The sequence below is a fragment of the Chryseobacterium sp. ISL-6 genome (assembly GCF_018613715.1).
Lineage (GTDB): Bacteria > Bacteroidota > Bacteroidia > Flavobacteriales > Weeksellaceae > Chryseobacterium > Chryseobacterium paludis.
The window spans coordinates 692,060-749,730 of sequence record NZ_JAGGPT010000006.1; the positions used below are offsets into that span (position 1 = coordinate 692,060).

A 57,671-nucleotide genomic window follows, 5' to 3' on the forward strand; every position below is an offset into this window, starting at 1 on the left:
AAATTTATCCTCATAGGGCTTTTCATTAATTTGTCATCATATGCAGGGGCTCAGAATGATGAGCTTCCTAAAAGAAATCAAAAGAAGGTAGTGATAACTTCAAAGATCTTAAATGAGCAAAGGACGTTGTGGATCTACACACCATCCAACTACGAAGGATCTAATGAAAAATATCCTGTCTTATATTTATTAGACCCTGATCAGAACTTTGCTTATGTGACGGAACTTGAAAGATTTTTATCTGACAGATATCGAATTCCTCAGTTAATTGTAGTAGGAGTTGTGAATAACGACCGCATAAAGGACTTCACGCCCATACATTCTCTGATCTTTAACGGTAAGATAGACAATAGCCTGGCAAGTAGTGGTGGTGGAAAAGATTTTTTAAGGTATGTAAAAGATGAACTTATTCCCTATGTTAATAAAAATTATAGAACTGAACCTTATCGCATTTTATCGGGGCATTCTCTGGGCGGGTTATTCGCAGTATACTGCAAAGAAGAAGAACCTGATCTTTTTCAGTCGGAGATTGTAATTAGTCCTGCTATTTATGGCGGTAACATGGAAATTCTTGGAAGATTTTCCGGTTTCCTTAAGGAGCACCCAAAGCTTTCCGGATATATGCCGGTTTCATTAGGTGAGGAACCTGGAGGTAAGATGGCCGCTGACTCGCTCGTGGGCCAGTTGAAAAGGTTGGCACCAAAATCATTTAAATGGCAATACAATTCCTATAAGGAAGAGGATCACTTTTCTGTAGGATATAAAAGTATGTATGATGGATTACGATTTATCTATAAAGATTGGTTTATCAATCCACAAGATACCACCTCGGTCAGATCTTATCGGGATATACAGATGCATTTTCAAAAATTGACCAAAGAATTTGGATATAGCGTACAGCCTGGTGAGGATTTTATGAATGAGAGTGGCTATCAAAGATTAAAAGGCGGACATATTGATCAGGCAATTGAAATATTTGCTCAAAATGTTAAAGACCATCCGAATTCTTCAAATGCTCATGATAGTTTAGGAGAAGCTTACTTTTTAAAAGGGGATAATAAAAGGGCTCTTGATCATTATAAGAGGTCTGTTTTGCTCAATCCCAAAAATGAAAATGGAAAAGAAATGATTATAAAAATTAAAGAGAAATATTGAATTGATGATACCACTGTTTCCCATTTTAGTGCTCGCCATTCCCAGAAAAGTATATTTATAAAATTTTGGTTCCATTTTGAGCGGACTCACTATAATGGATTAACATTTACCAGGTTGGTTGATAAAAAACAAAAAGCTGCAAACACTGTTTGCAGCTTTTATAAGCTCTGATTATTAAGCTTCCGTAGCCCGTAGGGGAGTCGAACCCCTCTTACCAGAATGAAAATCTGAGGTCCTAACCGATAGACGAACGGGCCATCTACGATTACACTAATTTGACTTAGTGTGTTAGGTTTTTGTTTTTATAAGTTTACAACTCTTATTGTAGCCCGTAGGGGAATAAATCCGCTATAGACAAATACCTTATTATTAGTTACTTATGGATTCAATTTATTTGTAGCTCATCGAATTACTCACTAAATCCTAATGTACTTCTTTTCTGCAATTGCTGGTGCAAATATAGAAGAAATCCACGATTCCCGCAATAAATTTCTGAGTAATTTAAGCAATTATTTTTGCTGATTTGATTATCAAATAGTTATATGCAGGGTCGGCGTAGTCAACAAGTTAAATTAAGTTAAAAGAGTAGAATTTCGGAACTTAATGATATTTGACTCGCCCCTAAATTTACTTATCTTGCTCTTCTGTTAAATTATAAGCTTAAAATTTGCAAGTGCGAACAAATTACTACAAATTCTTAGGCGAAAACAAGATTCCGCACTTAAAGTCATTGATTATATGGTATCAGAATTACCGAATTCTTTAAAATGAAAAGCAGATTTCTATTCATATGGATAACGATTTTCTTTGCTTTCCGGACAAGGGAAATAAAGAAGTAAAGCATAAGGACATTATAATTTATCTCTTATATTAATTGTGTTTTTTAATAGACTGTCAAGAAGTGGGTTATATAGGTTATGAATACACTTCTATATAATTTTTCATCATTTGTGTTTTATTAAAAAAAGCATTTTTAATTTTTTTATTGCTGCAAAGTAACAACATTACAGCATGAAATGATTTACAAATCGTATCGATAGTCATCGATAAAAGCATAGATATTTATCGATATGGGTATTTAAACAATAAAGAAGTGAGATATAGACTTTAGAAATTCTATATTTTATGATGTGTGTTGATAAGGTCAATCAGCTCAACAAGATTTTCTATTTTTAGTTTATTAAATATATTTTTTTTAATCGTGCTTACTGTATTTTGCTTAATACCCAGGTGATTTGCAATTTCCAGGTTACCAAGCCCTTCGGTATACATTTCTGCAATTTCTAATTCTCTTTTAGTCAAGCTAGTTAGAGGATTAATTAAATTTGGATTGTAAACAAACTGTACTAATAAGTTTCGGGAAAGATCAGAAAAATACTCCCCTTTCTGTATAAAGTGTAAAAGAGCTTCTCTTACTTCTTCCTCTTCACTTAATTTACTAAGATACCCATCAGCGCCTGCTTTGATAAACTTGAGCACATGTAAATCTTCTTCAAGTCCTGTGAAGATTAGAATTTTAATATTGGGATTTGCCTTTTTTATTTCAGATAAGACATGTAAGCTATTTCCATCAGGAAAATGAGCATCAATGATAGCAATATCAACCTCCTTTGATTCCACAATTTCCAAGATCTTTCGTACCGATGAGGTATGATAAATTATTGCATTTGGAACAATCTCGTCGATAATGATTTCAATTCCCTGCCTTACAATACTATGGTCATCTGCTAAAAGAAATCTAATCTCTTTATTCTCATTTGGTAATTCAATCATTATTAATATTTAAATTTAGCCTGAATTTTATTTTTGTTCCTTCATTTAACTTACTTGTGACAGATATATCGCCATCAAATAAATCTACAATTTCCTTGCATAAGCTTAATCCTAAACCTGCTCCAAGATTATCAACTTCATCAGATACCATCCCTTGATAGTAAGGTTCAAAAATTTTTGCCACGTCAGATTCTGATATTCCTATTCCTGTATCGCTTACTATGGTTATGAGAGAAATTTGGTTTTCACCTATTGGTTCTGTTGCCATTGTAAGACCAATCTGTCCGTTTTCTGTAAACTTGTTGGCATTTCCCAGAATATTCATAAATATCTGATTAATTCTTATGTTATCTGAATATACCACCAAATTCTCAGGTATACTATCCGTTACGACAAATTTATTATTTCTTGTTTCTACATACGGAGTAATTATCTTTACTATAGAATTGATTTCCTCTTTAAGATTAAAGACTGACTTTATGAGTTTTTTGTCAGTTTCTTGGTTTTTTGTGTACTCTAAAATTTGATTAGATTGTATAAGTAAAGTACTATTGGTAAACTTTATAGATTTAAGGTAATCTTTAATCATCTCATTTTCTGTCGTTCGGTGGATCTTATCAATAAAAATATTGATAATCTTCAAAGGAGATCTTAGATCATGACTCAACATTCCCAATATCCTGTTTTTGAAGGTAAGATTCTTTTTAATTTTCTCATTCGCTGCATTAAGTTTCCGTTCGTATATAAAAGCAACCCTTGTGAAATACATGATCAAAATCGATACAATAAACATTAAAATCATGAGGCCAAATACCAAGTATTTTCTAATTTTATTATTGTCTGAGCTTTGTTTGTTATATTCTTTTTCTAATTCTGATTTAAAATCTTTAATTGCATTTTCGTAGACATCGATAAGATCGTTACTGTAAATCAATAATTTACTAAAATTAGTATAAAACTGCATATTTTCCTGCTGTTTTTGAGCGGCATATAACTGGACTTTTTTTACTTCGGCTGCATAATGCTTATCCATCGACTTCATTGCATTATTCATTTCAGATTTTACTTTAGAAAGAGCTACCCTCTTATTATTGGTTAAGGTAACTACTGTACTTTCTTTTTGAACATTAACATTACCTGTTACCGCATCTTTTATACGCCCTATAAAACCTTTCTTTTTTATTGTATCCGTATAGGTATGGGTTTGTATATTTAAATTATCAAAGTTATTCTTATACTTTTCCGGCTCATATTCTTTATTCTTGATTTTGGCAGATGTGTTCAGAGAAGATTGATATACAGAATCCAATAATGTTTTCAGTTTTGTCACCTTCAGAGTATCTTTCTTTTGCTGCGCTAAACTATTTTTCAATTTTTGGCTTGTCTTTTCATATTTACTTATTTTATCAAAGTTATTTTCAAGTTTTCTAAGCGATTGAAAGTATAATTGCAGATCCCCTGGATTCTGGCTCATTATATATTTTTGAAAATGGCTCTGTGCATCTATGAAATCATTTCTTGAATTATTAGTTAGTTCTCCCAAAATTCTGCTTTCCTGTAATTGATTTTCAACAAATTTTAGTTTCTTCTCATTAACAAATTCGTTATAAAAAAAGATTGCTATAATTACCTGTATTAATAAAATACATATGATCAATGAGTAATGAACAACTTTTCTCAACTTAAAATTTAAAAATTTATATACCATATCAATTATCAGCTAAATTAATTTCGCCGTTACTTAAGTCTGTTTGTTATTAATTTTAAATAAAATAATATAATTATCAAAAATTCAATAATTGATGAATGTCATTTAATAAGTAAAGTTAAAGTATTTTTATCTTGTTATAATACAGAATAAAATTGTGCAGATTTACAAGTGTTTGATATAAACTTTCCTTTACAAGGTTAATTTGATTATTAAAAAATGACTTTCTTGTATTAATTAATTCCCCCACCTAGTGCTCTGTAAAGTTCAACTTCAGCATTTAGCTATTCCAATGTTACATTATTAGGTTCCAATTCATTTTGTAGTTTATTGTTTTGCGCCGTAATAACTTCGAGATAGGTTGCCATTCCATTTTGTACAATTTTAGAGCATCGTTTACACCCTTCTCTAAAATGATGGTATGCTCAGATAGAAGAGATAATCTTTCGTCTGCACCTTTAGACTTTGCCATCGCATCAGAAACTTCGGAAACGGCTGTCAAAAGGGACTGTTTAAAATTAATCGCTGTTTTCTCCTGTTCAATCATTGCAGTTTCGTAAGTGGTTTTTAAGCTGTTTTTTCTATAAAAGTGGCATTGCGAGATTGGCAGCCAACGTTTTTGTTATAGAACCCGGTAGATCAAACAAGATACTTATTTTGTTAGAATTGACCCCAATTTGGGGGACTAAGGCTAAAGCTAGGATACATCGCAGTTTTTGCCAAACCTGTTTTAGCATTTAAACTGATTACAGAATATACTGCTGCTTTTAAATCTGGACGACGGCTCAACAACGTTGCAGGAAGCCCTGTTGACAAAGTGTTTTCTGGTGTCGTACTTCATCGCTTTGTCGACTTTAAAGATAATTATTTTAGTTTAGCTTTTACTATTTCATAAGGCGTTTTTCCTTTAAAAGATCCATGTGGCCTATTGAAATTATAAAAATTTTCCCATTGCTGTAATTTTTGATTCAAATCTCCGTTGTCGGTATAACTTAAAAGTTGATAAAATTCTTTTTTATCTGTTAAGTGCGAATGTTCAACTTTACCATTTAATTGAGGCGTTCCGACTTTTATAAATCGATGTTTTATACCTAAATCCTGTACATGTAATGAAACTTAGATTGAAATTGATGTCCATTATCTGTTTGTATGGTGTTAATTCTGAAAGGAAATTTTTCGACAACACAGTTTATAAAATCAATGGAACTTTCTTGCGTATGTTTCTCGTATATTTTTAAAGTCCTGATGCGTGTTGCATCATCGATTGCTGTATATTGATACCTTTTTATCTTTATTCCACCTTCATTTGTGAAAATTAGAAACTTAACATCTACTTGAACATGGTGTCCAGGAACCTGTTTTTCGTATCTAATGCTATGCATAGCGCGCCGAGTTGTTTTTCTATCTAATCGTTCTACTTTATTTCTTTTTAAAATTCTATAAACACTAGATTCTGAAATGATGATATCATGGTAGCGCTCTAAGTACCATTTTATTCTCCAAGTACCTAATTTATGTTCTTTGCGAAGCTCTAATACTTTTTCAACAACTTCAGGCTTTATTTGATTTGGAAAGTTATACGCTATGGGCTTTTTTCTTAATAAACCTTTTTCACCCTGTTTTTCATATTCTTTTTTCCACTTATAAAAGGTACTCTTTTTTATACCGAAAAATTCATACGCTTCTTTATTTTTACCTCGTTCTTTTGCATATTTTAATACTTGAACTTTTTTTAGATAATTTAAATAATTTGTTATTTCTTTTGTCTTTTGTCTTTTCCATATTCGTAATACTATATTAGTTTTCTACTAAATTAGTCTACGAAGGGGTGGCGTATTCACATCAGAAGGAATCGCCACTGACCAATTTTAAATTTTGTTTAATTTTTTAGGGAACCGGAAAACTGATTTTACGTTACGCACCAAAAAGAGGATCTGACCACCTTTGATAAATGAAAGAGCAAAAGACCATTTTTCCGAAGCATATGATTAAGCGACTAAAATTTATACACTAGGGCATTTATATTCATGCCTGCGCCAACTGATGCAAATAATACAATATCGTTTTCTTGGATATGGTGGGTTTGAAGCTCGTTATTTAAAATCATTGAGAGAAGTGTCGGTATCGTAGCAACACTGCTGTTACCCAGCTTATTGATTGACATCGGCATAATATCTGTAGGAACCGGTAAGTCATATAATTTGTAAAAGCGTTTGACAATTTCCTGATCCATTTTTTCATTAGCCTGATGGATAATGATTTTACTAAGTTGGTTTATTTTATATCCGCTTTCGTCAAAGCATTTCTTCATCGCCTGTGGTACTTGTGAAAGAGCAAACTCATATATTTTCCGGCCGTTCATTTTAATAAATTTTGTATCCGACAAAGTTTCGGAATTGTATGATGTTCCAAAATAAAGAAAGTCTTTCTCATTTAAAGTATGAGAAGCTGAAAGGTGAGATTTAACGCCTATATCATCTTTTGTAATTGTAATAACTACAGCACCTGCGCCATCTGCATAAATCATGCTATCTCTATCATGGATGTCTACTACACGTGATAAGGTTTCTGCACCTATGACAAGACAGTTTTTCGCTATACCGGATCTAATAAATGCATTGGCCTGTATGAATCCTTCGATCCAGCCCGGACAGCCAAATAATACATCGTAAGCTACACAGTAATTGTTTTTAATCCTGAGTTGATGCTTAACCCGTGAAGCTAAACTGGGAACTGCATCAGACTGAATATTACCATATGGGACGTCACCAAAATTATGAGCAAATATTATATAATCTAAAGTTTCTGGGTCAATTTTCGAATTTTCAATTGCTAATCTAGCGGCTACCACACCAAGGTCTGATGTAACTAATGTTTTATGTGCATATCGTCTTTCTTCGATTCCTGTAATTTCAGTGAGCTTTCGAACAATTTCAACATTATCCTGATCAAGTTTAAGACCACTTTCATCAAAAAAATCATGGCTTTGAAAATATAAATTGTTAATTACCTCTGATGGAATACAGCTTCCTACTCCAATAATTTTACTTGTCATCTGATTCTAATTTAAATAGTTGGTTTTGATTTTCTATTCAAAAAAAATACCAAGTCTATAAATAACTAGAGTATCAATTGTTCATTTGGCGATATTTCTGATAATACACTGAAGCAATGTGTTTTCCTCGGTGATAAGCCTGTATTGAGTTCTTTGGGATTATTGTGTTTCTGTAAAATGTTATTAAAAAATCGGTTAAGCCCATTTTTTAATACTTAACCGATTTTTTGAGAATTTTTGTGAGCCACGCTAATGAATTTTAAAGGGTAAACTTTAAAGATACACTTGCTGACCCCTGCCATCCAGTACCAGGAGAATAAGATGCATTGCCATTAAATTCTAATGTAGTTGTTCTTGCTTTTTTTTGCTCAGCTGTAAACGTGGTTGGAACATCACCAAATTCAAAATAATTCCTGTTGAGGATAGTTGTTGCAGCCTGCCAGCCCAAAATTAGCCTGTACCCCTCGTCCATTGCTTCATAGTAATCCTGCTGTTCTTGGGTAACTTGAAAGTTAGCTAGAACCCAGGATTTTAAATCCGTTGACATTTCAACAGCGACATCCTGTAGTTGGTCGTCCGACAGCTGAAATAATTCTGTTTGTTTTAGTTTTACACCATTTGGTGTTAATGGATAACTCATGACTAAATAATTTTAATGGTTAGTAAATAGTTTTTTATATATAATTGGGAGCCTTCAATAGCTCCTTCTATCATTGTTTTGATTTAAAGATGAAACAGTTTATTTATACTCTGGGAATATTCTTGTAATAAGTAAATGCGCCTAATTTTCACATTTAAATGAAATATTAACCATAAAATTAAATTGTATCGCATAAATATTACTTGAATTTCGATTGATTTTATTAATGTGTTATATCGGAATTTGTAATCACCGCCCCTATAACTTATTAACCTGCGGCCAAACAAAAAACGACATTGATAATTTTCCGGAGCGAAAACAACTAGGCAAATAACATGAAGTAAATCAGGCGATTGTAAAGTTAATTCGGCTTGGATGCTTTTACTTGTAAGAAGCCGCCTGTAAATTAAAGGAAGATTTGTACCAAGGAGATTTCTTGTAGAAACAAACAAGTTAATGTTATGTTGAATGGAATCGTTGCCTGGTATTATTTCTCATTGGTGAGAAATAAAATTAAAATACTTAAGTTGATTGATCTAACCCTCTTAGGGAATATTGATTATTCACTTAAACTAATTACCATGTCACAACGAATTTACAGGGATGCGCTTTTGAGCATCTCTCAACAAGAGCAGAGAATCAGCTATGACAGCACACACGTCATTGATGAATCTTACCGCATGACGATGTTTCTCCGGGAACTGCTCTACCAAATGAAAGAGCATGTATTGTCTAATGGATTTACGAACCGTTCTGAGGAAATCGAATTTTTCAGAAAAATTAAGCCACAGATATTAGGAAAGCTCATCTACTATAATAAGCTTTACCGGGTCGAGACTTCGTGTCCTGTTTCAAGCGGAAAAATGCAACATAAGTATTATGGTGGTGAATTGCAGCAGCTAAAGCAGGAATACAAGGAACATATTTGTAATTCTGATTTTTTTCGATATTATCGATCAGGTAGAACAGACTTGGATCACGAATACTTTGAACTTGGAAAGATTAATTTCAACGGTGGTTTAAACAGCTATGTGTTTGAAATAGATCCGCTTTTCTCAACTTATTATGACTATAAAGTATCACGAATTATAGCCAATGAGCTGATGTACGCTTATTTATTGTCCAAGATCACTCCTGATCACTTGGAGGCACAAACTAATGATAAAGATTTTTATTGGACGGATTCTAAAAATGCACTGATAGAGCTCATATACGCATTATATGCAGCAAGCAGCATTTCTGGAGGTAGAGTAAGTATCCGAAAAATAAGCGTTGTATTTCAGGTACTTTTCAGGATAAACCTTGGTGATATTCACCATGCCTATCACAGGATGAAAGTACGTAGTGGAAGCAGAACCACCTTTCTTGATCACCTTAAAGTTTCGATGGAGAAGTATATGGATAAGGATCTATAATAAAAAATCTTTACCGGCAATCATTTATAACCTTTATAACGCCGTATAAAGGTAGGTACTCTTCGCTGCGTGATCGCCAGTTTTCCAACTTTCTGTTCTCCGCCCATGCCAGCCAATTGGCAAAAATCTTCCCTTTTTAAATAATTTTCGCTCAAAAAATATAAAGTGCAGGATTTGAGCATTTTATCCGACACTTAGTGAAATTTAAAAAATCTTATTTTTCCATTGGCAGGACCTTGGCTGCTGATCCCACACAGGTTTTCCAATTTTGTACTGTAACCATAAAAACTGTACAATGAAAATCATCACGATTCAAAGCCAGGTCAGCCAGCAGTTCGGTGACAGGATCAAGGAGATATCTATCTATATAAAGAAACTTTCCTCCATGAGGTGTTGCTATCATACTATCGGGGCGGTGGTTAAAGATAAGTTGTGCGCGGATCACCTTCAAAGTTGTGATCGATATGCAAAGGGATGGTGGCCAAAGCAAGTACAGTGTTCCAAAAGACTAAAAAATAAAATAACCTCTTAACCTGACAGCACTATGGAAATCGATAAAATGGAATTTAATTTCTGGATGAAGCGGATTATGGAACGTTTCGATGTTCTTGGTGACCAGCTCAGCTCTAGTAATAAACAATTGAATGCGATAGATGGTGAAGAGCTGCTGGACAATCAGGAGGTATTACAAAAGCTAAAGATCAGCACCCGTTCTCTACAACGATACCGTTCCTCCGGTCAACTACCTTATTTTACCATCAGCGGAAAACTCTATTATAAACTTTCTGACGTTCAGCAGTTTATCAGGAGTAGCTTTTCTAGTTCTGTGGAGAGGTTATCAAAGACAAAGAGAGACAAGTAGGGCCTCTAAAAGACAATTAGGGTAAGTGGTTCGTACGGCTTATAGTTTTGGTAGCAAATATAAAATCACATATCATGAGCGAATCACAACAGACTACACAAGAAACTCCTGACCAGCTATCAGATATTTTATTGGTTCTTAGTAAAGAAACCAAGAAGCTTGAGGCGGTAAAAGGAATTGGAGAAAATGGAGAACTGGAAACGGTTTCTCCCAATAAGAAAAATAAAAACCAGTTTATGAAGGTGGATAAGAATGGTGATATTTTTTCCAACTTCTTCACCAATTTCATAAGTCAGCTTAAAAATCCAAATTTTTCATTCTTCAAAGTTCCTGCAATTTCTGCTGACAAGGTCGCTTTTGAAATTGAGAAAGCTATTGCTCAACCAACTTCCGAAGGCGAGGCAATCTTGTCAAAATATAAAGTGACAGCTGATCAACAGACGGAAAAGCTGGAACATCAAGAGCAACCCGAAAACGTATCACAAAATCAAAATACAATGGAAAATACACAAACAGCAACAACTGTGGCAACTCCGGCAACAGATGAATACCGGTATAAAGTGGAAGACATTGACTGGGAAACGATGTCCAATCTTGGATTGAGCCAAGAGAAACTTGAAAAGATGAAGATCCTGGACCCTTTGTTAAAAGGCTATAAAACTAATGACGTGGTTCCGATCAGCCTAAATTTAGGAACGGCAATCGCCCGGCTGGATGCAAGGTTATCACTACAGCAAAATAATGAAGGAAAAGTTGTTATGGCGATTCATGGCGTACGCAAAGAACCTAATCTTCAATTTTCATTCTTTGGACATGACTTTACAAGGGAAGACAAGGATAATCTGCTTAAAACCGGAAATATGGGTCGTATTGTAGACCTCACTTATGCTAAAACAGGCGAGGTGGTGCCTTCCATAATCAGTGTTGATCACTTGACCAAAGAACTCATTGCGTATAGAGCGGAAAAGATCAAGGTGCCTGATGAGATTAAAGGCGTCAAACTTGATGAACATCAAAAACAACTCCTTATGGAAGGTAAACCACTTCATTTAGATGGAATGATTTCTACGAAAGGAAAACCATTTAGTGCTGATATGCAGTTCAGTGCTGACAAACGTTATGTAGAATTCCTCTTTGACAGAAGCGAAACTTACAAACAGACGCATGATGAAACTAATAAATCAATTCAGAGTGCAGCGCAAACGGGTGAACAAGAAGCGCCTACGGTTTTTAGAGACAAGAGGCTTAATGATGAACAATATCAAAAATTTAAAGACGGTCAAACCGTCTACGTGGATGGTCTTGTTAATAAAAAAGGAAAAGAATATCAGGGTTACATCTCTTTCAATAAAGAAACTGGCATGACTCATTTCGATTTTAAAAATCCCGACGTAATAAAAGATAAGATACAACCCAAAGAGGAAAACAAGGCTCAGGTGGCTCTCAATTCTGATGGAAAAACTAAGGAGTCAACCAAACCTAGCAATGAGCCCCTAACTTCAGCGCATACAACCCCAGAGAATAAGCAGCAGAAGAAGAAGAAAAACACTAAACCGCCTGCGAAATTCAAAGGCAGAAAAATATAATCCTTTCCAGTATAAGAGAATGCCTGCATGCAGGCATTTTTTATGATCAACCAATATAAAGAAGAAAAAATATGAAAGCAGTAATAGCAGAGAAGCCAAGCGTAGCAAGAGAGATTGCTGCTCTTTTGGGAGCTTATGAAAAAAAAGTTGGATTTCTGACAGGTAATGGATATGAGGTGACCTGGGCATTGGGACACTTGGTAGGACTTGGTATGCCTGAAGATTATGGAATTTCCGGATTTCAGAAGGAAGCTCTACCCCTATTGCCTGATCCATTTGTATTAACGGTGCGAAAAGTGAAAAAGGATAAAAAATATATCCCCGATACAGGTGCTTTAAAACAGTTAAAAGTAATAGAGCAGGTTATAAACCGGTGCGAAAGTATTATAGTTGCCACTGATGCCGGACGTGAGGGAGAATTAATTTTTCGTTATATATATGAATACCTGAACAGTAAAAAGCCATTCGAGCGACTGTGGATTAGTTCCTTGACGGAAAAAGCTATTAAACAGGGGCTTGACAGCCTTAAGCCAGGGAGAGATTTCGACGGACTGTACGAGGCGGCCAAAGGCAGGAGCCGTGCCGATTGGTTGGTAGGAATCAATGCATCTCAAGCACTCAGTATTGCCGCAGGAAACGGTATCTACTCGCTGGGAAGAGTGCAGACCCCAACCTTAGCGCTTATCTGTAAAAGGTACCATGAAAACAAAAATTTTAATATAAAACAGTATTGGCAGATTGAACTCGAACATCGGAAAGATCTTATCCAATTTAAAAGCCTATCCAACAACAGGTGGGACGACAGGAAAAAAGCAGGTGAGGTACTGCGGGCAATTGAACGAAATGGTTTGGCACTTGTAACAGCAGTAGACAGTAAAACTATTTCTGAGCAGCCTCCTCTATTATTTGATCTGACAGGACTACAGAAAGAAGCCAACAAAAAGTTGAATCTTTCGGCTGAGGAGACCTTAAATATTGCACAAAGCCTATATGAAAACAAATTCATTACATATCCGCGCACAGGAAGCAAATATATCCCTGAAGACTTATGGCTGGAAATTCCTAATCTGGTCAGGGCTTTGGATAACAACGATTTTTATAAAGATGCGGTTTCAAAATTGCATTGGGGTCGCTTTAATAAGCGGATTGTTAATGATTTGAAAGTGACAGATCATCACGGTTTACTCATCACTGAAAAAATTCCTTCTTCCTTATCCCCAAAAGAAAGGTCGGTTTATGATATAATTGCCCTTCGTTTAGTGGAAGCTTTGTCTGGTTCTTGCATAAAAGAAATATCAGACATACAGCTGGAAGTTTTACATTGTTATTTTAGCATCAGAAACTGTAAAATTTTGGAACCAGGCTGGCGTGCCGTCAGAGGGAGCTTTACAGAAGATGACAGTGAACCCGTGCAAGATCTTCCTATACTGACCGTTGGTGAAGAAATAAAGATAAAGAGTTCGCAAGTTTTGGAAAAAAAGACAGCGCCCCCTGTTTTATATACAGAAGCGGGATTATTATCTGCTATGGAGAATGCCGGCAGGGAGATGGAGAACGAAGAAGAACGAAAAATTTTGCGCAATATAGGAATAGGAACACCGGCCACTAGAGCATCGATCATTGAAACCTTATTCAGCAGGGATTATATTAGAAGAGAAAATAAATCAATCATCCCAACTCAAAAAGGCATGCAGGTTTATGACCTGGTAAAAGATAAAAAGATTGCTGATGCAGCGATGACAGCTGAGTGGGAATTGGCGCTGCAAAAGATTGAAAATGGTGAAGCTGATTCCGGAGCTTTTCAGAAAAAGATGGAGGGCTATTCAGTTAGTATTACCAGGGAATTACTCGAAACTGCTATAGCTCAGGAAAATCTTCCTGAACTCGCCTGTCCTAAATGCAAAAAGCAGCCATTAATCATCCGGGATAAGATTGTGAAATGTCCTGATGAGAGATGCCGTTGGGTTCAGTTTCGTAATATCTGTGGAGTCCAATTGAGCATAACAGATATAGAGAGCTTATTGAGTAAAGGTAAAACATCGTTGATTAAGGGCATGAAAAGTAAAAACGGCAATAAGTTCGATGCATTAATTGTCTTGAAAGAAAATGCAGAAACCTCTTTTGAATTTGTGAACTCTAAACCAAGAAAAAAGAAATAATGGGCATCAAGACACCGCTTACTTATTATGGTGGAAAACAATTGCTTGTTCCAATTCTTCTTCCACTTATTCCTATCCATGAGACCTACGTAGAGCCGTTTGTTGGGGGTGGTGCATTATTTTGGGCCAAAGCACCTTCCAAATTAGAGATAATCAATGATACCAACAGGGAACTGATCAATTTTTACGAAATGGTACAAAACGAATTTGTTAGCCTTGAAAAGATAATACGGATCAGTCTTCACAGCAGATCGCTGTATAATGATGCTATGGTCATTTATAATAATCCGCATATGTTTAGTAGGATCAAACGTGCATGGGCAGTTTGGATATTGGCTTCTCAATCATTTAGTGGCAAACTCAATGGTGGATAGGGATACGATAAGACAACCACCACCACTGCTGTTAAAATCTTAAAAAAAAGAGACAATTTTACAGATGATTATGCAATACGACTTCAATCTGTTCAAATAGAGTGTACAGATGCATTACGGGTACTCCGGGATCATGTTAAAGCATTTCATTATTGTGATCCGCCCTACTACAACTCTAATTGCGGGCATTATGATGGATATACCCAGGACGATTTTAAGGCTCTTTTAGAAACATTGGAAGTGATGCAAGGAAAGTTTTTATTAAGTAGCTATCCCAGTGACTTACTGAACTACTATACTAAGAAAAACGGATGGTTCAGTAAACATCTTGAAAAAAAAGTGAGTGTCTCTGCCGGCTTGGGTGTGAAGGGGAAAAGAAAAATTGAAGTCCTTACAGGCACCTATAATTTGAATGATTCTGGCTATAAAGGATAGAAATATTCAATATGCCCGATAATCGATAATAAACTCCTGAATTAATTCAGGAGTTTATTTTTACTTTTTAGCTTCTGAAACAGAAACTTTTCTGAAGTCTTTGAATAATTTACTTAGCTCCAAAGCTGATTTACGGGCTCTTGTACCTGCCGCTTTGTTTCCTTTTTCAACTTGAAGTCCAGCATCTGTTGTAAACGATTCAAACTCTGCATTGATCTTTTCGATAAGTTCTTTCATGATCTTTTCTTTTAAAAAATTGAGATGTAAAAATAGACTTTAATTTTTAATTACGTTGAAAAAGAGTGCCAAAAAAGGCCAGTTAAAGACTTTTGGTTCCAAAAGCTGCACCCTTCTTTATACGTGGATTAACTTCCGAATCCACAAAAATATGATATGAATTTAGCAGCAAAAGACCTCTCGTACTTCACGTTGAGATTACAAGAATTACTAAGGATCAGTTTCCCTGAATTATCTGGGGATGTAATTTTTATTAGACGTCGCTATCAGTTTGCACTCAATGCTTATGAAGGGGCTTTCATGGCCGGTAACCGCATTGAACAATGCAATGAAATCGCCGAATATATTTTATTTGAAAATCTACATTTTTCCAAATTTGATATTGTTTTCAAGGTAGTATGCAATGAGTTTTATACGATCATGGCAGATGAGACCCCCGCATTCCGCAATTAAACTGCCGCTCCATTCCGCTTTCACTGAAATACGGAACATATTATAATTTGTAGAAAAATTAGTGCAATAAAAAGTTGAAAATCTTTGAATAGCAAGGGAAAAATGGCAAATTGCCTCTATAAATTGTTTAATGATGACCAGAAAAACCCCAAGTGGGCCTGTTAGGGATAAAGAGCGAACTAAATTGAAGCTGTTAAGCTCGGTAGGCAGCATCTTAAAAAAAGAGGGATTTATGGGGTTAAATGTTAGCAATGTAGCTAAAAAAGCAGATGTTAACCGGAAATTGATCTATGAGTATTTTGGCACAATGGAGAACCTGGTTAAAGAATACTTGAACAAGAGGGACTATTGGCAGGTAAACCTGGATCAGCTCAACGAAATTATTGAAGAGAGTAAAAAAGATTTTGGTCAGCAAACAGCCTACGCACTTTTGGAGAAGCAGTTTGATGGCTTAATGGCTAACGAGGAGATGCGAAAGATTATTCATTGGGGTCTGAGTGAGGATTTGAAGCCACTTAGGGAATTAAATAAGGAGCGAGAAATATTTGGTGAGGAATTCTTTAGCAAAATCACGGATGAGCATTTTAAAGATAAAGACAAAAATCTCAGAGCTATAGAAGGAATTCTTGTTAGTGGTATTTACTATCTTATACTGCAGGCCAAAATGAGTGGCGAAACGATGTGCGGCATTGATATTAATACATTGGAAGGCGCAGCTGAAATAAAGAAAACCCTTAAACAAATCATAGATTGGGCGTATTCGTAGATAGATTTTAAATGATCAATTTGATAGATTCAATTTAGATCTTTTATATCCCATTGGATTCCTTTTGTCTTCGATACATACTTTTTGTATATTTGCTGTTGATCTCATTTAAATGATCATGGTTATTAGTTATTGATCCTTGGCACTAGCCAAGGATTTTATGTTTAAATAAACTAACACTCTTACGGTTTAAAATTTGCTTTCTGTCAAATTCGATCATGAAGAAATTTATTATGGATTCCGATTACAAGTATAATTCCATATTCGAAATTATCGACAGGTTCTTTCGAAATTCATTTCAAATAACTAGTTTCAGAACTTAACTTAGTTAGATCATTTTGATAATTCCATCACAAATATTTTCAGATCAGAATAAAAAGCTAAAAAATGCACTTTTATTGTCGTCCGTAATTGGATTTTATCTTTTCTGCGCTTATAAAAGTTTAGGCTATTTACAGGAGGATGAACACTATCAGATAATAGAATTTGCTAATTATAAACTTGGGGTAGTTTCATACAACGGGCTTGCATGGGAGTTTAAGGCAATGGTTAGACCTGGCTGTCAGCCGCTCATCTGCTATGTTATATTTAAAACAGTGAAATCAATCGGTATAGCTGATGGTTACACTTTGATTTTTATCCTTAGAGCTTTGACTGCCATATTATCTGTTTTTATAATCAGCAGTTTTATTGCTGTTTATAAAAAATATGTTACTCCTTCATGGAAAGCTATTTATATAGCTGCGTCGTATTTGCTGTGGTTTTTGCCATACATTAATATCAGATTTTCATCTGAAAACCTCTCAGGTTTAATGCTTGTTTATTCCTTGGTGCTCTTGGACAAATCAAACATTTGCAGGAATACTAAACTAACTATATTAACTGGAATTGTTCTTGGTTTTTCAATCTTATTCCGCTTTCAGTCACTTTTGGTTATTTTAGGAATGGTGCCTTGGCTTTTATTGGTAAGAAAAGCGATGCTTAAAAATGTCCTGAATCTGATATTTGGAATAGCTTTGGTGTTTATCCTCGGTGTGCTCATCGATTATTGGCTCTATGGGGCCTGGACTATTTCTGCATTACGCTATTTTGACGTGAATATTCTTAAAGGGGTAGCAAGCAATTTTGGAACAGAACCTTTTTATCAATACATTATCTACATTCTACAAGCGCCTGGCTTATTTGGGGCAGTTATATTAATTTCATTTGTAATAGTATTGATTTACTATCCTAAAAATATACTCGTTTGGATGTGTGTGCCGTTTTTGATTGCTCATTCAATAATACCACATAAAGAACTACGTTTCTTATTTCCTCTTATAAATTTATGTCCTTTGATTTTAGTTTTAGGATTGCAGAAGACAATGGCTTGGTTAAGAAAAAGAGTGAGTCACAAAATATGCCTTATTTGGTGGAAAGTTGGAATTCTATTCTTCGCAATAATAAATATTTTCGGCTTGTATGCAATTAGTTCTACCAGTGCATCAGGTGGTAGATTTTCGGTGGCTGCGTACATTCACAAGCATTATGACAAAAATAAAATTCAAATTAGGTTAGTGGGCTCCGCCTATCCATTTATTGACTATGATTTTTTGCAAACCAGCTATTACAGTATTAAAGAATATAAAAAAATTGACCAAGCTGTCAACATATATCATAAAGAAGTTATTAGTAGACCTGCTTCCGATGGCAGGAAAGTTTTGCTAATCTTGAACGCAAATGAGATTGCCGGGCCAAAGGAATTATTGTACTTGAAAAGTTTAGGCCTAAAAAAAGTATATCAGAGCATCCCTGATTTCACTATGTTTTTATATAATTTTTATAACCCGAAGTTGAAAAGCCAACAGACGTATATTTATCAAAAAGTACCCTAATTATTTCGCAATAAAGTACAAAATACCGTCCTTACTACTATCCGTGGTTTGAAACATGATTACAGCCTTGTTTCGGGGGTCAGTAGACCAAGGTGACGCTTGCTTATAAAAATCAATGGGTGTATTAAGAAAATAGGGCTCTATATTCAGGAGTATTAGGGAGTCAACCTGATGTCTTTTTAAAAAATTAATCAGTGGTTTTTTTGTCAAAAAGTGAGCAGAGGTTTCGGATTGGTTATTCCCAATATTGAAGTACATGGCTTTATCATGCCGATCACTATCGAATACTTTTAGCTGTGTATATATTGAACCGCCTAACGAAATAACAAGGCTTGAAATGAACACTTTTGTCCAGTTTAAATTCTTTACTGCGGGTACAATGACAGCAATGTAAAGCGAAATAATTAGATATAGTTGCAAATAATAACGATACGAATTCGTGGTGGTATAAAAACTGAAAACAACCATAAAGCTCAGCAGAAACAATGTAAATAGTTGCGTATTTTCGTTTGAAATTTGATTGCGTAATTGGAAGACTAAATATACAATAAGCATTATAGACAGAGCACAAGACAGTAACCTCATCCATTGCTCACTTTCAAGCGAGTAGTATTGCATATAGATTTTATAACCTGTTAAAATTTCAAAAAATGCTTTTCCATGAAATATAAAAAACGGGATGAGAGCGATTAGATATATGTAGAAAATTATTCTTTTATTGGGTTTGAACGCGAGTAAAAAGGAAGTTGGTATCTTTAATAAGTATATGACTTGTGCTTGTACTAACAATACAAAAATGATTAGGATTGTGTAAACCAATGGATGGGGCGACCAAAATGATTGCCCAAATTTAAAATATAAAAGCTGCAAACCAATATTCCCAAGAGCCACCGCTAATATAATTAACAACTTAAAATAAATGGTCTTACGTGTAAATGAGAAGTAAAAACCGCAGCTTAACATTAATGCCAGTGGAACGGCAGAATAAATAATATGATTGTAAGATCCGAGGATGCTTATTAATAAAATTAAGAATATTAATAGTCGGGGAGTACTGTGCTTTTCAACAAATTTGATGATAAAGAGCAGTAGTAGTGACGAAAATAAAAGGGTAAACGTGTTTACTTCCCAGGCAACCCTTGGAGAAGTTAGAAATAGTGCTGACTGACTAATTATCAACAAGAAAATCACAGCCTGAACTGCTAATCGCCTTGTATATAAAAGAGCCCAAACCACAACCACACCAAAAAAATTAAAGATTACCCCACTTAAACGTAGATTAAATACACTTATCCCCCCTAGACTAAACTGAATCTTAGAAACAAGGACTTGTAATATTCCAGTGTAGTACGTCATCCCAGTTAGTTTACTCGTTGATTGATTCAAGGGTATAGTAGCTTCTAGGCCAAACCAAGCTTCATCGGCATGTAAACCGGGAAGCTCCTCTAATCTATAAATCCAAGAGGTAAGAAGAAATGCAAATAACGTCAAACTTGCCAAAAGCGGCCAATTTTTTCTTATGAGCAAGAGAAAGCGAAAAATAAATGACATTGTAGGTTCTAAAGACGTATAAATATTTTCAAAATTAACATATTTGCAAATATATAAGCTCTTGGTATGATAAGTATTACAACAAAATCAATTCAGCGTAAGCATATTATAGTGATTTTAGTTACAAGCACGTTGTTGTTTCTGCCTGTTGTAACATTTAGCTTTCTTATAGGATGGGATGATCAAATTTATGTGCTCAACAACTATACGGAGAGTGGCCTAACCCTAAAAAACATAGAAGCAATAATTACCGAATTCTATTATGGTCAATATGCGCCATTGAATCAACTATTCTACTCAATTGTTTATGAGTTTTTCGGGTATAACCCAGCATATTTCCATGCCTGTAGTGTTCTTTTGCATGCTGCCAATGCTTTGCTCGTTTACTTCTTTATTGGAAAAATTACTACACGTATAGTACCTGAAAGTAATAGCCATCTTATTGCATTTTTTACTACAATATTATTTGTAATTGCCCCAATTAATCTTGAGTCTGTTGCATGGATTGCTGCATCAAAAGTTTTAATTTATGCTTTCTTCTATCTCTGTTCCTTGATATGGTATACAAAATACATAGAAACCAATAAAGCAAAGTATTATTATTTTACGGTAATATGTTTCATTCTTTCATTTTCAGCGAAAGAACAAGCAATGACGCTTCCTCTAGCGATGATTCTTATAGACTATATTTATAAACGCAATTTTAAAAGTAGCACAACGTGGTGGGAAAAAATGCCCCCGATATTACTTTCTGCAATTTTTGTGTTGGCTTCTTTTCAATCACAGGGTCGTTCAATCTTGTTGGCAAATGATACTTATGGGATGATTGATAGAATACTATTAGCGTTCTATACCATATCTGAATATTTTACAAAAATTCTGATTCCTGTAAATCTTTCATATGTATATCCTTTTCCTTTTTCATCTGAAGTGAATCCGCCAATATGGATATGGCTTTTCCCAATTTGCATGCTATGTACTGTGTATTGTTTAAGGCGTATTTTGATTCAAAAGCACATCCTTTTTGGAGTGACATTTTTTATGATTCATATCATCATGGTAAGCAACCTTATTTCATTGGCCAGATACTCTATCGTTGCGGATAGGTACGCATATATTGCATCTATTGGGTTATTTTGGCTCTTTGCTGTTTTATTTGCACGCATATTTCAGAAAGAGCAACATAAACGAAAACTTGGTTACATCTTAATGTCAATCACCTACTGTCTCTATTTTATAGTTTACACAAGTATCCACATATGGGTTTGGCAAGATGCGGTTACCTTAAAAGAAAAAATGCGTCTCGAAATTAAAAGCAGATCAGACTATGCAAAACCTAATAAATTCAATTAATGATAAACAGAATATGATACAAATAAAATTTGGTTACTTTTTGCTCCTTGTTATTATACTGATAAACATTATTATCGCTTCTAATTTTTATTTTCTAAAATCAATGAAAATTTCTGGCTTCTTTTTTCAACAAGCTGAGAACCAGGAATATTTTAATCCAAAAAAAAGATATTAATTATTTGGATTTTAGTTTTTGAAATAATAACTTCATACTACTTATACATTTTTACTATAAAATTAACCAAATTAATGCTCACCGCTCGCTTATGTAACACATAAGAAAGCTAATCAGCTTCTTAAATGAAAAACAAAAATTTTTATTTACTGACTTTAGTGTTTGCACTAAGCTTAGTACTATTTGCGTGCCGAAAAGAAATCGGCGCCTTTGTTGATGTTAACCCAAACGTATCAGCGTCGAAACTTGAGGCTGCTAAAATTTGGAATGCGAAATTTGTTGCAGAACATTATCGTGAAAATTCAAAAGTAGCAGGATTTGTAACCCTGAAGCCTCAATGGGAAAAGTCTTGGACGGTGGATGATCCAGATGGAGGACAGTATCTTGCAGTACCTACACCGATGGATCATGTAGACAAGCTAGAAGTATCCATCAGCAGGTTATTTTTATTCAAGATGGATGACAATACTGTGCAAGATGCAAGAATAGTCGAGTTTGTTGGTCTTAACTACAATGTTCAAAAAAATATTGATCAATTGATACAAGACCAAAAAAGAAAATCTATCTCGGGATTTAATGGAGCGATCATTAATTATGACTTAAATTATCGATGGACTGATGGGAAAATTTATGAGCAAGGTAAGGTAACACATGATAAAGCACTTATCACCAGAAAAGAGAGTCTGGCCTTTTCTGGATCAAGGATAAAGTTACCCTTATATTTAAGTACAATTGAAGGAAATATCAACAATAATGGTAGAATCAATAACTACAAATATTTATATACGCCTTCGAATACAACGGCCTCCGTAAGTAGCGGTAGTGGCAGCAGTTCCGGGGTTGCGAGCGGAATGGGTGGCACACTATCTGGTGTAACAATTGTTGGCGGCGGTACGGGCGGTGGCGGACTTCTTGTAATACCTCCGGGAGGGAATCCAAGCGTACCGATTAACGGGCCTGGCTTAATCCTGCCGCAAAGTTTTTCTGATGCTGAGGGAATTATAGAGTTTAATGGTACTCGTGATCCAGACTTTCCGTCTAATTGCAAATCGTTTGACTATAAAAATGCTAATGCAGCTGGCACCTACCAAGTATGTGCTGTGACTGACCTGAGGTTCGATTGGAATGCAGAGTGGCAACTAGGTAGCTATTTTTATCACGCATATGTTATGGGTCGTTTTACAAACAAAATTTACTTTGAATTTCCGAAAGTTCGTCTAAATGGACAATCTTATACAGCGTGTGAAGCCGCGAAATTAACAGCCCAAGCAAAGGATGAGGCGGAAGATATACTTGAAAGTCAAATAGAATCGTCACCGCCTTCTCTTGAAGAAACAGGAATTCTATTGATTAAAGCCAGATTTCTGAACATTTTAAAGAGTAAAATCCAGGCCTATGGTGGAAGAGTAATGCAATCTAATCAGTGGCCAACTGCTACAATTTCAACGAAGTCATATAGTAAAACTACTGGTGAATGTGATTGTGATGATTGGTAATTATGCTGGACGATGTAGAATTTATTAAAGAAATAAAGAACAATGATTTCATCAAATCGATTATTGTGCATAATGGTTTTTCTAAAGTCAATGTCTCACAATTCGATTATACTGAAGAGTTTGACGATTTTTATAAATTTAGGAACTTTCGGATCGGAAGATGGATATTCGATTTAGTGAAAATTTCTGCGTTGACTGGAGATCTTACAATGACATTTAGAACAGCTGACCAAGCGATCGTTGACGAACTTCCTCTTGTAATCGGCACTGGACCAACTTATCAAAAGGCTATACTTCCACAAGAACCAAGTATGATGCGTACTAAGGTTGGCAAAGTCGTTATTGAGGGAAAAACAGCACATGTTTCGTATATTATAGCGAAACCCTATGGAGCAGAAATTAAAATTCTTATACCTGGTAACTTAATTTAAAAAACTATGAAATTTGTTATAATATTTATTTTGTCTTTCATAATGGTATCTGCACTACCATTTTTCTGGAATCAATTTTCATTTGTAGAGCTTGGTTTCCCCTTTCCTTTTTTACAAAGAATGACTATTGACGATCCGCTTGGAACCACCACAGTAGTCCCATATTTTAAGCTAAACTTTGTATATGATTTGGTTTTAGTTGGAATCTGTGTGTGGGCACTAAATTATTATTTCAAACAGAGATTAAGAAATAATGCTTAAAGTCAGTAAAAAATAGCAATAGCAATACATGATAAGTTTTATCCACAAATGTATTGCTATTGCTGTTGTTAAGAAATGCTTCAAGCCTTGGATATTGGTATTGGAAATTACCAATTGCTTTCTATCAACTTATCTAATCCTTGTCAATAAAAGTTGCGGTTATCACCTTCAAGCCGCCCCCCTTTCTTCGATCAGCCGAATTTGCTTGATGAGGGTAACATCTTTTTACTGTTGCGTAACTAAATGTTGTAGGTCAGGATCATTTTTGATCCGCTCCAGTTCATCCGTGATAATCTTTATGATATCGGTCTTTATCTGTCGATAATTCGCCTCAATTTCCTGTTTCATGATATCCTCTCCCCTTTCATTTTCGAATGATGCAATCTGAGGAATCTTTTGGTAAACTTTCGTTTCCTTGGCTACCTTTTCATTATCCACCACGATCTCGGCATGAAAGATCTTCTGATCAATTCGTTCATCAAAATTGTCTGATACAGCCCCTACAAACATTCCTTGGGTGAGCGTGGATATTTTAGAAGCTGGGATCAGGCTGTCTAACTGAGTAGATATTGAAGTGGATTTATCATTACGGTTAATACTTAAACTTTGGCGCTTTTGCAATACTTTTCCAAAACGTTCCGAAAGGCTTTTGGCCGTTTCTCCTACTACCTGACCACTAAAAATATTACCTACCATATTCTGAATTACTTTGCTTTCTTTATCGCCATAATCACGGGTCAATTGCGAATAATCCTGAAATCCGAGACAGACGGCAACCTTATTACTACGGGCAGTGGCAATCAGGTTATCCAATCCCCTGAAATAGATCGTTGGTAGTTCGTCAATAATGACCGAGCTTTTTAGTTGACCTTTTTTGTTGATGAGTTTTACAATTCTGGAATTGTATAATCCGAGTGCAGCAGAATAGATATTCTGCCTGTCAGGATTGTTACCCACACACAGGATTTTGGGTTCTTTAGGATTATTGATATCGAGAGAAAAATCATCGCCAGTCATTACCCAATACAACTGCGGTGATATCATTCTTGACAAAGGAATCTTAGCCGAAGCGATTTGTCCCTGAAGCTGATCCTGTGCTCCACCTTGCCAGGCATCCATAAAAGGTGAAAGATAATTTTCCAGATCCGGATAAGTGGTAAGAATGGTGAAAACCTCTGAATATTTTTTATTTAACAGCTCAATGGCATGTGGAAAGGTGCAGTATTTTCCATTTTCATAGATTTTCAGGAACCATATGATAGCCGCCAAAAGAATGATTGGCGATTCTACAAAGAAATCTCCCTGCTTTTGAATCCAGCTGCGATTTAGGTTAAGCATGATGGTGTATGCGGACTCGTAGGCATCTGATATATCAGTCATAAACTCTGGGTTGATGGGATTGCATCGATGGCTTCTCCTGGGATCATCGAAATTGATCACATAGAATTTAGGTTTTACCTCGTATTTATCGGTGTGCTTGAGCAAGTGATTGTAAGCAATAGTGGAAAGATCGTCGAACTTAAAATCGTAGATATACATAGAAAAGCCCTTTTCGATCTGCTGCTTAATGAAACTATTTACGATGGCATATGACTTACCTGATCCGGGAGTTCCTAAAACTAGAGTTGCCCTGAATGGATTGACAATATTGATCCAGCCTTGATGCTGTTTTTTATTGTACCAGAATTTAGTCGGCAAGTTAATCGAGTACTCATTTTCCATGAGTTTGGTCTCCTGCATGAAGCTTTCGTTCTCATTATTGAAAACATCATCCATCAGATTATTCTTTAACAGCCGGCTCATCCAAACTCCTGCCATCAACAGGGCAATATATCCTATGCTAATGGTCAGGATATAAAAAAAGGTTCCGGTTTTTAATGGCAGTTTCAGTAAGGGTGTATTGAGAAAGAAAAGTATAAAACCAATGGCTAGTGCCATATAAATTTTAGACCAAGTAATCTTTTCGTTCTTTACCCCTTTAGTACCCAGACAACTTAACGCCAGCAGAACCAGACAGAATATTTTAGTATACAGTTGATGTGAAAACAATCCTGCTGTTCGCTGGAAATTACTGAGTATTTTATTGATAACTTCCAATGTCCAGCCTTGCTGTTGAAAAAATCCATAACAGAACCAATAGCTGTGCATCAGCACCAAAAGAATGCTTACGGCCCGCATAAACTCCATGATCTTAGCCAGACCTTTTAAATCGTCTTCTCCTTGCATTTTCGTAAATGTTAAACGTTTGGGATTGAATTTAAAAGCTGTGCTGCAGGGCTGTTAGATTGTGGCGGTCGATGGCTTTAAGTGACAGCGTTTGGCAATGTTGCTTTACTATAAAGCTCATTTGATGTTTTTGACAGGCTCAAAAGAAATAGTTTATTCCCGGCAGCGATTGGATTTAACCTGCTATATGCCATTTACTTATCCGATTTTTTTTATCTTTATAGTTGTGAAAATCATGGAATATCTTATCCATTTGATTAATCATGAGTAAAAAACAATGTTATGGATTGGAATAATCCCGACGCTTTCCCTGGTGAAAGTGAGGACGAATATAATATCCGAAAAAGAAGTGAAAGTGAATCTGCCACAGGATTAATGTTTGTGGTGGTAAACATTTTTATCCTTATCTTAAAAGTTGCAGCCATTTTTGGCTTGTTCTTTTATGCCGGGTTTTTATTATCACAAAAGTTGTGGGGAGATGAAACCGATAAGGTTAAACTTTTGGGGTTTTCGTTATTGTTTACCTACCTTATTTTTAGTATTATTTATTTCCTTAAAGGAACCATCATTGGGTTACGGGCAAGGAAACGAATGTTATGGTTGCTACCGTGGACAATTTGTGTGTTATTATGTTGTATCGCTCCGGCATTTATAATAAAATCATTGGTAGCTAATTTATTCAGCTCTACAGAAAGGGAAAGTATATGGTGTATCCTACTTAGCTGGGGAGCATTCGTGTTTTTTTCACTTTACATATACGGTCTTTATCGGTTTAAAACACCTACCGCACCAAAGATTTTGAGCTGGAGCTATGGTTTGGGACTGAAAATTTCTCATTAATAGGGGTCAGTTCACGAAAAGTAAAAAAAGGGTAAAGGATAAATCTATCGTAAGTTTTGTTATTAATAGATAATTGTATAAAGAAGCAAAAAAGGCCTCGAAGGTGTAGAATCTTGAAAAATTGCCCATAGTAATCTGTTCAAATTTCTCTTTTTATTTCCGGTATCTTCTATGGCTAAGAAAACCCTCTCTTAGTTTGTAGCGAATCTATTGTTATAGCACACTGGGCCAACTACTACAATTTTAAACCCTCAAATAATTCATTCATTAAACCCTCTGACTTCTTCTTTTCATCATTTATAAAGGCATTATATTCGATTTCAATAGTAATAACATTCTTTTTTTTTTGCATTATTTACTTCAATCTTATAATAAGCTTTTTTTTGATCTGATAATCCAAAATTAAATAACTATTGTCTTTGATGTGCCTTGTGTTCAATGTATTATACTTTGGTCTTTTCTCTTCAATATAATCGTTAGGCCATTCACTTTTTCCAACAAAAAATCTAACAATAATGTTGTCCTTTTTATATGCGAAATCAATTACCAGCAACCTATAAGATTCTGGTAAAATTCCACCCTTAAGCATCCTATTTATAGATTCTTTGTTTTCCTTATCATCAAAAACATTTAACCCTTTTGGGAGCGTTGCTTTGAGGGCTAAAATTAATTTGTTTTTGTGCCATAACTGTTGTGAACAACATTACGCTTATGATGGTTAATTTAATCTTCATGTCAATTTAGTCAGCCATAAATGGGGTCAACCTTACAAAAGTACTAAAAGTAAGCCCAATGTGTAGAATCCTGCAAAAAAGAAAAAACGGCGGTTTCAAATATTATCTAAATTTAAGCATAAAAAAACAGGCATTTTATATGCCTGCTGCCATTACCATTTTATGAAAAACAGAATGAGGAAATAAACCTTTTCCCACCTTTGTGTGAATTTTAATATACAAAAAGCAGTCCAAACGAACTGCTTACTTAAAAAACATTCAAGATGAAAAAAAATTAGTTATGTGAAATAAGTGACTCACTAAAATAAATTAACACTTACTTTTCATTACAAATATAAAAAAATAGAAAACTTTAAGAATAAAAAATCCATGCTATTTCATTACGTATGACCACAATGGAGAATGCTCATTGAGGTTATTCCTGCAAATCTGCGAAAAACAACGTTTTCAAAGAATTTGAACAGTTTATCAGCTATATGGTCTAATATCTGTTTTTATAAAATCTGTGGGCGAAATCCTGGTAAACAATCTCATCAGCTCCTTCTTGTATGTTGTAAGAAGATACCTCTATAAAAAATGGAACAGTGACTGCTTCTCTTATTATCCGGAAAATTGGAAGCTATCCTAGATAAAACGGACTTGCAACAGATCTAAGAGAACTTGGCAAAATAGAAAGAACCTTATTCATGCTCGAATGTATATGGACCCAACTCTGCGAAGAAGAGTTACTGTAGGATTAAATAAAGGAGAAGGCAGAAATGCATTGGCAAGAGCTGTATATTTTAACCGTCTCGGAGAAGTAAGAGACAGAAGTTTTGAAAGTCAGCGATACAGAGCCGAAGGTCTTAACCTGGTTACGGCTGCTATTGTTTTATGGAATACGGGTTTATATTGAACAAGCTGTAGAACACCTTAAACAGCAAGGAGAAGAGATTAACCCGGAATTACTCCAGTATCTTTCACCTTTAGGTTGGGAACACATCCATTTAACCGGAGACTTTGTCTGGAATAATAAAGTAACATTAAAACCGGGAGAACTAAGACCGTTAAGATTGAATAATCTAAAATAACTATCGAAATTATTGTTTATGATAGATTTTATCCTTTATCCTTTTTTTACTTTTCGTGAGCTGACCCCTAATAGGTATTGACAAATCTGTTACTGACCTAGCTTCCTTTTCTTCTTTTTCATTTGGTTTTCAAATAGCTGTTCCTCATAATCTTCAACCTGAACTTCCGGTAATAATCCCCCTAGAGATTCAATAAAGCTAGGTTCATTCTGGTTATATGAAACTGTATTATAATTAAGAAAATCAAACAGGTCATGTGGCTTTTCTCTGTTGTATAGATCCTTAGCAATAACGGGTTCAACAATTGGTTTTTTAGAGTTTATATTTTCAATCTGCGGCCTTTTATCGTTATTCCACCAATCATTAAAGACATTTGCGGAAAATTCCTTCCCTAAATGCGAGCCATTCAATACTGTTTTGTTGTTGTGGTCAATAAAGGTGATCCCGTAAACACGTCCGTTATCATTAATGCGCACTACGGTATTGATGCCGTGTTCCTGTAATTGTTTTTTGAAACTTTTCTCATCAGTTGCCATATGCATGGCGACCTGTATAATGTTTTTCAGGGAACTGTTTGCGTGTTCGTTTTTTAATGATTCCTTGGATTTTTTGAAATGTTCATGTAACGCATGATACCCTGCGCTTTTTCCAAATAATGATGCTTTAAAGGGATTACTGGTCTTCTCACGATTTTCATTAAGTACAGAGTAAACAAGTCCTTGTTTCTCTGTACCATGCAATTCACCCTTAACTTCATCGGCAGTAATATTGAACAGGGAAAGTAGAGCATTGTATTCACCCATAGTTTGAAACCTATAATACTTAGGAAGATGACGGACTACGGAAGCGATTTGGCTTTTCAGGTCCCCTTTTATATAATCCACTGGACGGAATATGCTATCATTTTGTAAATGCTCTTTTTCGGTTGTGGGTATTAGTCCGTATTTCTGTTCTAATGCCCTTGAGATATTTACAGAACGTCTTTTTTCAAAACTATCTGATATTTTTTTACCCTTCTCATCTACGCACACAGAAACAATATGAATATGGGTACGATCAATATCTGTGTGCTTGAACACCACGAAAGGCTGATTCCTGTAGCCCATCTGCTCCATGTAGTCCAGTGCAATAGCCTGAAATTTTTCATCACTAACCTGATCTTTAGGATTTGGATTTAAAGAAATATGCAGAATCGGCTTTTCTGTTTTGTTATTTGCTGCCAGATAAGGTTCAAAAGAGCGAGCTAACTGAGCTGTGGTATATAGTCCGTTCACCGTTTCCACTATCTTATGTGTATATAAAATTTCTCCGTTTTCTTTCTCTACTTTCAACTGATTATAGGAAAGTGCACCAAAGAGACTCTCTCCTCTCCCAATGTTCGCTATCATTTTACGCTCCTTTTTTCAGATATTTTTCTTCAAATTCCTGAGTCAAACGAATTATTTCTTTAATTAATTTTGCCATTTCAACTGTATATTTTTCCAGTTTATAGAGATAAGCCGATGCTTTCTTCTCGGAAAAATTACGGTATAGGAGCTTAACAATCTGGTTGTAGTTGACCCCGACAGACCGATACTGGCCGTATAAAGTAGTGAGTCGCATATAGTAATCCACTGCTCCTTTATCAATTTTTACTGTTTTAATTTCCTTTCCGAACAGTACGGAAATAATAAATTTTGCTTTATTGGTCATCCCTGATGCTTCAAAAAGCGATAATAATCTGTTATTTTCTTCTTCTGTGAGACGAAAAACATGGCGGTGTATACTGGGATCAGTTTTGGGAATCCGCCCGCCTTTGTTCTGTTTTCTTTTACTATTCTGATCCATAATATATCCATTATTAAAATTGATAAACTTCCGACTTTGGAGGAGTTTCCAGCCCCCTGCAAGGGCAAGGGTTTTGGGGCACGAAATGAGTTTCGAGTGCCTCAAAACACACCTTGCTGTGTTCGGGTGAACACGAAAATCCGTCCTTCGGAGCGGATTATAGATAGCAGGGAAAACAGCTTCGAGCTGTTTTTTAAACTCCTTAATCCATTAAAGTATATATTGCTAAAATCCATATTTAAATCTTTTTACAAAGTTCGGGAGGAGAAACGAAAGGACTGCAATGGAAATAAACGCCAAATAAAGCCGGTGGCAGCCAGTGAGTGCCACCTTTGTAAAGGAGCTTATCGAGGTTTATTTCTTTGTGGCAGCAATCAGGCTGGGACATCGTCCAATAAGAGTGCAGTGCGTACAGTCATTTGGAAAGAGAAATATCATGAGAACCAGACAGCAAGTAGGCTTGATGGAATTTGATTCTGAAGATGGGAATACCCGATTGTGTGGATGCTAACCGATTATTCTGTTAGCTGGCAGGACAGCAAACAATCCTGTGAGCTTGCAGATGTATGATACAGCCTGCCGGAAGATTATCAGGCAAGAAAGCAAGAATGATTGAAGGGTACTCGGATAAGCTGACATCAGTATGGACGGCAGATAAGCATGAAAATCATTAAGCTGGTTTTCTGGATGGAGTGTTAGGATGATCTATATCCTTTAGGATAGCAACCAGCCCTGAACGAATGTTGTACAGAAAGTTATCAGGACAACAAAAAAGAAGTTTAACCTTAAAAATTGAATATCATGGACAAAAAAAACAAAACATTATTTATTGCTTTTTCGAGCCAAAAAGGAGGCGTGGGCAAAAGTACTTTTACGGCAATTATTGCCAGTATTCTACATTATCGTCTGGGTCTTAATATCGCCGTCTTTGATTGTGATTACCCTCAGCATAGCCTTATGCAGATGCGTGAAAGGGATCTGCAAGCGGTCAATAACAATGAAATATTCAAAAAACTGGCATTCCGCCAATTCTCTATGATCAATAAAAAAGCATATCCCATACTTCAATGCAGGTCGGATGAAGCTTTACTGGAAGCCGGTCGCTTTTTACAATCTTCAGCCATTGATATTGATGTTGTTTTCTTTGATTTGCCAGGAACCGTTAATACGCCGGGCTTACTCAATACACTGGCCGGAATTCATCATATTTTTTCACCGATCACTGCAGATCGACTTGTGATGGAAAGTACATTGAGATTTACCGATGTAATGGCCAATGTATTGATGAAGCAAGGAAACACTACCATTGAAACTATCCAACTGTTCTGGAACCAAGTGGACAGGCGGGAAAAATCACCTTTATATGAATCTTATGAAAAAGTAATCGCAGATCTTGGTTTACATCTTATGAATTCCCGAATCATGGACAGTAAACGATTTCGTAAGGAAAGTGAGGTTGCGGCAAAAACCATCTTCCGTTCTACTTTACTGCCTCCGGATGAAAAGTTGATGAAAAGCTGTCATTTGGATGTGTTTATCGAGGAATTTTTAAGAACGATCAAATTGTAAGCAATGGAAAATAAAGGAAATGCGAACCCAAAGGTTGATGAAGAACATGTAATGGCTATCATTGCCAAGAACACAACTCAACTCAGTCAGGCAGAAACGCGTAGAGAACCAGCCGAAGAGAAGCCTGCAGTCAGGGATAGAACTAGGCAGAAAAAAACAATTGACCTAAGTTATGGAGAGCGTTTTCTGGGCAGCCATAGTATGACACGAAGAGGTGAAAAAAGTATATATATTCGTCAGGAACATCATGAACGTTTATCCCGTATCATACAGGTTATAGGTCAAGACAAGATTCCGCTTTATGCCTACCTTGATAACATTCTGGAACATCATTTTGAAATTTTTGAGAAAGATATTACAGAAGACTTCGACAAAAAATACAAACCCCTTTTCTAATTATATAAACTGATTTATAATCACAGTTATGGAAATACTCATCGTAATATGCCTGCTAGTCGTAATTTTTTTACTGTTACAGGATAAGATTGTCATTAAAAAAGTTGTAACAAACGAAGCTGACAAAGGAAAATCTAAGATTAAATTGCCTGAAATCATGGGAGTGCCTAAGCCTGTAAAGAGACTTTCAACGCCAAACATTGCCTCTGAAGTGCAAGATGAAAAACAAAAGGAAGAAACGAATAATTTTGATCATATAATCGAAAATAAAGAATTCGATAAACAAATTCCGCTGGAAGAGCCGGATGAAGTTTTTGGAGAAGTACCTGATCTGAGAGAAGAGGAAGAAGAATGGAATGTGTACGGAGTTGCTGATGATGAAGACGGTTTTGCCATGGGGGTCACCTTTGAAGAACTGGGTACAGTGGGGATGGTAATTCGGCAAGAAATGCCGGAGCCTTCTTTAGAAAAACAAGCAGTTGCCATAGTTCAGAAAATACAAGGAACCGAACTCTTCAGTCTATTGGAAAACTCTATGGAAGGAGCTTCAAGAAAAATAGCAGAGTTATTAGACAAAAGTCTTTCCACCAAAATAGAATCCGGTTCTTCCATTTTGCGGAAAAAAAATGATCTCAGTGATTTTGACATAGGAGCGTTTGTCTGAAAGAAAATCTCTTTTTGTCTGTTTATAACTATTCCAGAAAAAGAGCCAATAGCATTGGAATATCTAATTAATTTTAAATCAGCATAATTATGGTCTCCAAAAACGATCCCGACTATCTATTTGAGGAATATAAAGAATATACGATTGCCAGCCACAAAGACAATGTTGCAGAAAAGAGCATTAATAACCTCATCATTGTTTACCAGACAAAACATTTTCCCGAACGTAGGTTTATTGTCGGCTTTGATGATTCAAAGATGTCAGGTCGAAGGCAGTCTTTTGCACATAATATAGAAGATGCAAAAAACTACATTGATTGGGTCACAGAAGTCCGCCAGGAAAAAAAGAGCAATCGTCAATCGGAAGAGAATCCCAAAAAGGCTGCAGAAAAACAACAGCCAATCCAACCCAGGCTAATGAAACGTAAAGGTCGCAGAATGTAGATCTAAAACTTCATAATTTGAGCGTCAATCCTTAGCAGGGCTGACGTTTTTTTGTGCTCTAAAATAAATTACAACGTCACTAAACGCCAAACAATTCCACTGACAGCCAATTGGTTAAGTGCGCCTAAATGTCCCGATACATTTGTCTCCAAGCCTGCATAAAGCAGGGAATCATTAATCACTTAATGTATATAATCATGGAAAAACAAAGAAAAAAGATCCTGCTGATGGGCATCGCACTGCTTTCTGTGTCGGAGGCATTTGCTCAGGGCAATGGTACAGCAGGGATTACAGAAGCAACGCAGATGGTTACCTCCTATTTTGACCCTGCTACCAAGCTCATCTATGCAATTGGAGCTGTCGTAGGACTGATAGGCGGGGTAAAGGTTTACAACAAGTTTAGCAGCGGTGATCCCGATACTAGTAAGACAGCAGCAAGCTGGTTTGGAGCCTGTATCTTCCTGATCGTTGCAGCAACAATCCTTCGTTCATTCTTCCTATAATCCCTCGCCTTATGAATAATTACAATATAAATAAAGGCATTGGGCGTACGGTAGAATTTAAGGGACTTAAAGCACAGTACCTGTTCATTTTTGCAGGGGGATTACTGGGTATCCTAATTCTGGTGATGGTTTTATACATGGCTGGGCTTAATTCCTATGCATGTCTCTTCATCGGGGTTGGTGGTGCATCACTGATCATCTGGCAGACCTTTTCGCTGAACAAAAAATATGGTGCTTATGGGCTTATGAAAGTCGGCGCCGTAAAAAGCCATCCCCGTTACATCATCTGCCGTAAGCCTATCCGCCGTTACATCGCCAAACATACAACAACTAAATAAATGAGCGATGAATAAGGAAAACCGAAAGCTGCCAACAATTAATCTCGCAGGTGCAGAATTTTATGTCGATGCCACCTGCGGTTTACTGACAGACACCCTTAACGGTGCTAACAGCATTCATATTTATGAAATGTTAATGCTGGACAGCCACTTTGAAATGGTATTTGACAAGCATACACGAAATCTTAAGGAATCAGATTGGACAAATATTGAAGATGAAAGGTATGCGTACTTATGGCTGCGTCCGCTTGGTGTTTATGATCCAGACGGAGCAAAAGAAAAGCTTACAGAAGAGGACCTGCATTTTCTTAAAAATCTACCGGTAATCGACATAGAGGGTGTGAATTTCCTTTGGGAAAAACAGACTGGCCATCTCTTTCAGCAGGAGAATCCCTGGAATATGATCGCTAAAAATGATGCGGTGCAAAGTGAAGGTGTAACGGGTTTTTATTTTGACACGAACAAAAAGGTAGTCCCGTTTCCTCACGAATTACCATCAGCTAAGGGGATGCTACCAGCCCATATCAGTTTTATTCCAGTTTCTAAAATTAATCAAAAAATACTTCTTGCCGGGCAGCAGAAGACCAATCAAGCTGTTTCACGGAATAAGGGCAAAAGGTAAAATAATAACTGAGACAATCTCTAAATCTAAAAGAAATAATAATGAGAAATACATCCAAAACCAGTACACTGGAAAGTAAGTTTCCTCTGCTGGCCGTAGAAGATCACTGTATCATTTCCAAGGAGGCTGATATTACCGCCTGCTTCAGGGTGCATCTTCCGGAACTCTTTACGGTAGCTGCCCCTGAATACGAAGCCATTCATTCTGCCTGGCATAAAGCGGTGAAAACTTTGCCTGATTTTACCGTGATCCACAAACAGGACTGGTATATCAAAGAAAACTATACTCCGGATATGGCAAAGGAAGGATTAAGCTTTCTGGCAAAATCCTACCAGATGCATTTTAACGAGCGTCCTTTCTTGAACCACTACTGCTATGTGTTTATTACCAAGACTTCTAAGGAGCGAATGCGGATGCAGAGCAATTTCTCTTCCCTCTGCAAAGGCGTCTTAGTGCCAAAAGAGATCAGGGACAAAGAAACTATATCGCGGTTTATGGAAAGCGTAAGCCAGTTTGAACGAATCGTGAACGATTCACAGTTTGTCAAACTAGAGAGGTTAAAAGAAGAAGATATTGTGGGGACAGAAGGCAAACAAGGTTTATTAGACCAATATTTTACCCTGTCAAGACAGCATGGAACACCATTACAGGATATTGCGTTAGGTGCGGAAGAAATGCGTATCGGGAATAACAGGTTGTGCCTTCATACACTGTCTGATACCGATGACCTTCCCGGAACGGTATCTACCGATACCCGCTATGAAAAGTTATCGACGGACCGCAGTGACTGCCGTTTGTCTTTTGCAGCTCCTGTGGGACTGCTCTTAAACTGTAATCATATCTATAACCAATACTTATTCCTGGATAACAGTGACGATAATCTCAAAAAGTTTGAAAAATCAGCAAGGAATATGCATTCTCTGGGTAGGTACAGCCGAAGCAATCAAATCAATAAAGAATGGATTGAACGCTATTTAAATGAAGCCCATTCTTATGGCCTTTCTTCGATACGTGCTCATTTTAATGTGATGGCATGGTCTGATGATGCTTTTGAATTGAAACAGTTGAAAAATGATACAGGAAGTGCCCTAGCATTGATGGAATGTAAGCCTCGTCATAATACCACGGATGTAGCGACGCTTTACTGGGCGGGAATTCCTGGTAATGCAGGTGATTTTCCAAGTGAAGAAAGTTTTTATACGTTCATTGAACCGGCACTGTGCTTCTTTACCGAGGAAACCAATTACCAAAATTCACCTTCACCATTCGGAATTAAGATGGCTGATCGGCTCACCGGAAATCCAATCCATCTGGACATCTCTGATCTACCAATGAAAAAAGGGATTATCACCAATAGAAACAAGTTCATTTTGGGACCCTCAGGCAGTGGAAAATCATTTTTCACTAATCACATGGTCAGGCAGTATTATGAGCAAGGGGCTCATGTTCTATTAGTCGATACCGGAAATTCCTATCAGGGCTTGTGCGAACTCATCAAAGGAAAAACCAAAGGAGAAGACGGCGTTTATTTTACTTATACGGAAGATAACCCAATTGCCTTTAATCCATTCTATACCGACGACGGTGTATTTGATATTGAAAAAAGAGAGAGTATTAAAACGTTGGTATTAACACTCTGGAAACGCGACGATGAACCACCAACCCGTGCCGAAGAAGTCGCTCTTTCCAATGCGGTGAGCGGGTACATTGAACAAATAAAACAGGCAGATACCTGTCCATCATTCAATGGCTTTTATGAATATGTAAAAGGGGATTACCGCAAGATCCTGGAAGAAAAACAGGTTCGAGAAAAGGATTTTGACATTGCTAACTTTTTAAATGTTCTTGAACCCTATTACAAAGGGGGCGAATACGATTACCTGCTGAATTCTGATAAACAGCTTGACCTATTGAATAAGCGTTTTATTGTGTTTGAAATTGATGCTATAAAGGACCACAAGATCTTATTTCCCATCGTCACCATCATCATTATGGAGGTATTCTTAAACAAAATGAGGAGGCTGAAAGGTATACGAAAGCTCATACTAATTGAAGAAGCGTGGGTGCGACGAGAAGTTGCATAAATGATTGTCTGGCAAAGCGACCAGACCTGCTGTTTCGTCAGCAGTAACCTACCGACACATGCATCGCTGGTAACGGCGTTGTATGAAGCTGTCGGGACAAAGCACCCTTTGTAAAAAAGGAGCAGAAGCCGTGAGGCAGAGCAACTATCCCCAATATCACGGGATATGGGTGCCAGGTTTGAGTGGTATGGCTAACATAAGTGAACCGTCGTTGGAACCGTCGTAACTTCGAATAAGCCAAAGATATTGAAAGGCTTTAACCCAAAAGGGAGGCAGTCGGTTACCCTCGTCCATGCATAGGGTACACGAACAAAGCACTGCCGGCGGATAGACGGAGCCTAACCCACTTATATGTCATTTATGCAGAACTCGGTAAGCCCATACCGTTCCTGTAGCTACAGGAAAGCTGACCGCAAGGAAAGCCGATAGCGGTGTGGGTAGAGGAAAACAGAAAAAGCGAATGCCATTCTGTAATGGGATGGATAGGAGTTTAAACCTTACTCCACACGAAAGTGGGCAGACTTCTGTATGGTAACTTATTACAATAACCTTATAGAACTTTTAAAGGAAGGAAAGCAAATGAACGTAAAAAGAAAAACGTGTGCACCTGCCGACAAGGTGGAAAACTGGGACAGCATTGACTGGGACAGTTGCGAATCCAATGTCAGAAAGCTGCAAGCGCGTATTGTAAAAGCTCAGAAAGAAGGCAGACATAACAAGGTTAAATCCTTGCAGTGGATGCTTACACACTCCTTTCACGCCAAAGCTTTGGCAGTGAAAAGAGTTACTTCAAACAAAGGAAAGAACACATCAGGTGTGGACAAAGTATTATGGTCTACATCCAATGCGAAGTATCAGGCGATTAACGACCTGAAAAGAAGAAGCTACAACCCTCAACCATTGAAAAGAGTAAATATTACCAAGAAAAACGGAAAATTAAGACCATTGGGCATACCGACAATGAAAGACAGAGCAATGCAGGCATTATACCTGATGGCTTTAGAACCCATATCAGAAACTAAGGCTGACAGTCATTCTTACGGCTTCCGAAAGGAACGCAGTACGGCTGATGCGATAGCTCTTTGTTTCGGGCTACTTTCAAAAAAAGTATCGCCACAGTGGGTCTTGGAAGCTGACATCAAAGGATGTTTCGACCATATCAGTCACGATTGGTTGCAGAATCGTGTCCCTACAGACAAGGCTATGCTCCAAAAATGGCTGAAAAGTGGATTCATCTTTGAAAAGAAGCTATTTCCAACGGAAGAAGGAACTCCGCAGGGAGGCATTATTTCTCCCACTCTTGCTAATCTGACCTTAGATGGATTGCAGGAATTGCTTGCTGGTAAGTTCAAGAAAAAACAAGTCAATCTGGAAATTATAAATCCAAAGATTCATCTGGTAAGATATGCCGATGACTTCATTATAACGGGGACAAGCAAAGAACAGCTCGAAAATGAAGTACTTCCGCTTATCAAAGAATTTCTTTCGGAAAGAGGTCTGGAACTCTCAATGGAGAAAACCAGAATTACCCATATCTCGAATGGATTTGATTTTCTTGGATTCAACATCCGCAAGTACAGCAATGGTAAGCTATTGATTAAACCTTCAAAGGATAGTCTGAAAAAGTTTTCTGAAAAAGTGGCAGGTATTATTGATTCCAATAAGACAAGCAAACAGGAAACTCTTATCAGACAATTAAATCCTGTGATAATGGGTTGGGCAAACTATTACAAAAGCTGTGTAGCCTCTGAAACATTCAGGAAAGCAGATTTCCTGATATTCCAAAAACTGTGGACTTGGGCGATGAGAAGACATCCTAAAAAAGGAAAATTCTGGGTTGCAAAGAAATACTTCCGAAAAATCGGGAACAGGAACTGGACATTTGCGGTAGATACACCCAACTATAAGGGAAAGAATGAAACATTCTCCCTTAAAAGGATGTATGACACCAAAATACTCCGCCATATCCAGATAAAGCAGGAAGCCAATCCTTTCGACCCTGAATGGAAGTCTTACTTTGACCAAAGGGAAACTTACAAAATGTTAGAATCCCTCGACGGTAAAAAGTCGCTCCTACAACTATGGAAAAGACAAAATCGCAAGTGTCCGTTGTGTGGCAAACTGATAGGGCGAGAACTTCAATGGGGAACAACAACCCTGATGGAGGAAGGAGTTCGCAAGAACTTTCTCGTTCACGATGTTTGCCGCAGAAGTTCTTACCAATTAAAATTGAAGTACTAATGAGCTGGTTTCAAACAAGAAATTTTAAGTTACTTGAGCCGTATGAGGGGAAACTCTCACGTACGGTTCTTAGGGGGGAAAGCGGGAGTAATCCTGCCGACCTACCCGACAAGGCGATTGCGAAGGAAGGAATGGCGGAATACCTGAAATATTTGTTTAAAACCGTTAGAAAATTCTTTGGTGAAGCCATCGTCGTTACGCAGGAGGTGGATGATATAATCCACTCACCAATTGTCAGGGAAAGTATTATCAACAACTCGGACTGTAAGATCCTGCTCGACCAGCGAAAGTACATGAACAAGTTTGATGAAATACAGGCTATGCTGGGACTGACTGATAAAGAAAAGGCACAGGTGCTTTCGATCAATATGAATAATGATCCTTCACGGTTTTATAAGGAAGTATGGATAGGATTAGGAGGTACTCACTCCGCTGTCTACGCTACAGAAGTTAGTCTGGAGGAATATTGCGCCTATACAACCGAAGAAACCGAAAAACTCGAAGTGATGCAGCTTGCTCAGGAGTTGGGTGGCAATGTCGAACTGGCGATTAAAAGGATCGCTACCGATAAAAAAGAAAATCAATAAAATTTCAATTTAACAACTTTTTAAAATCTAAAAAAATGAAACATTTTATGTTATTGGTGTGTACAGCCCTGTTTCTGGGTTTTACACCCGCTAAAGCGCAATTTGTGGTTACAGACCCGACCAATCTTGCGCAGGGAATTGTCAATTCAGCCCAACAGATCGTGCAGACATCAAGTACGGTTACCAACACGCTGAAAAGTTTTCAGGAAGTGCAAAAAGTCTACAGCCAGGGAAAGGAGTATTACGATAAACTGAAAGCCGTCACCAATCTGGTTAAAGATGCAAGAAAAGTGCAGCAGACCGTACTAATGGTGGGTGATATTTCACAACTGTATGTCAACAATTTTGGTAAAATGATTAATGATCCCAATTTTTCACCACAGGAATTAACGGCAATAGCCTTCGGTTATTCAAAGCTTCTGAATGAAAGTGGGGATCTCCTTCAGGACCTCAAGCAGATCATCAACGCCTCAAGCCTTTCCATGAATGACAAGGAACGAATGGAAATAGTTGACAAAGTGTATAAGGAAGTGAGCGAGTATCACAAGCTGGTGCGCTACTATACCAACAAAAATATCTCCGTAAGCTATCTGAGAGCAAAAAAGAAAAACGATGCTCAGCGTGTCCTTCAGCTCTATGGAACGGCTAATCAGAAATATTGGTAGATCTCTAAACCCTTAAACCCTTATTATTATGGAATTTGACAACCTACATGAAATCCTGCGGTCCTTGTACGACGAAATGCTTCCTATGTCCGCCACAATGGCGGCAGTGGCAAAAGGTGTCGCAGGTTTGGGCGCATTATTTTATGTGGCCCTAAAAGTTTGGCAGGCACTGAGCCGCGCTGAACCCATTGATATGTTTCCACTGTTAAGACCCTTTGCCCTGGGAATATGTATTATGTTTTTTCCAACAATCGTGCTTGGAACGATCAATGCGGTACTAAGTCCTGTGGTCACAGGTACCCACTTAATGCTGGAAAATCAGGTGCTCGACCTTAATAAATTACAGCAGCAAAAAGATCAGCTTGAAAGGGAAGCCATGCTCCGAAATCCTGAGCAGGCTTATCTAATCTCAGATGAAGAGTTTGATAAAAAGCTCGATGAATTGGGCTGGTCACCTTCCGACCTGGGAACGATGGCAGGTATGTACCTGGAGCGTCAGACCTATCAATTTGAGCAGACTATTAAAAACTGGTTTAGGGATCTGCTTGAAATTCTCTTTCAGGCTGCTGCACTGGTTATTGATACCATAAGGACTTTTTTTTTAATTGTATTGTCTATCCTAGGGCCTATTGCATTTGCCATCTCTGTGTGGGATGGTTTTCAATCCACACTGAGCCAATGGATCTCAAGATATGTCAGCGTTTATTTATGGCTGCCTGTGGCAGATATTTTTAGTGCGATGCTGGCAAAGCTCCAGTCCCTGATGCTGGAAAAGGATATTGAAAGCTTGTCAGACCCGAATTTCATTCCAGATGGTTCAAGTACCATTTATATCATATTTATGATTATCGGGATTGTTGGCTACTTCACCGTTCCAACGGTAACAGGCTGGGTAATTCAGGCTGGTGGTGCCGGTAATTTCATGCGCAATGTTACGCAAACAGCCCAAAAAGCAGGAAATGTTGCCAGTGCAGGCACTGGTGCAGCGGCAGGCAATATTGGCGGCCAGCTTTTGAAATAATATAATTCACGAAAAATTAAGAATAATGGAATTTAAAACACTTAGAAATATCGAAAATAGTTTCAGGCAGATCAGACTTTACGCGATCATATTTGCCGTACTCTGTGCTTCGGTTGTTGGGTATACCACCTGGGAATCCTACAGTTTTGCCGAAAAACAGAGACAAAAGATTTATGTCCTCGATAATGGCAAGTCACTCATGCTGGCACTCGCTCAGGATGCTACAGTCAACCGTCCTGTGGAAGCAAGGGAACATGTAAGGCGCTTCCACGAACTCTTTTTTACCCTTGCACCCGATAAGAATGCCATTGAGAGTAATATGAAAAGAGCATTTAATCTTGCCGATAAAAGCGCTTTCGATTACTACAAAGATCTTTCCGAGAAAGGCTATTACAACCGGATCATTTCAGGTAATATCCAGCAAAGGGTTGAAATAGACAGCGTTGAGTGCAATTTTGACACTTATCCTTATGCCGTTAAAACATTTGCAAGACAATACATTATCCGTTCGAGCAATTTAACTGAAAGGAATCTGATTACTTCCTGCTATCTGGTTAATTCAGTGCGGTCTGATAATAATCCGCAGGGTTTTAACATAGAGAAATTCAGTGTACTGGAAAATAGGGATTTACAAGTCGTTGACCGCTAAACTCATAGTGTCATGAAAAAATTAAGATTATTTATCGACACCTGTGTATATAGGTTGGAAGAACGCTGGCAGAAGCTTTCTTCCACAAAGCAAAGGAAATTTTTGATCCTCTTTTTTGCAGGTTACCTGCTGATTACCGGATTTGTGATCATGTCCGTGTGGTATGACGCCAAATCTGCGAATTCCATTGAGAAGGCCAGAATCGATCATATCCGAAACCCTGTTTTAAAACAGGATACACCATTAAGAGATTCATCATCAACTCACTTAAAAATTAATTCAGATGAAAGAGAATGATAAAAATAAAGCATCGATAAGACTTACAGAAGTTAATCAAAAACAGAGTTTTGAAACGGAAAGCAGTTCGAAGGATAAATTTCAAAAGCTGAAGAAACCATTGATTTTTGGTTTAATGGCTATTGTATTTTCCGCGTGTATGTACCTGATATTTGAGCCTTCTTCAGAGAAGAAAGAAAATGAGCAGGCGGGTTTAAATGAAGTCGTGCCGCAGGCTACCGAGGCCGGGATGCAGGCTGATAAAAGCAAAGCTTATGAAAGTGAACTATTGGAGCAAAAAGAGCTGGAGAAAAAGAGGTCACTTTCGGGCTTATCAGATTACTGGAATGTAGACAGCACCAATTCTGGTTCTAATAACAGTAATTCAGTGAGTAATCCCGCAGTTTCTGCTCCTAATCAGCAGAACGAAGCGCTAAAGAGTTACCGGAACATTCAGGGTACATTAGGTTCCTTTTATGAGGACAGGGGGCAAACAACGCAGCTTCAAAATGAGGTTCAGTCTTTACGGACACAATTGGCGCAAAAGGAAGCTCCACAAACTAATCCCGTTGAAAGCCAATTGGCACTAATGGAAAAATCCTACCAGATGGCAGCGAAATATTTTCCGGCTGCCAAAACAACTGGAGGAGAAAAACCGGATAAAATTATTGAAGATACGACGCCTAAAAACAATGCGAAAGTTTCCTTGGCGAGCTTTTATCCAGCACACAAAAGTGTAGTTTCTGCACTTTATCGTGAACCATCAGACAGTGCCTGGCTTGCGGATTTGCAACTGGTAAAAAACAGGAAGTTTTATACCGTTGGAAATATGCAGCAAAATACCCAGCCGGCTAACAGTATCCGGGCATGTATTCATGAAACGCAAACCATTACCAGTGAAAACGCTGTCCGCATCAGGCTTTTGGATGAGACAAGGATATCAAAGCTTGTCCTACCTAAAGGGACTATATTGACAGCCATTGCTAAATTTCAGGGTTACCGTCTACAGCTACAGATCAGTTCTGTGGAATTTGAAGGTAACATCATAGCGACCGATATATTGGCCTATGATACTGACGGACAACAAGGCTTGGCAGTACCGTATTCTGCGGAAAGAAATGCACTAACAGATGTCGTGGCAAATATGGGCAATACCGGGGGAACCAGTATTTCGCTGAGTTCCACCACAGGACAGCAAATCACTTCAGATTTAAGCAAAAGTGTTGTTCAGGGAATCTCCGGTTACTTCTCAAAAAAGGTAAGAATGCCCAAAATAACCTTAAAAGCGGGCTATCAAATATTCCTGATTGCCAAAAAATAATATTAATGCTAAAAATAATAATATATGAACCTAATATTTAAATGCCTGTTGGCAGGATTTCTTATAATTTTTGCCTTGCAGATAAATGCCCAGGAGATGAAAACTGATTCTATTCCAGATTCCGTTAAAACAAGCTCAAAGCTTCAATCCGGAAAAATAGACCCCTATTGGTTAACAGTAACCTATGACAAGACTACGCATATTATTTTTCCATCAAAAATACGATATGTAGATCTTGGCAGTGAAAATCTAATTGCCGGCAAAGCGGAAGAGGCGGAAAACGTACTACGAATTAAGGCTTCGGTACGCGATTTTGAAGCTGAAACTAATTTTTCTGTTATCACCGAAGATGGTCATTTTTACAATTTTGATGTCTTTTACAGTAAATACCCATCGACGGTAAACTATGACATCCTCAAAATGCAGCACGCAGAAGAAAAGGAAAAAGTAACCGCTGTGCTCTTTGAAGATCTTGGCGACATTCAGCCCTTATCGACTGAGTCGGCTTTAAAAACTATTTATAACCAGAATAAAAAGCTTATTAAACATATTGGTTCTAAAAGTTTCGGGATCAGTTTCCTCCTTAAAAGCGTGTACACAGACAACGGTAAATATTTTCTCCATACTGAATTGAAGAATAATTCTGCGGTGCCTTTTCCAGTTGATTTTATGACTTTTAAAATAGTGGACAAGAAAACAGCGAAACGAACAGCTATGCAGGAAAAGGAACTGATTCCTCTAAGAACCTATTGGTCCATAAGTACAGTGGGTGGTCAAAGCAGTGAGCGAAATGTTTTTCTGCTTGATCAGTTTACCCTTGCTGATGATAAGGTTCTGCTGATCGAAATTTTCGAGAAAAACGGTGGCAGGCATCAAAAACTGGAAGTCGAAAATTTGGATCTGATTAATGCAAAACCTGTTACGGACTTAAAACTGACTTTTTAACCCTTTAAAACAAAGTGAAATGAATAAATATATAGTTATACTGATCATATTGATTATCAGCAGTACAGGTTTGCAAGCTCAAAGATTGATTAAGGGGCAAAAAGGGTTTGAAATAACTGCTGGACTGATCTCTGATAAGATGCCATTACATAATTATTTTTATGTCCAGGCAGGAATGACCATTAACGAAAAAAAAGGAAACTATCAGTTATGGATGCTGGAATACAGCAAAAAGACACACGAATTTGAAAACTATGTGATTCCGGTGGAAACTTATTCGGCTGAATGGGGATACAGTTTCTATTTAATTGGAGACTGGGCTAAGAATATCTCATTAAACCTGGGGGTGGATGGAGTAGTGGGATATGAAAGTTTTAATCGTGGGGAAGATACCTTGTCTAACGGCGCTGTTATACAAAATAAGGACAGCTTTATTTACGGGGGTAGTTTAAGGCTTTCATTAGAAACCTATCTTGCGGATCACTTTGTGTTTCTGCTACAGGGAAAAACCAAAGCAGTTTGGGGGACTTCTGTCGAAAGATTCCGGCCCTCTACAGGTATTGGATTACGTTATATTTTCTAATTTTTTAATCTCAAACAATGAAAAATTTTAATATAAAAAGAACCTCTTTTGAAAAAGGACTTCGATCCTTACTGGCTATTTTGCCAATACTTATGATCCTGTTTACTTTTGCCTCCTGTGATAAAGAACTGGATGTGAAAACTGATTTTCCTTTCAAATTGCAGGTGATGCCAGTGCCCAAAAATATAGCAAAAGGTGAAACTGTGACAATCCGGTGTAATATTAAAGTGGAAGGTCATTATGAAAACACGAAGTATTACATCCGGTACTTTCAGTTTGACGGATCAGGGAAACTGTCAATAGGCAATGGAAAAGCGGTTACGCTTAAACCTAATGATTTGTATATTATAAAAGAGCAGGAATTTAGGCTATTTTATGTATCAGAATCGAATGTCAGCCACAATTTTGACATTTGGGTTTCAAACGATAAAGGATATGAGCAGAAGGTGAGTTTTCAGTTCAATGCTACTGACAAATAAGATTAAATAAATAATCATAAAGAGGTCTGCCGATGAGGTGGACCTTTTTGTTTTAAAATATCTGAAATTGTTTAAGATTAGTTTAGACTACCATTTTATTTATCAGTCATCAATTTATTAATAAGTAAACCCTGCATTTCTATCAATTTGGATATTTCCTGTTGATTTTGGACAATGGTCTGCAATAACTCTGGAGAATGCATATTGATAACATGCTGATGATTAGCGACCATGTTAGAACCTTCAAACTGATTATTTGAGATTAAATTACTACCTTCTTCGGTTAAATAGCTAAGGTCAACTTCAAATATTTTACTAACCCTTAATAGATTTTCAAGATCGGGGTGGGTCATGTCTGTTTCCCATTTATGATAAGCTGGCTGGCTTATTTGCAATAAATCAGCAACTTCCTGCTGTGAATATCCTTTTTTCTTTCTTAATCTTGTTAATTTGGTTCCGAGTGTAAGCATTTCCTCCTTTTAACATGCTAAAATAAGGAAATTAGGCTTACGATCTAAAGTTTATAACGTAAGTTATTAAATTTATAACCCAAGTTATCAAATTGCATTGATCCGATTGCTATCTTCACCGTGAAAATTATTCAAAATAGGGTGACAAATATTATAAGTCATTAAATTTTTTGAAAAAGTTTAAATGCGACAAGTTCTGTCGCCTCAAGGCCTTAACCTTGCAAAAGTAATAACAATCTAAAAATATAATAATGGCGCATCCGTAAAAACACGGATATAAATATGGGGAAAAGCAGGATTACTCACCTGAGTATTTTACTCTAATTTCGCCGCATAACCAATGAACCTATTAATTTATGAGAAAAACCTATTATGGTGCACTACTACTTTGTGCATTTATTCCATTGTATGGCCAAGAATTGGTCTGGGAGAAAACTATTAAATCCAGTACACAGGATTTCTTAAGTGGGGTTACCACCACGATTGATCAGCAGTACCTTATTACAGGAAGTGCTATTCAAACCTCGAAAGCAGAGAGTAAACAGAACCACGGTTACGATTTTCATTTGATTAAGGTTAATCAGCAAGGCGATCAGGTCTGGGAGAAATATTTTTCAGGACAAAATCATGATTATTTAAATGCTACAGTGACCACCCAAGATGGAGGTTTTCTTCTTTCAGGAACAACATACTCAAATAAGGGGCTGGATAAGAAGGATGATTCCAAAGGTGGATCAGATATCTGGCTTATCAGAATCAATGAATTTGGTGATGAATTATGGCAAAAGACCTTGGGAACTTCTTCTGATGAGGAAGCCCGGACCATTATTCAAACGACAGATTTAGGATTTGTCGTAGCTGGAAATGTTCAAAACAATTCTAAAGGTTACGGCTCAAAAGATGTCTTAATTATAAAACTTGACAAAAACGGAAAAGAACTGTCACAATCTATATTTGGTGGAAGGGGAAATGATGAAGTTGAAAAGATGATACCAACCCGTGACGGTGGTGCTTTGTTAGGCATTTATTCAAGAAGTAATATAGGAGGATCAAAACAAACTGAAAACTTTGGAGAAGGAGATTATTGGATCATCAAACTTGACAAATCTGGAAAAGTAGAATGGGAAAAGAACTATGGAGGAAAAGGTGATGATCACCTAAGAACACTAGCTCTTACTTCAACTGGCTTCTTAATCGGAGGTGAATCGAGATCCGAAAAATCAGGAAATAAAACGGTTGGAATCGAGGAGGGAACTGATGTTTGGTTAATCTTTTTAAATGAAAGAGGAGATGAGGAGTGGCAGAAATCTTACAACTTCAAAAACAGGGATATATTAATGGGAATGAGTGTGATTCATTCTGCGGATGATAAAACTTCCAAAGGAATATTACTAGGAGGATATACTCAGGCAGAAGGAAGAATCGAAAATGGAGATGAGAAATTCTGGATGCTGTATCTGGATCAAAACGGAAATGAACAGTGGAGGAAACATGTGGAAGGGGAATCCAGTAAAAGGGAAGAGAGGCTTTCAGACATCAAGTTAAACAGAGATGGCTCAATAATCCTTGCAGGAACGAGTGCTGAGGAATTAGGAAAGGAAAACTGGAAGATTATAAAACTGGGTGACAAGCAGATTGATCAGTTAATCGAGAAACAAGATATTAAGATCTATCCGAATCCGGTATCAGATTATGCATATATAGAAATAGGCTTTGATTTCAAAGATGCCGATATCAATTTGTATGATATGGGAGGAAGACAATTGCAAAGTCTTACGACAAAGAATAAAGTAACGAAGATCAATACGCAGGCTTTGATTCAGGGAGCTTATCTGGTGGTAATAAAAACGGATACGAATAAAACGGCAAATGCTAAACTGATTAAGAAATAATACAATGAATACTATATATAAATTACTATCATTCTCCATTTTGATATTTGGCCTAGGAAAAGGGCAAAGAAACTTTGGGAATACACCCGAACCGGTTCCTTCCGTTTCGTCTTTTTCATCTTATGTCAATACCCCTGTTTCATTATCTACAGGAGTACCGGATATATCACTTCCTTTATTAAACCTTCAGACCAGCAATAAAAGTCTTGAAATCCCTGTTGTTTTAAGTTATCATGTTGCGAATGCTGCGATTGATAAACCTGGTAGTGAAGTAGGTGTTGGCTGGTCCTTAGCTAAAGGAGGAAGTATTTCCCGGGTTATTAATGAGTATGTTGACGAGTTTTATGATAATGCATCGAAACCTGACTATAAAAAGAATGAATTTGATGATCTCTATTATTATAATATTCCTGGAAATTCTGGTAAGTTCAGCTTTATCAGAGATGTTACCAATAACACCTTTACTTTAAATCATATTTCAGGGAACAATATAAAAATTGAGTATACAAGAGATCCTAATACGGCTACATTGGTTTTAAATTCTTTTAAAATTACAGATGAAAAAGGGTTTAAATATATTTTTGATGACTACAGTAAATCTCTATTGGACCCTAATTTTTATTATAAATCTGCTTTTTTCTTAAGTAAAATACTGGATGAAAGTAACGTTGAAGTTGTCACTTTCACCTACCAGAAAGAAAGTATAAATAAAAATGGATCGTCGGTTTTGTTATACCAGAGCTGTAAGTTGAAGGAAATCTCGACCGATTTTGGAAAAATAAATTTTGAAAACGTGTATGAATCAACTAAAGAAAATGGGCTTGATGATCCATACAAAATAAATAGTGTATCTCTTCTTGATAAATCAAACAGGCTAATTTCCAAATATAAGTTTAGATTTCAAGATGGAGATAGAAGAGAGTTAACAGGCCTTGATAGGTTTAACAGTATCGAGGAGAAAATTGAAAATAGAGATTTCAGTTATACGGATCTTTACTTTTCAGTGTATAAGGATATTGGAGGAAATGATTATGCATGCGCTAGTGAATATTTTAATCCAACTACTTATAAGAGACGAACCTTAGAGATGATGAGACATCCGGAGGGTGGGTACACAAAGTATAACTTTCAATTTAACGACATCTATTACGACAATAGCTCACTTCAGCTGAACAATAATAGTTTAACTAATCTATCCTTCCAAAAATTAATTGAAGAACAGAGTGTAGATTTTGATACGAACCAAAGCAATATTTATAATCTTCATATCGATGCCGCGAAGACTTTCTATATTGTTTATCTAACGTATGAGATGTATGATGATAAGTATCCTATTCATATGCCTCATGTTATTAATTTTAAGTTCAAGAAATCCGGGATAGAAGTCACTCCAACTACTACTTTAGGCTGTGTAAAATACATCCTTAGCCCCGGAGACTATACCTTCGAAATTAAAGGTTTTGGAGATAATCCTGGTTATGGAAATGGTAATATTAAGCTTAAATCAATTGTTACAGCACCATTACCCTATAAAAATGCTGTATTTGCAGCAGGTGTAAGAATAGGCAGTATTGAACAGTTTGATGTCGATAATGTTTTAAAAAAGACAACTAGCTATCAATACGACTCATTTGCAAATCCTAATAACTCAAGCGGAGGCATTTATACTTCTGAAAATTGTCAGGGTAGTAGTGAATTTTATGATAATACGATTGTCCTTTACAAAAATGTAAAGGAAATTTATGGAGATGCCACGAAAAACCTAGGTTATACAAAGTATTACTTTAAAATGGCTGAAGATTTCACCTCGACCATACCTCTATTCAGGCCATATTATAACATTACCTCTACAGGCCTAATGTATAAGCAGGAAGTATATAATAGTCAGAATGCAATAACCAGCTCACAAAATACAGACTATGTAATGGATGATATTGCTGGAGCTCCTCAATATAGTACTTGCTCAGGCTATAACTCAAAAGCAGCATGGATCAAATCTACAAAGGTAACTTCTAAGACATTTTTCGATAATTCGACAAGCCTTGAAAGTACTTCTGAAACAACCTTCAGCCCTTTTAATTTTTCAGTATCAATTGTAAAGGAGACCTCTCCCGAAGGAATTATCACTGAAAAAGCAGTAAAGTATGCATCAGATCTTTCCAATACTAAACTCATTAATGCCCGAATGCTTACTGTGCCTTTACAGAGTGAAACTAAAGTTAATGGAAAACTGGTAGGAAAATCAGAAACTAAATTTGATAATTCTTCCAACCTATATCCTACATCCGTCCTGTCTTTTGATCTTAAGGATCAAACTCCGGTAATAGAAGCTACCATCAATAATTATGATGGCAAAGGGAATCCAAGAGAAGTTATTTCAAAATCAGGTATCCCTACTGCGATTATTTATGGATATAATGGAACTCAGCCGATTGCAAAAATTACAGGAGCATCTTACAACCAGATCGCATCTCTTGCTACGGTTACAGCAGCTATTACTGCCTCTGATGCTGATGCGGTTGATCCAACTAAAGAACCTGCTTTACTGGTGGCTTTGGAAAACCTTAGAAAAGATACCGCAATAAAAGATTATTCCATTACCACCTACACATATGACCCTTTAGTAGGGACAACATCTATAACATCTGCTAACGGAGCAAGAGAAGTTTACAGGTATGATAAATCGGGACGATTACAAAGGGTGGAAGATAAGAATGGTAAACTATTAAAAGAATACGAGTATAACTACAAACATTAAAAGTCATGAAAAAAATAACAATATTATTCAGCATATTGTTTGTAGCGGGATTGTCTTATGCGCAAACAAGTCCAAGTACTAACGAAAATTACGTACAGACCAGAACATATCTTGAGGAAGTAACTTCTTCAAGCCCCAATGCTAAGCAAATTCAGACTGTTAAGTATTTTGATGGATTAGGACGGGCAAAACAATCAGTTAATGTCAAAGCAACTCCAGGTGGAAGAGACGTGGTAACTCCTATTGTTTATGACGATTTTGGAAGACAGACCCAGAACTATCTCCCTATTCCCCAAGTGGGAACCCAGGGTGGGGCTATTTATAGTACTCCTTTAAATAATGCCACGGCTATTTATGGAAATGAAAAAATATACAGTGAAAGAATATTAGAAAAATCTCCAAGAGCTAGAGTGAAACAGCTTGTTCCGATAGGAACTAATTGGGCTACTCATCCTACTCAGTTTTCCTATTCTGCCAATGCAGCAGGCGACGTAAAAAAGATAACAACGGTTACCACATGGGAAAATGGAGCAACCTCCACCGCCATTTCCTATATTGGTTTGTATGCAGCCAATACGTTATCAAAAAACATTTCAACAGATGCCGACGGAAATACCTCCATCGAATTTACCAATGGATTGGGGCAAGTAGTTTTAGTAAGGAAAAATGATGGCGGTAAAGATTTGGATACCTATTATGTTTATAATGAGTTTGGTCAATTGGCCTACGTGATCCCTCCATTGGCGGTTACAACCTCAATACCGGATCAAACTACTTTAGACAATTCATGCTATCAATACCATTATGACACTCTGGGAAGAATGGTAGAGAAAAAACTACCTGGGAAAGGCTGGGAATTTATGGTGTATGACAAAGCCGACAGGCTCATCATGACACAGGATACTGAAATGCGTAAAACTGGAAAATGGCTTATTACAAAATATGATAAATATGGGAGATCAGTCTATACTGGTATCATACCAGGTGGTAGCAGATTAAGTTTGCAAAGCCAGATAGGAGGCCTGGTTATTGAGGAAACAAGATCTACGAGTGGTTTTACTCTTAACGGAATGCAGGTTTATTATACTAATGCTAAGTTGCCAGGGATAGAATCCCTAATGAGTGCACATTACTATGACACCTATCCATCTTATTCTTTTAATCCAGTTTTTCCGTCACTTATATTCGGGCAAACTGTTATTACAGATACTCAGAACAGTATTGTAAATACTAAAAGTCTATCCCTAATGTCAGTAGTGAAAAATATTGAGGACGATAACTGGACTAAAAGTTACGTGTATTACGACGCCAAAGGAAGATCAATAGGAGGCTATGAAATCAATCATCTTGGCGGATATACAAAAACAGAAACAGAACTTGATTTTGTTGGAGTACCTAAACAATCCAAAGTGCATCATAAAAGGCTTTCTACAGATACAGAAAGGATCATTACTCAGATATTTGAGTATGATAGTCAAAACAGATTAAAAAAGCAATGGCATCAGGTTGATGCACTGCCTCAGGAATTGTTAAGTGAAAACATTTACAATGAGTTATCACAACTTTCCCAAAAAAAGGTGGGTAACAATCTGCAAAGCATTGATTATACTTATGATATCCGCGGCTCGGTAATAAAAGTGAATAATCCTGCCAATCTCGTAGGAAAACTATTCGGATATGAACTTAAATATACCAATCCAGCTAATACTTCAGCAAAATATAATGGGACGATTAATGAAGTAGATTGGAAAACAACAAGTGACAATATATTAAGAAGATATATTTATACTTATGATGGAGTAGGACGACTCAAAAAAGGAAGTTATTTGGAACCTAATTCCTCTGTCCCACAAAATAATTTCTTTAATGAGACCATAGGATATGACATGAACAGTAATATCACAAGTCTACAAAGAAATGGAAAGAGCATTGCCGGGACGGCAGAACTTATCGATAACCTTATCTACGATTACACTGGTAACAGGCTTAATTCTATCAAGGATAATTCTGGAAATTATGGCGGATATCCTGACACTTCGGGAGCCACTATCTCATACGATGATAATGGGAATATGAAAAATCATGTAGATAAAGGTATTTTACAGATTGACTATAATTTTCTTAATCTTCCGGACTATGTAAAGTTTGATAAGACTTATGTTCCAAGATTTCCGGATATGCCTGGTGATTTTAATGTCAATACTAAATATCTTTATAGAACAGATGGTTTAAAACTGAGGAAAATATATACATACGGGTTTGGAAAGACAAATATAGAAACTAGTACAATCACTGAATATCTAAGTGGCTTCCAATATGAGGGTGAGGATGTAGGAGGAAAAATTACATCGCTTCCTTTAAAATTTCTCCCCACCGGTGAAGGTTATTATAATTTTGAAAATAATAAGTATATTTACAACTACACAGATCATTTAGGAAATGTTAGATTGAGCTATACCAAAAATGGCTCAGGAACAGAGATCATTGAAGAGAATAACTATTATCCTTTTGGGTTAAAACACCAAGGATATAATGCATTAACAGGAAACCCCGCCTATAAATACCAATATAACGGTAAAGAACTTCAAAAAGAAACAGGTTGGAATGATTACGGTGCCAGAATGTATATGTGTGACATTGGAAGATGGGGTGTAATTGATCCTTTAGCTGAATCTTCAAGAAGATTTTCTCCGTATACCTATGCACTAAATAATCCAATTAGTTTTATCGACCCTGATGGAAGAAAGGCTTTAATCCCGAACGAAGCAAGTGACATGGTTCCTCAAGATCCAAGGTCAGGTTGGTGGATTGGAATAACAGGAGAAAGAGATAACAGGACAGAACCACTTGGTGTTGGTCGTGGTGGCGGTGATCTGGTTAGTCAAAATCCCGCGACTTTTGGAGAAACTCAGGAGTTTAGGGATATAATGGCATATCTTGCTGAACCTGATAATGCTAGTTCTGATTATTTTAAAGATATCAATTTTGAGCAGTTTATGGATATTACCCCACAGCTCGCAGGATTATATGCACACAGCGCAATGGCTAATTTCTTTAAAAGTGATAATCGTTATAGAAACAATTGGTTTCCTGAACAAACAGGAGCAATCTGGAAATTGGATATGAAATGGCGTTCAGATCTACAATATAAAAATAATGGGGTAAACGCTGTTTGGGAACTAAAACCAATTAGTAATTTTGTAAACTCTTCACTTTCACTGAGTGGTAAGAGCCAAGTGAAATTTTATGCCGATATGGAATCTTATGTCCAGAATAAGAAATTTTATGTAGGGTCTTCACATGGCGCACCTATGCCTCCTATCAATGGACAAATGTTAACTCATATGGGGTATCAATTCAATTACACCGTTCCATTTGGAACTGACGGAATGATTTATTATAGTTGTTTAAATTGTAAAGATTCTCAACGAGATCCGGTTAGGCAAACTCAAAACCAACCTCAGACAGCAAATCAGATGGGGACAGGCCTAGCAGTTGCCTTATTAATTTTGAACATTGCAATAAGATTAATTCCTAATTAACAATAAGTTTATGAATAAATTTTCACATATAGAATTAGACGAAAAAAAACTTGCTGATCAAACATTAAATTATATTCTTGCAAATCAGAATACCTGTTTAGGAAGTAGCCTTTTCTTAGATATTTTAGATCCTAGAATTAACTACGGTGATTTGCATAATCATATTGATTTTTTGAAAAAACGTTTATCTCATTTAAAGTTTACCGTTGATTATGACACGGTTGAATTTGAAAATAATATCGATCGATATCAAGTATTGGTGTTAGACGATCTTGGAAGAACGATGGATAAATCTGAAATTTTAACACCTATAACTTTTGAAAAAGAAAAATTCTCCAAAGAAATATTTTGGTCAGATGAAGAGAAAGAAAGACAGTATCAAAAAGTATCTGACTTTAGTTGCTTTGAAGATAAGATTGTCAACGAGAAAAAGTATTACAGTGTACTCATAAATGCACCTTTTTATAATGTAAAAGGTTGGATTTTATATTACCAGGCTTTGCTTGATCTTAAATTTCCCGAATTTTCAGAGAAAATTGTATCAGGTAAAATAATTATAAAATATAGACCTTTAGAAGGTAAATATTTTTTGGGTATCGAGACAGATTATCAATCCTGCAAGAATAATTTTAGGAGGGGATGGTGGGAAGCTCCTGAGTATAAATTGATAATATTTGAAAAACTTGATGGTAAAAAAATCAATAGAGCAGTAACATTTGAAAAATTTGTACATCCACATTTTGATCCTCCAGTCTTCAGCTTCCTTGGCTTTTATGGCTCTATGACTACTCGCAGAATTAACGAAAGAGAAATTGTTTTAGGTGATGATGGAACTAAAAATGAATCTTTAGGTGACGGTGCCATAAGAATTTATAATACAGAACAATATAGTGATGATTTTAAGCGTCATGCTTATTATTATTATGATATGCTTTATCATACAACAAAAGAATATATAAAATTTATAGAGGAATCTTTTGATCCGCAAATGACTAACTAAAAATAAAAGGGGCCATATCAATTTTTAAAAAGGTCGCATATGGGCCTTTTTTATATTAACGTAAATTTGAATCTTATCTAAAAAACTAACTAAACAAATACTATGAAATTATGAGCATGATAGGAAATTTACTTCGAGTGAAAGAATCTGAACTTGAAAATTATTTAAAAGACAGTTCATTATTATTAGATCGTATCAATAATCACGACACAGAAGATGCAAATCTGGTAGATATAGATAAGGCATGGGATGGTATTATTTTTTTATTGACTGGTCAAAGCATAATCAACAGCAATAATCATCCTCTATCAAAAATCCTGTTTAGCGAACAAATTATTGATGAAGTACAGGATCTAGGTTATGGACCTGCTCATTATTTGACTCCAAGCCAGGTTTCTGAATTAAATACACAAATTTCTGTGATTACTGCCAACTCTTTAAAACCCAATTTCGATCCGGCAAAAATGACTGAAGTTTACCCCTCAGTTTGGGAGGAAGAGGATGGGGCTTTCGAGTATCTTGTTGATGGATTTTCTGTCGTACAGAAGACATACGCAGAAGCTGCAAAAAATGGGGAGGCTATGATCACATTTTTAAGCTGATGAAAAGGAGAACCTTATCGATTTAGAGTAGTACAAACCAACCTCAGACAGCTAACCAAATGGGAACAAGCCTAGCAGTTGCCTTATTAATTTTGAATATTGGAATAAGGTTAATTCCTAACTATAAATAAAAATTATGAACAAATTCTCACACATAGAGTTAGATGAAAAAAGTTATTGGCAGAAACACTAAAGTATATTTATTCAATAGAAAACACATATTTGGAATGCTCATTGTATATAAATATTTTGAATCCACTTGAAAAATATGAAGATTTAAAAAGTAAGGAGTCTTTTTTTAAAGAAAGACTATCTCATTTAAAGTTTTTTATTGATTATGATGAAGTCACATTTGAAAATGATCTGGTTGGATATACAGCCGATGATTATGAGGCAAATGATAACGAGAAATTTGATTATCAAATTATTAGCAATTTCAATTGCTTTAAAAAATTAATTATTTCCGCAGATAAATTTAGTACGACAGTAATTAATGTTCCTTTTAATTTAGAAGGCTGGGAGAAGTATTATCAAGATTTATTAAGTTTAAAATTTCCTGAGTTTTCAGATGAAATAATGATAGGCAATGATGTCATTAGATATCGCCAATTTAAGGACGATTACTTTTTAGGAATTGAAACCAATTACAAATTGTTCAAAAATAAATTCAAGAAGGATTACGGTGTGGCCCCCCATCATAAGCTTATTATATTTAAAAAATTGAATAAAAAAAAGATAGAGAGGATTGTAATATTTGAAAAATTTGTTCATCCACATTTTGATCCTCCAGCTTATTCATTTGGTTCTTATTATTATGCAAAAAATCTCCTCCGCGTAAGTGATATAGAAAACTCTTTTCATTATTTTATTGAGAAAGATTTTATGGATGATGGCAGTGTAGAGCTATCTATGTCTGAAGAATTCGGTGAATATTTGAAACGCCATGTTTTTTTTTACTATGATATGCTTTCTCACACAACAAGAGGATATATAAAATTTATAGAGGAATCGTTTGACCCAGAAAATGAATAAGTTTTACTACCAAGGAGTATATAAAGTTTATTGAAGAATCATTTGATCCAGAAGATGAATAGATTCTCACATATAGAATTAGACGAAAAAAAGCTTGCTAATCAAACACTAGACTATATACTTAACAATCAAAATACGTGTTTGGGGAGTAGTCTTTTCCTAAGTATTTTAGATCCTAGAATTAATTATGGTGATCTAAATAATCTTATTGAGTTTTTAAAAGAACGCCTATCTCATTTAGAATTTATTGTTGATTTTGATACGGTGGAATTTGAAAATAGAATGCAAGGATATCAGGTTTTAGAATTAGATGAACTTGGAAGAACTGTTGATAATTCCCAAATTTTAACACATATAATTTTTGAAAAAGAAAGATTTGGAGGCGAGCTTTTTAATAAAATAAATTCTATATCTCAAAAATATTGGATTAAATATGGTGTAAAATTTTAGAAATTAATAAAAAATGTTAAAAAAATTAAAAACCAAAATAGGAGATATTTTTTCCATTCCTATAAATGAAGAGGAAAAACGGT

Annotated in this window: 51 protein-coding genes, 1 tRNA gene and 4 pseudogenes (2 of these 56 running past the window's edge); 43 read left to right on the plus strand and 13 right to left on the minus strand. The window is 36.3% G+C overall.

Translation table 11 applies throughout. From position 1 onward, the window contains the following. Positions 1–1,155, plus strand: partial view of an alpha/beta hydrolase-fold protein gene (locus tag J7E44_RS13950; RefSeq protein ID WP_214830883.1) — the 3' portion only. It extends 54 nt beyond the left edge of the window; only the last 1,155 of its 1,209 coding nucleotides appear in the window; its start codon lies beyond the left edge, outside the window; it ends in the stop codon at positions 1,153–1,155. 185 nt (positions 1,156–1,340) lie between these two features. Here J7E44_RS13950 and J7E44_RS13955 read toward each other — a convergent pair. The 6 genes and pseudogenes from J7E44_RS13955 to J7E44_RS13980 form a co-directional block, all read right to left on the minus strand. Further along, positions 1,341–1,412 (minus strand) — tRNA-Glu (locus J7E44_RS13955). 859 nt (positions 1,413–2,271) lie between these two features. Further along, a complete protein-coding gene (locus J7E44_RS13960; RefSeq protein ID WP_214830885.1) occupies positions 2,272–2,928 on the minus strand; it encodes a response regulator transcription factor in 657 nt (218 codons plus the stop codon). Next, on the minus strand, positions 2,921–4,402 hold the full coding sequence (locus J7E44_RS13965; RefSeq protein WP_251040576.1) for a sensor histidine kinase: 1,482 nt from the start codon (positions 4,400–4,402) through the stop codon (positions 2,921–2,923). The genes J7E44_RS13960 and J7E44_RS13965 overlap by 8 nt, the downstream gene beginning before the upstream one ends. A 1,098-nt stretch (positions 4,403–5,500) precedes the next feature. After that, positions 5,501–6,393, minus strand: a pseudogene (locus J7E44_RS13970) (IS481 family transposase). Between the two features lie 239 nt (positions 6,394–6,632). Then, the gene (locus J7E44_RS13975; protein ID WP_214830889.1) at positions 6,633–7,691 is read right to left on the minus strand and encodes a 3-oxoacyl-ACP synthase III family protein; all 1,059 of its coding nucleotides are present in this window, start codon (positions 7,689–7,691) and stop codon (positions 6,633–6,635) included. A 259-nt stretch (positions 7,692–7,950) separates the two neighbouring features. Then, the gene (locus J7E44_RS13980) at positions 7,951–8,331 is read right to left on the minus strand and encodes a hypothetical protein (protein ID WP_214830891.1); all 381 of its coding nucleotides are present in this window, start codon (positions 8,329–8,331) and stop codon (positions 7,951–7,953) included. A 461-nt stretch (positions 8,332–8,792) separates the two neighbouring features. On the opposite strand from J7E44_RS13980, the gene J7E44_RS13985 reads away from it, so the two are divergent. After that, positions 8,793–9,746, plus strand: a complete 954-nt coding sequence (locus tag J7E44_RS13985; RefSeq protein WP_502757511.1) for an RteC domain-containing protein — start codon at positions 8,793–8,795, stop codon at positions 9,744–9,746. Positions 9,747–9,960: 214 nt separating this feature from the next. Here the strand turns inward: J7E44_RS13985 and J7E44_RS13990 are convergent, their stop codons facing one another. Then, the gene (locus tag J7E44_RS13990) at positions 9,961–10,149 is read right to left on the minus strand and encodes a hypothetical protein (protein WP_214830893.1); all 189 of its coding nucleotides are present in this window, start codon (positions 10,147–10,149) and stop codon (positions 9,961–9,963) included. Between the two features lie 141 nt (positions 10,150–10,290). Here J7E44_RS13990 and J7E44_RS13995 point away from each other — a divergent pair, with 141 nt between their 5' ends. The 5 genes from J7E44_RS13995 to J7E44_RS24260 all read left to right on the plus strand — a co-directional run bounded on the left by J7E44_RS13995 (position 10,291) and on the right by J7E44_RS24260 (position 15,162). After that, entirely contained in the window at positions 10,291–10,608 is a 318-nt protein-coding gene (locus J7E44_RS13995) for a helix-turn-helix domain-containing protein (protein ID WP_214830895.1), read from the plus strand. 74 nt (positions 10,609–10,682) lie between these two features. Continuing rightward, positions 10,683–12,194 carry a DUF3945 domain-containing protein gene (locus J7E44_RS14000; protein WP_214830897.1) on the plus strand — a complete coding sequence of 504 codons (1,512 nt, stop codon included), beginning with the start codon at positions 10,683–10,685 and terminating at the stop codon, positions 12,192–12,194. A 71-nt stretch (positions 12,195–12,265) separates the two neighbouring features. After that, positions 12,266–14,353 carry a type IA DNA topoisomerase gene (locus J7E44_RS14005; RefSeq protein ID WP_214830899.1) on the plus strand — a complete coding sequence of 696 codons (2,088 nt, stop codon included), beginning with the start codon at positions 12,266–12,268 and terminating at the stop codon, positions 14,351–14,353. After that, a complete protein-coding gene (locus tag J7E44_RS23945) occupies positions 14,353–14,727 on the plus strand; it encodes a DNA adenine methylase (protein ID WP_251040577.1) in 375 nt (124 codons plus the stop codon). Before J7E44_RS14005 ends, J7E44_RS23945 begins: the two co-directional genes overlap by 1 nt. Positions 14,728–14,763: 36 nt before the next feature. Then, a complete protein-coding gene (locus tag J7E44_RS24260; RefSeq protein WP_353050499.1) occupies positions 14,764–15,162 on the plus strand; it encodes a DNA adenine methylase in 399 nt (132 codons plus the stop codon). Positions 15,163–15,222: 60 nt separating this feature from the next. Here the strand turns inward: J7E44_RS24260 and J7E44_RS14015 are convergent, their stop codons facing one another. Beyond that, entirely contained in the window at positions 15,223–15,399 is a 177-nt protein-coding gene (locus J7E44_RS14015; RefSeq protein WP_214830907.1) for a BF3379 family histone-like protein, read from the minus strand. Between the two features lie 156 nt (positions 15,400–15,555). Between J7E44_RS14015 and J7E44_RS14020 the strand changes: the two genes are divergently transcribed. From J7E44_RS14020 to J7E44_RS14030, 3 genes are all read left to right on the plus strand, one after another. After that, entirely contained in the window at positions 15,556–15,852 is a 297-nt protein-coding gene (locus J7E44_RS14020; RefSeq protein WP_214830910.1) for a DUF1896 family protein, read from the plus strand. 133 nt (positions 15,853–15,985) lie between these two features. Beyond that, the gene (locus J7E44_RS14025) at positions 15,986–16,618 is read left to right on the plus strand and encodes a TetR/AcrR family transcriptional regulator (RefSeq protein ID WP_285439787.1); all 633 of its coding nucleotides are present in this window, start codon (positions 15,986–15,988) and stop codon (positions 16,616–16,618) included. 338 nt (positions 16,619–16,956) lie between these two features. Continuing rightward, complete coding sequence (locus J7E44_RS14030; protein ID WP_214830914.1) at positions 16,957–18,492, plus strand: glycosyltransferase family protein; 1,536 nt, start codon at positions 16,957–16,959, stop codon at positions 18,490–18,492. On the opposite strand, the gene J7E44_RS14035 is transcribed toward J7E44_RS14030, so the two are convergent. Next, positions 18,493–19,992 carry a hypothetical protein gene (locus J7E44_RS14035; protein ID WP_214830923.1) on the minus strand — a complete coding sequence of 500 codons (1,500 nt, stop codon included), beginning with the start codon at positions 19,990–19,992 and terminating at the stop codon, positions 18,493–18,495. It lies immediately after the preceding gene. A 117-nt stretch (positions 19,993–20,109) separates the two neighbouring features. On the opposite strand from J7E44_RS14035, the gene J7E44_RS14040 reads away from it, so the two are divergent. The 4 genes from J7E44_RS14040 (at position 20,110) to J7E44_RS14055 (ending at position 23,759) form a co-directional block, all read left to right on the plus strand. Beyond that, positions 20,110–21,396 (plus strand): glycosyltransferase family protein, encoded by a 1,287-nt coding sequence (locus J7E44_RS14040; RefSeq protein WP_214830925.1) that lies wholly within the window; start codon positions 20,110–20,112, stop codon positions 21,394–21,396. A 300-nt stretch (positions 21,397–21,696) separates the two neighbouring features. Beyond that, on the plus strand, positions 21,697–23,067 hold the full coding sequence (locus J7E44_RS14045; protein ID WP_214830928.1) for a hypothetical protein: 1,371 nt from the start codon (positions 21,697–21,699) through the stop codon (positions 23,065–23,067). Between the two features lie 2 nt (positions 23,068–23,069). Then, the gene (locus J7E44_RS14050) at positions 23,070–23,498 is read left to right on the plus strand and encodes a hypothetical protein (RefSeq protein WP_214830930.1); all 429 of its coding nucleotides are present in this window, start codon (positions 23,070–23,072) and stop codon (positions 23,496–23,498) included. Between the two features lie 6 nt (positions 23,499–23,504). Further along, positions 23,505–23,759, plus strand: a complete 255-nt coding sequence (locus tag J7E44_RS14055) for a hypothetical protein (RefSeq protein WP_214830931.1) — start codon at positions 23,505–23,507, stop codon at positions 23,757–23,759. A 225-nt stretch (positions 23,760–23,984) separates the two neighbouring features. Here J7E44_RS14055 and mobC read toward each other — a convergent pair whose 3' ends face one another. Beyond that, a complete protein-coding gene (gene mobC, locus J7E44_RS14060; protein ID WP_214830933.1) occupies positions 23,985–25,985 on the minus strand; it encodes a conjugal transfer protein MobC in 2,001 nt (666 codons plus the stop codon). Between the two features lie 282 nt (positions 25,986–26,267). Here mobC and J7E44_RS14065 point away from each other — a divergent pair, with 282 nt between their 5' ends. Together J7E44_RS14065 and J7E44_RS14070 are read left to right on the plus strand one after the other, a co-directional pair. Next, positions 26,268–26,825, plus strand: a complete 558-nt coding sequence (locus J7E44_RS14065; RefSeq protein WP_214830935.1) for a hypothetical protein — start codon at positions 26,268–26,270, stop codon at positions 26,823–26,825. A gap of 1,297 nt (positions 26,826–28,122) precedes the next feature. Next, positions 28,123–28,629 (plus strand): annotated as a pseudogene (locus J7E44_RS14070) (Tn3 family transposase); the annotation flags it as partial. An 89-nt stretch (positions 28,630–28,718) separates the two neighbouring features. On the opposite strand, the gene mobB reads toward J7E44_RS14070, so the two are convergent. Next, the gene (gene mobB, locus J7E44_RS14075) at positions 28,719–30,017 is read right to left on the minus strand and encodes a conjugal transfer protein MobB (RefSeq protein WP_214830938.1); all 1,299 of its coding nucleotides are present in this window, start codon (positions 30,015–30,017) and stop codon (positions 28,719–28,721) included. A gap of 1 nt (position 30,018) precedes the next feature. Then, the gene (mobA, locus tag J7E44_RS14080; protein WP_214830940.1) at positions 30,019–30,456 is read right to left on the minus strand and encodes a conjugal transfer protein MobA; all 438 of its coding nucleotides are present in this window, start codon (positions 30,454–30,456) and stop codon (positions 30,019–30,021) included. 319 nt (positions 30,457–30,775) lie between these two features. Here mobA and J7E44_RS14085 point away from each other — a divergent pair, with 319 nt between their 5' ends. From J7E44_RS14085 to J7E44_RS14175, 19 genes and pseudogenes are all read left to right on the plus strand, one after another. Continuing rightward, on the plus strand, positions 30,776–30,967 hold the full coding sequence (locus tag J7E44_RS14085) for a hypothetical protein (RefSeq protein WP_214830942.1): 192 nt from the start codon (positions 30,776–30,778) through the stop codon (positions 30,965–30,967). Between the two features lie 290 nt (positions 30,968–31,257). Next, the gene (locus J7E44_RS14090) at positions 31,258–32,025 is read left to right on the plus strand and encodes a ParA family protein (RefSeq protein WP_214830944.1); all 768 of its coding nucleotides are present in this window, start codon (positions 31,258–31,260) and stop codon (positions 32,023–32,025) included. Between the two features lie 3 nt (positions 32,026–32,028). Then, entirely contained in the window at positions 32,029–32,421 is a 393-nt protein-coding gene (locus tag J7E44_RS14095) for a DUF3408 domain-containing protein (protein ID WP_214830946.1), read from the plus strand. A gap of 28 nt (positions 32,422–32,449) precedes the next feature. Next, positions 32,450–33,085: a conjugal transfer protein TraD gene (locus J7E44_RS14100; RefSeq protein WP_214830948.1), complete on the plus strand. Its 636-nt coding sequence runs from the start codon at positions 32,450–32,452 to the stop codon at positions 33,083–33,085. Between the two features lie 89 nt (positions 33,086–33,174). Then, positions 33,175–33,528 carry a hypothetical protein gene (locus tag J7E44_RS14105; protein WP_214830950.1) on the plus strand — a complete coding sequence of 118 codons (354 nt, stop codon included), beginning with the start codon at positions 33,175–33,177 and terminating at the stop codon, positions 33,526–33,528. 197 nt (positions 33,529–33,725) lie between these two features. Beyond that, positions 33,726–34,031 (plus strand): DUF4134 domain-containing protein, encoded by a 306-nt coding sequence (locus J7E44_RS14110; protein ID WP_214830952.1) that lies wholly within the window; start codon positions 33,726–33,728, stop codon positions 34,029–34,031. Positions 34,032–34,042: 11 nt separating this feature from the next. Further along, a complete protein-coding gene (locus tag J7E44_RS14115; protein WP_214830954.1) occupies positions 34,043–34,369 on the plus strand; it encodes a DUF4133 domain-containing protein in 327 nt (108 codons plus the stop codon). Between the two features lie 7 nt (positions 34,370–34,376). Further along, entirely contained in the window at positions 34,377–34,991 is a 615-nt protein-coding gene (locus tag J7E44_RS14120) for a hypothetical protein (RefSeq protein WP_214830957.1), read from the plus strand. A gap of 41 nt (positions 34,992–35,032) precedes the next feature. Continuing rightward, positions 35,033–37,054 (plus strand): annotated as a pseudogene (locus J7E44_RS14125) (TraG family conjugative transposon ATPase); the annotation flags it as partial. Positions 37,055–37,603: 549 nt separating this feature from the next. Beyond that, a complete protein-coding gene (gene ltrA / locus J7E44_RS14130; protein WP_251040579.1) occupies positions 37,604–39,316 on the plus strand; it encodes a group II intron reverse transcriptase/maturase in 1,713 nt (570 codons plus the stop codon). 110 nt (positions 39,317–39,426) lie between these two features. Next, positions 39,427–39,903 (plus strand): annotated as a pseudogene (locus J7E44_RS14135) (TraG family conjugative transposon ATPase); the annotation flags it as partial. A gap of 35 nt (positions 39,904–39,938) precedes the next feature. Further along, entirely contained in the window at positions 39,939–40,568 is a 630-nt protein-coding gene (locus tag J7E44_RS14140) for a DUF4141 domain-containing protein (protein ID WP_214830961.1), read from the plus strand. Between the two features lie 28 nt (positions 40,569–40,596). Continuing rightward, positions 40,597–41,589 carry a conjugative transposon protein TraJ gene (gene traJ, locus J7E44_RS14145; RefSeq protein ID WP_214830963.1) on the plus strand — a complete coding sequence of 331 codons (993 nt, stop codon included), beginning with the start codon at positions 40,597–40,599 and terminating at the stop codon, positions 41,587–41,589. Between the two features lie 25 nt (positions 41,590–41,614). Next, entirely contained in the window at positions 41,615–42,238 is a 624-nt protein-coding gene (gene traK / locus J7E44_RS14150; RefSeq protein ID WP_214830965.1) for a conjugative transposon protein TraK, read from the plus strand. A 12-nt stretch (positions 42,239–42,250) separates the two neighbouring features. After that, the gene (locus J7E44_RS14155) at positions 42,251–42,535 is read left to right on the plus strand and encodes a nitrogen regulatory IIA protein (protein ID WP_214830974.1); all 285 of its coding nucleotides are present in this window, start codon (positions 42,251–42,253) and stop codon (positions 42,533–42,535) included. After that, positions 42,522–43,835 carry a conjugative transposon protein TraM gene (traM, locus tag J7E44_RS14160; protein WP_214830976.1) on the plus strand — a complete coding sequence of 438 codons (1,314 nt, stop codon included), beginning with the start codon at positions 42,522–42,524 and terminating at the stop codon, positions 43,833–43,835. Before J7E44_RS14155 ends, traM begins: the two co-directional genes overlap by 14 nt. 24 nt (positions 43,836–43,859) lie before the next feature. Continuing rightward, entirely contained in the window at positions 43,860–44,780 is a 921-nt protein-coding gene (traN, locus tag J7E44_RS14165; protein WP_214830978.1) for a conjugative transposon protein TraN, read from the plus strand. A 19-nt stretch (positions 44,781–44,799) separates the two neighbouring features. After that, positions 44,800–45,363: a conjugal transfer protein TraO gene (locus tag J7E44_RS14170; protein WP_214830980.1), complete on the plus strand. Its 564-nt coding sequence runs from the start codon at positions 44,800–44,802 to the stop codon at positions 45,361–45,363. A gap of 17 nt (positions 45,364–45,380) precedes the next feature. Then, complete coding sequence (locus J7E44_RS14175; protein WP_214830982.1) at positions 45,381–45,842, plus strand: DUF3872 domain-containing protein; 462 nt, start codon at positions 45,381–45,383, stop codon at positions 45,840–45,842. Between the two features lie 95 nt (positions 45,843–45,937). Here the strand turns inward: J7E44_RS14175 and J7E44_RS14180 are convergent, their stop codons facing one another. Then, positions 45,938–46,312, minus strand: a complete 375-nt coding sequence (locus J7E44_RS14180; RefSeq protein WP_214830984.1) for a helix-turn-helix domain-containing protein — start codon at positions 46,310–46,312, stop codon at positions 45,938–45,940. A gap of 356 nt (positions 46,313–46,668) precedes the next feature. On the opposite strand from J7E44_RS14180, the gene J7E44_RS14185 reads away from it, so the two are divergent. The 8 genes from J7E44_RS14185 to J7E44_RS14220 form a co-directional block, all read left to right on the plus strand. Then, complete coding sequence (locus J7E44_RS14185) at positions 46,669–48,204, plus strand: T9SS type A sorting domain-containing protein (protein ID WP_214830986.1); 1,536 nt, start codon at positions 46,669–46,671, stop codon at positions 48,202–48,204. A 4-nt stretch (positions 48,205–48,208) separates the two neighbouring features. After that, positions 48,209–50,962, plus strand: coding sequence for a hypothetical protein (locus J7E44_RS14190; RefSeq protein WP_214830988.1), 2,754 nt, complete (start codon positions 48,209–48,211; stop codon positions 50,960–50,962). Between the two features lie 5 nt (positions 50,963–50,967). Continuing rightward, a complete protein-coding gene (locus tag J7E44_RS14195; RefSeq protein ID WP_214830990.1) occupies positions 50,968–54,504 on the plus strand; it encodes a DUF6443 domain-containing protein in 3,537 nt (1,178 codons plus the stop codon). Positions 54,505–54,514: 10 nt separating this feature from the next. After that, complete coding sequence (locus tag J7E44_RS14200) at positions 54,515–55,504, plus strand: hypothetical protein (protein WP_214830992.1); 990 nt, start codon at positions 54,515–54,517, stop codon at positions 55,502–55,504. A 116-nt stretch (positions 55,505–55,620) separates the two neighbouring features. Further along, positions 55,621–56,106: a YfbM family protein gene (locus J7E44_RS14205; protein WP_251040580.1), complete on the plus strand. Its 486-nt coding sequence runs from the start codon at positions 55,621–55,623 to the stop codon at positions 56,104–56,106. A 249-nt stretch (positions 56,107–56,355) separates the two neighbouring features. Continuing rightward, positions 56,356–57,138, plus strand: a complete 783-nt coding sequence (locus J7E44_RS14210) for a hypothetical protein (RefSeq protein WP_214830996.1) — start codon at positions 56,356–56,358, stop codon at positions 57,136–57,138. Between the two features lie 54 nt (positions 57,139–57,192). Beyond that, on the plus strand, positions 57,193–57,588 hold the full coding sequence (locus J7E44_RS14215) for a hypothetical protein (RefSeq protein WP_214830998.1): 396 nt from the start codon (positions 57,193–57,195) through the stop codon (positions 57,586–57,588). 13 nt (positions 57,589–57,601) lie between these two features. Beyond that, positions 57,602–57,671 carry the 5' portion of a hypothetical protein gene (locus J7E44_RS14220; protein WP_214830999.1) on the plus strand. The gene runs 440 nt beyond the window's last position, so only the first 70 of its 510 coding nucleotides appear in the window; its start codon is at positions 57,602–57,604; its stop codon lies off the right edge, out of view.

What these genes read in the sequence shown, in the direction of transcription:
- J7E44_RS13960 (WP_214830885.1), bottom strand. Translation starts at nt 2,928, where the DNA reads ATGATTGAATTACCAAATGAGAATAAAGAGATTAGATTTCTTTTAGCA.
- J7E44_RS13965 (WP_251040576.1), bottom strand. Translation starts at nt 4,402, where the DNA reads ATGAGCCAGAATCCAGGGGATCTGCAATTATACTTTCAATCGCTTAGA.
- J7E44_RS13975 (WP_214830889.1), bottom strand. Translation starts at nt 7,691, where the DNA reads ATGACAAGTAAAATTATTGGAGTAGGAAGCTGTATTCCATCAGAGGTA.
- J7E44_RS13980 (WP_214830891.1), bottom strand. Translation starts at nt 8,331, where the DNA reads ATGAGTTATCCATTAACACCAAATGGTGTAAAACTAAAACAAACAGAA.
- J7E44_RS13985 (WP_502757511.1), top strand. Translation starts at nt 8,793, where the DNA reads ATGTTGAATGGAATCGTTGCCTGGTATTATTTCTCATTGGTGAGAAAT.
- J7E44_RS13990 (WP_214830893.1), bottom strand. Translation starts at nt 10,149, where the DNA reads ATGATAGCAACACCTCATGGAGGAAAGTTTCTTTATATAGATAGATAT.
- J7E44_RS13995 (WP_214830895.1), top strand. Translation starts at nt 10,291, where the DNA reads ATGGAAATCGATAAAATGGAATTTAATTTCTGGATGAAGCGGATTATG.
- J7E44_RS14000 (WP_214830897.1), top strand. Translation starts at nt 10,683, where the DNA reads ATGAGCGAATCACAACAGACTACACAAGAAACTCCTGACCAGCTATCA.
- J7E44_RS14005 (WP_214830899.1), top strand. Translation starts at nt 12,266, where the DNA reads ATGAAAGCAGTAATAGCAGAGAAGCCAAGCGTAGCAAGAGAGATTGCT.
- J7E44_RS23945 (WP_251040577.1), top strand. Translation starts at nt 14,353, where the DNA reads ATGGGCATCAAGACACCGCTTACTTATTATGGTGGAAAACAATTGCTT.
- J7E44_RS14015 (WP_214830907.1), bottom strand. Translation starts at nt 15,399, where the DNA reads ATGAAAGAACTTATCGAAAAGATCAATGCAGAGTTTGAATCGTTTACA.
- J7E44_RS14020 (WP_214830910.1), top strand. Translation starts at nt 15,556, where the DNA reads ATGAATTTAGCAGCAAAAGACCTCTCGTACTTCACGTTGAGATTACAA.
- J7E44_RS14025 (WP_285439787.1), top strand. Translation starts at nt 15,986, where the DNA reads ATGACCAGAAAAACCCCAAGTGGGCCTGTTAGGGATAAAGAGCGAACT.
- J7E44_RS14040 (WP_214830925.1), top strand. Translation starts at nt 20,110, where the DNA reads ATGATAAGTATTACAACAAAATCAATTCAGCGTAAGCATATTATAGTG.
- J7E44_RS14045 (WP_214830928.1), top strand. Translation starts at nt 21,697, where the DNA reads ATGAAAAACAAAAATTTTTATTTACTGACTTTAGTGTTTGCACTAAGC.
- J7E44_RS14050 (WP_214830930.1), top strand. Translation starts at nt 23,070, where the DNA reads ATGCTGGACGATGTAGAATTTATTAAAGAAATAAAGAACAATGATTTC.
- J7E44_RS14055 (WP_214830931.1), top strand. Translation starts at nt 23,505, where the DNA reads ATGAAATTTGTTATAATATTTATTTTGTCTTTCATAATGGTATCTGCA.
- mobC (WP_214830933.1), bottom strand. Translation starts at nt 25,985, where the DNA reads ATGCAAGGAGAAGACGATTTAAAAGGTCTGGCTAAGATCATGGAGTTT.
- J7E44_RS14065 (WP_214830935.1), top strand. Translation starts at nt 26,268, where the DNA reads ATGGATTGGAATAATCCCGACGCTTTCCCTGGTGAAAGTGAGGACGAA.
- mobB (WP_214830938.1), bottom strand. Translation starts at nt 30,017, where the DNA reads ATGATAGCGAACATTGGGAGAGGAGAGAGTCTCTTTGGTGCACTTTCC.
- mobA (WP_214830940.1), bottom strand. Translation starts at nt 30,456, where the DNA reads ATGGATCAGAATAGTAAAAGAAAACAGAACAAAGGCGGGCGGATTCCC.
- J7E44_RS14090 (WP_214830944.1), top strand. Translation starts at nt 31,258, where the DNA reads ATGGACAAAAAAAACAAAACATTATTTATTGCTTTTTCGAGCCAAAAA.
- J7E44_RS14095 (WP_214830946.1), top strand. Translation starts at nt 32,029, where the DNA reads ATGGAAAATAAAGGAAATGCGAACCCAAAGGTTGATGAAGAACATGTA.
- J7E44_RS14100 (WP_214830948.1), top strand. Translation starts at nt 32,450, where the DNA reads ATGGAAATACTCATCGTAATATGCCTGCTAGTCGTAATTTTTTTACTG.
- J7E44_RS14105 (WP_214830950.1), top strand. Translation starts at nt 33,175, where the DNA reads ATGGTCTCCAAAAACGATCCCGACTATCTATTTGAGGAATATAAAGAA.
- J7E44_RS14110 (WP_214830952.1), top strand. Translation starts at nt 33,726, where the DNA reads ATGGAAAAACAAAGAAAAAAGATCCTGCTGATGGGCATCGCACTGCTT.
- J7E44_RS14115 (WP_214830954.1), top strand. Translation starts at nt 34,043, where the DNA reads ATGAATAATTACAATATAAATAAAGGCATTGGGCGTACGGTAGAATTT.
- J7E44_RS14120 (WP_214830957.1), top strand. Translation starts at nt 34,377, where the DNA reads ATGAATAAGGAAAACCGAAAGCTGCCAACAATTAATCTCGCAGGTGCA.
- ltrA (WP_251040579.1), top strand. Translation starts at nt 37,604, where the DNA reads ATGGTAACTTATTACAATAACCTTATAGAACTTTTAAAGGAAGGAAAG.
- J7E44_RS14140 (WP_214830961.1), top strand. Translation starts at nt 39,939, where the DNA reads ATGAAACATTTTATGTTATTGGTGTGTACAGCCCTGTTTCTGGGTTTT.
- traJ (WP_214830963.1), top strand. Translation starts at nt 40,597, where the DNA reads ATGGAATTTGACAACCTACATGAAATCCTGCGGTCCTTGTACGACGAA.
- traK (WP_214830965.1), top strand. Translation starts at nt 41,615, where the DNA reads ATGGAATTTAAAACACTTAGAAATATCGAAAATAGTTTCAGGCAGATC.
- J7E44_RS14155 (WP_214830974.1), top strand. Translation starts at nt 42,251, where the DNA reads ATGAAAAAATTAAGATTATTTATCGACACCTGTGTATATAGGTTGGAA.
- traM (WP_214830976.1), top strand. Translation starts at nt 42,522, where the DNA reads ATGAAAGAGAATGATAAAAATAAAGCATCGATAAGACTTACAGAAGTT.
- traN (WP_214830978.1), top strand. Translation starts at nt 43,860, where the DNA reads ATGAACCTAATATTTAAATGCCTGTTGGCAGGATTTCTTATAATTTTT.
- J7E44_RS14170 (WP_214830980.1), top strand. Translation starts at nt 44,800, where the DNA reads ATGAATAAATATATAGTTATACTGATCATATTGATTATCAGCAGTACA.
- J7E44_RS14175 (WP_214830982.1), top strand. Translation starts at nt 45,381, where the DNA reads ATGAAAAATTTTAATATAAAAAGAACCTCTTTTGAAAAAGGACTTCGA.
- J7E44_RS14180 (WP_214830984.1), bottom strand. Translation starts at nt 46,312, where the DNA reads ATGCTTACACTCGGAACCAAATTAACAAGATTAAGAAAGAAAAAAGGA.
- J7E44_RS14185 (WP_214830986.1), top strand. Translation starts at nt 46,669, where the DNA reads ATGAGAAAAACCTATTATGGTGCACTACTACTTTGTGCATTTATTCCA.
- J7E44_RS14190 (WP_214830988.1), top strand. Translation starts at nt 48,209, where the DNA reads ATGAATACTATATATAAATTACTATCATTCTCCATTTTGATATTTGGC.
- J7E44_RS14195 (WP_214830990.1), top strand. Translation starts at nt 50,968, where the DNA reads ATGAAAAAAATAACAATATTATTCAGCATATTGTTTGTAGCGGGATTG.
- J7E44_RS14200 (WP_214830992.1), top strand. Translation starts at nt 54,515, where the DNA reads ATGAATAAATTTTCACATATAGAATTAGACGAAAAAAAACTTGCTGAT.
- J7E44_RS14205 (WP_251040580.1), top strand. Translation starts at nt 55,621, where the DNA reads ATGATAGGAAATTTACTTCGAGTGAAAGAATCTGAACTTGAAAATTAT.
- J7E44_RS14215 (WP_214830998.1), top strand. Translation starts at nt 57,193, where the DNA reads ATGAATAGATTCTCACATATAGAATTAGACGAAAAAAAGCTTGCTAAT.